Source organism: Bacillus massiliglaciei, from assembly GCF_900098925.1.
Taxonomy (GTDB): domain Bacteria; phylum Bacillota; class Bacilli; order Bacillales; family DSM-1321; genus Peribacillus; species Peribacillus massiliglaciei.
In genome coordinates this window covers 439293-496963 of sequence record NZ_LT622358.1, presented here as the reverse complement: position 1 = coordinate 496963, position 57671 = coordinate 439293, and the positions used below count along the sequence as shown (strand labels likewise).

Annotated in this window: 62 protein-coding genes (1 of these 62 only partly in view); 14 read left to right on the top strand and 48 right to left on the bottom strand. The window is 40.7% G+C overall.

What is annotated here, in order from left to right; genetic code table 11:
* From BQ4305_RS10855 to BQ4305_RS10820, 8 genes are all read right to left on the bottom strand, one after another.
* Positions 1-3356: the 5' portion of an amino acid adenylation domain-containing protein gene (locus tag BQ4305_RS10855; protein WP_110927796.1), read on the bottom strand. The gene continues 3781 nt to the left of window position 1, outside the view; only the first 3356 of its 7137 coding nucleotides appear in the window; it begins with the start codon at positions 3354-3356; its stop codon lies beyond the left edge, outside the window.
* An 18-nt stretch (positions 3357-3374) separates the two neighbouring features.
* Entirely contained in the window at positions 3375-4247 is an 873-nt protein-coding gene (locus BQ4305_RS10850; protein ID WP_110927795.1) for an isochorismatase family protein, read from the bottom strand.
* Between the two features lie 30 nt (positions 4248-4277).
* Positions 4278-5903: a (2,3-dihydroxybenzoyl)adenylate synthase gene (locus tag BQ4305_RS10845; protein ID WP_110927794.1), complete on the bottom strand. Its 1626-nt coding sequence runs from the start codon at positions 5901-5903 to the stop codon at positions 4278-4280.
* Complete coding sequence (gene dhbC / locus BQ4305_RS10840) at positions 5897-7096, bottom strand: isochorismate synthase DhbC (RefSeq protein WP_324611576.1); 1200 nt, start codon at positions 7094-7096, stop codon at positions 5897-5899. The genes BQ4305_RS10845 and dhbC overlap by 7 nt, the downstream gene beginning before the upstream one ends.
* Before the next feature lie 31 nt (positions 7097-7127).
* Positions 7128-7916 (bottom strand): 2,3-dihydro-2,3-dihydroxybenzoate dehydrogenase, encoded by a 789-nt coding sequence (locus BQ4305_RS10835; protein WP_110927792.1) that lies wholly within the window; start codon positions 7914-7916, stop codon positions 7128-7130.
* Between the two features lie 439 nt (positions 7917-8355).
* Positions 8356-8682, bottom strand: coding sequence for a hypothetical protein (locus BQ4305_RS10830; RefSeq protein ID WP_199880647.1), 327 nt, complete (start codon positions 8680-8682; stop codon positions 8356-8358).
* A gap of 96 nt (positions 8683-8778) precedes the next feature.
* The gene (locus BQ4305_RS10825) at positions 8779-9753 is read right to left on the bottom strand and encodes a S66 peptidase family protein (protein ID WP_110928015.1); all 975 of its coding nucleotides are present in this window, start codon (positions 9751-9753) and stop codon (positions 8779-8781) included.
* 159 nt (positions 9754-9912) lie between these two features.
* Entirely contained in the window at positions 9913-10065 is a 153-nt protein-coding gene (locus BQ4305_RS10820) for a YjcZ family sporulation protein (RefSeq protein ID WP_110927790.1), read from the bottom strand.
* Between the two features lie 224 nt (positions 10066-10289).
* Here BQ4305_RS10820 and BQ4305_RS10815 point away from each other — a divergent pair, with 224 nt between their 5' ends.
* A complete protein-coding gene (locus BQ4305_RS10815; RefSeq protein ID WP_110927789.1) occupies positions 10290-11384 on the top strand; it encodes an SGNH/GDSL hydrolase family protein in 1095 nt (364 codons plus the stop codon).
* Between the two features lie 12 nt (positions 11385-11396).
* Here the strand turns inward: BQ4305_RS10815 and BQ4305_RS10810 are convergent, their stop codons facing one another.
* The 3 genes from BQ4305_RS10810 to msrA all read right to left on the bottom strand — a co-directional run bounded on the left by BQ4305_RS10810 (position 11397) and on the right by msrA (position 12703).
* Positions 11397-11669, bottom strand: coding sequence for a hypothetical protein (locus tag BQ4305_RS10810; protein WP_110927788.1), 273 nt, complete (start codon positions 11667-11669; stop codon positions 11397-11399).
* A gap of 71 nt (positions 11670-11740) precedes the next feature.
* Complete coding sequence (msrB, locus tag BQ4305_RS10805) at positions 11741-12166, bottom strand: peptide-methionine (R)-S-oxide reductase MsrB (RefSeq protein ID WP_110927787.1); 426 nt, start codon at positions 12164-12166, stop codon at positions 11741-11743.
* A 3-nt stretch (positions 12167-12169) separates the two neighbouring features.
* Entirely contained in the window at positions 12170-12703 is a 534-nt protein-coding gene (gene msrA, locus BQ4305_RS10800) for a peptide-methionine (S)-S-oxide reductase MsrA (protein WP_110927786.1), read from the bottom strand.
* A gap of 312 nt (positions 12704-13015) precedes the next feature.
* Between msrA and BQ4305_RS10795 the strand changes: the two genes are divergently transcribed.
* The 4 genes from BQ4305_RS10795 (at position 13016) to tnpC (ending at position 16001) form a co-directional block, all read left to right on the top strand.
* Positions 13016-13582: a DUF4397 domain-containing protein gene (locus BQ4305_RS10795; protein WP_110927785.1), complete on the top strand. Its 567-nt coding sequence runs from the start codon at positions 13016-13018 to the stop codon at positions 13580-13582.
* 132 nt (positions 13583-13714) lie between these two features.
* Positions 13715-14032 carry an IS66 family insertion sequence element accessory protein TnpA gene (gene tnpA, locus BQ4305_RS10790; protein WP_061794402.1) on the top strand — a complete coding sequence of 106 codons (318 nt, stop codon included), beginning with the start codon at positions 13715-13717 and terminating at the stop codon, positions 14030-14032.
* The gene (gene tnpB / locus BQ4305_RS10785; protein WP_061794403.1) at positions 14029-14385 is read left to right on the top strand and encodes an IS66 family insertion sequence element accessory protein TnpB; all 357 of its coding nucleotides are present in this window, start codon (positions 14029-14031) and stop codon (positions 14383-14385) included. Before tnpA ends, tnpB begins: the two co-directional genes overlap by 4 nt.
* Positions 14386-14438: 53 nt before the next feature.
* Entirely contained in the window at positions 14439-16001 is a 1563-nt protein-coding gene (gene tnpC, locus BQ4305_RS10780; protein WP_110927720.1) for an IS66 family transposase, read from the top strand.
* 91 nt (positions 16002-16092) lie between these two features.
* On the opposite strand, the gene BQ4305_RS10775 is transcribed toward tnpC, so the two are convergent.
* The 16 genes from BQ4305_RS10775 to BQ4305_RS10700 form a co-directional block, all read right to left on the bottom strand.
* Complete coding sequence (locus BQ4305_RS10775) at positions 16093-16704, bottom strand: protein kinase domain-containing protein (RefSeq protein WP_110927784.1); 612 nt, start codon at positions 16702-16704, stop codon at positions 16093-16095.
* Positions 16705-16864: 160 nt separating this feature from the next.
* Positions 16865-17449 (bottom strand): YpmS family protein, encoded by a 585-nt coding sequence (locus tag BQ4305_RS10770; RefSeq protein ID WP_110927783.1) that lies wholly within the window; start codon positions 17447-17449, stop codon positions 16865-16867.
* On the bottom strand, positions 17446-18294 hold the full coding sequence (locus BQ4305_RS10765; RefSeq protein ID WP_110927782.1) for an SGNH/GDSL hydrolase family protein: 849 nt from the start codon (positions 18292-18294) through the stop codon (positions 17446-17448). Before BQ4305_RS10765 ends, BQ4305_RS10770 begins: the two co-directional genes overlap by 4 nt.
* A gap of 221 nt (positions 18295-18515) precedes the next feature.
* Positions 18516-19106: an SCO family protein gene (locus BQ4305_RS10760; RefSeq protein WP_110927781.1), complete on the bottom strand. Its 591-nt coding sequence runs from the start codon at positions 19104-19106 to the stop codon at positions 18516-18518.
* 109 nt (positions 19107-19215) lie between these two features.
* On the bottom strand, positions 19216-20058 hold the full coding sequence (locus BQ4305_RS10755; protein ID WP_110927780.1) for a DegV family protein: 843 nt from the start codon (positions 20056-20058) through the stop codon (positions 19216-19218).
* 157 nt (positions 20059-20215) lie between these two features.
* The gene (locus BQ4305_RS10750; protein ID WP_110928014.1) at positions 20216-20464 is read right to left on the bottom strand and encodes a DUF2535 family protein; all 249 of its coding nucleotides are present in this window, start codon (positions 20462-20464) and stop codon (positions 20216-20218) included.
* Between the two features lie 109 nt (positions 20465-20573).
* Complete coding sequence (gene tatC / locus BQ4305_RS10745) at positions 20574-21323, bottom strand: twin-arginine translocase subunit TatC (RefSeq protein WP_110927779.1); 750 nt, start codon at positions 21321-21323, stop codon at positions 20574-20576.
* A gap of 141 nt (positions 21324-21464) precedes the next feature.
* Positions 21465-21659 (bottom strand): twin-arginine translocase TatA/TatE family subunit, encoded by a 195-nt coding sequence (gene tatA / locus BQ4305_RS10740; RefSeq protein ID WP_110927778.1) that lies wholly within the window; start codon positions 21657-21659, stop codon positions 21465-21467.
* Positions 21660-21907: 248 nt separating this feature from the next.
* Positions 21908-23176 carry a threonine ammonia-lyase IlvA gene (gene ilvA / locus BQ4305_RS10735; RefSeq protein ID WP_110928013.1) on the bottom strand — a complete coding sequence of 423 codons (1269 nt, stop codon included), beginning with the start codon at positions 23174-23176 and terminating at the stop codon, positions 21908-21910.
* A gap of 375 nt (positions 23177-23551) precedes the next feature.
* Positions 23552-24040: a dihydrofolate reductase gene (locus tag BQ4305_RS10730; RefSeq protein ID WP_110927777.1), complete on the bottom strand. Its 489-nt coding sequence runs from the start codon at positions 24038-24040 to the stop codon at positions 23552-23554.
* Positions 24041-24122: 82 nt separating this feature from the next.
* On the bottom strand, positions 24123-25067 hold the full coding sequence (locus BQ4305_RS10725) for a thymidylate synthase (RefSeq protein ID WP_110927776.1): 945 nt from the start codon (positions 25065-25067) through the stop codon (positions 24123-24125).
* Positions 25068-25646: 579 nt separating this feature from the next.
* Positions 25647-26240: a hypothetical protein gene (locus BQ4305_RS10715; protein ID WP_110927774.1), complete on the bottom strand. Its 594-nt coding sequence runs from the start codon at positions 26238-26240 to the stop codon at positions 25647-25649.
* Between the two features lie 224 nt (positions 26241-26464).
* A complete protein-coding gene (locus tag BQ4305_RS22085; protein ID WP_324611580.1) occupies positions 26465-26569 on the bottom strand; it encodes a GNAT family N-acetyltransferase in 105 nt (34 codons plus the stop codon).
* Positions 26563-26838: a hypothetical protein gene (locus tag BQ4305_RS22080; protein WP_324611575.1), complete on the bottom strand. Its 276-nt coding sequence runs from the start codon at positions 26836-26838 to the stop codon at positions 26563-26565. The genes BQ4305_RS22085 and BQ4305_RS22080 overlap by 7 nt, the downstream gene beginning before the upstream one ends.
* A 164-nt stretch (positions 26839-27002) precedes the next feature.
* Positions 27003-27545, bottom strand: coding sequence for a helicase (locus tag BQ4305_RS10705; RefSeq protein WP_110927773.1), 543 nt, complete (start codon positions 27543-27545; stop codon positions 27003-27005).
* A 194-nt stretch (positions 27546-27739) separates the two neighbouring features.
* On the bottom strand, positions 27740-27985 hold the full coding sequence (locus tag BQ4305_RS10700; protein ID WP_110928012.1) for a hypothetical protein: 246 nt from the start codon (positions 27983-27985) through the stop codon (positions 27740-27742).
* A gap of 579 nt (positions 27986-28564) precedes the next feature.
* On the opposite strand from BQ4305_RS10700, the gene BQ4305_RS10695 reads away from it, so the two are divergent.
* From BQ4305_RS10695 to BQ4305_RS10685, 3 genes are all read left to right on the top strand, one after another.
* Positions 28565-29140 carry a TetR/AcrR family transcriptional regulator gene (locus tag BQ4305_RS10695; RefSeq protein WP_110927772.1) on the top strand — a complete coding sequence of 192 codons (576 nt, stop codon included), beginning with the start codon at positions 28565-28567 and terminating at the stop codon, positions 29138-29140.
* Between the two features lie 190 nt (positions 29141-29330).
* Positions 29331-30230, top strand: a complete 900-nt coding sequence (locus tag BQ4305_RS10690) for an NAD(P)-dependent oxidoreductase (protein ID WP_110927771.1) — start codon at positions 29331-29333, stop codon at positions 30228-30230.
* Positions 30231-30511: 281 nt separating this feature from the next.
* Positions 30512-30904 (top strand): hypothetical protein, encoded by a 393-nt coding sequence (locus BQ4305_RS10685; protein WP_234396931.1) that lies wholly within the window; start codon positions 30512-30514, stop codon positions 30902-30904.
* A gap of 71 nt (positions 30905-30975) precedes the next feature.
* Here the strand turns inward: BQ4305_RS10685 and BQ4305_RS10680 are convergent, their stop codons facing one another.
* From BQ4305_RS10680 to uxaC, 5 genes are all read right to left on the bottom strand, one after another.
* Entirely contained in the window at positions 30976-31479 is a 504-nt protein-coding gene (locus BQ4305_RS10680) for a GNAT family N-acetyltransferase (RefSeq protein WP_110927769.1), read from the bottom strand.
* Positions 31480-31580: 101 nt separating this feature from the next.
* On the bottom strand, positions 31581-32057 hold the full coding sequence (locus BQ4305_RS10675) for a DinB family protein (RefSeq protein WP_110927768.1): 477 nt from the start codon (positions 32055-32057) through the stop codon (positions 31581-31583).
* Between the two features lie 912 nt (positions 32058-32969).
* A complete protein-coding gene (locus BQ4305_RS10670; protein ID WP_110927767.1) occupies positions 32970-33740 on the bottom strand; it encodes an SDR family oxidoreductase in 771 nt (256 codons plus the stop codon).
* A gap of 18 nt (positions 33741-33758) precedes the next feature.
* Positions 33759-35027: a nickel pincer cofactor-dependent isomerase, group 22 gene (locus BQ4305_RS10665; RefSeq protein WP_110927766.1), complete on the bottom strand. Its 1269-nt coding sequence runs from the start codon at positions 35025-35027 to the stop codon at positions 33759-33761.
* A complete protein-coding gene (gene uxaC, locus BQ4305_RS10660) occupies positions 34957-36444 on the bottom strand; it encodes a glucuronate isomerase (RefSeq protein WP_110927765.1) in 1488 nt (495 codons plus the stop codon). Before uxaC ends, BQ4305_RS10665 begins: the two co-directional genes overlap by 71 nt.
* A 460-nt stretch (positions 36445-36904) precedes the next feature.
* Here uxaC and BQ4305_RS10655 point away from each other — a divergent pair, with 460 nt between their 5' ends.
* Entirely contained in the window at positions 36905-38068 is a 1164-nt protein-coding gene (locus tag BQ4305_RS10655) for an ROK family protein (protein ID WP_110927764.1), read from the top strand.
* Positions 38069-38317: 249 nt separating this feature from the next.
* Here BQ4305_RS10655 and BQ4305_RS10645 read toward each other — a convergent pair whose 3' ends face one another.
* The 4 genes from BQ4305_RS10645 to BQ4305_RS10630 form a co-directional block, all read right to left on the bottom strand.
* Positions 38318-40717, bottom strand: coding sequence for a glycoside hydrolase family 31 protein (locus tag BQ4305_RS10645; RefSeq protein ID WP_110927762.1), 2400 nt, complete (start codon positions 40715-40717; stop codon positions 38318-38320).
* A 114-nt stretch (positions 40718-40831) separates the two neighbouring features.
* Complete coding sequence (locus tag BQ4305_RS10640; RefSeq protein ID WP_110927761.1) at positions 40832-42127, bottom strand: TRAP transporter large permease; 1296 nt, start codon at positions 42125-42127, stop codon at positions 40832-40834.
* Positions 42124-42612, bottom strand: coding sequence for a TRAP transporter small permease (locus BQ4305_RS10635; protein WP_110927760.1), 489 nt, complete (start codon positions 42610-42612; stop codon positions 42124-42126). Before BQ4305_RS10635 ends, BQ4305_RS10640 begins: the two co-directional genes overlap by 4 nt.
* Positions 42587-43603: a TRAP transporter substrate-binding protein gene (locus tag BQ4305_RS10630; RefSeq protein WP_110927759.1), complete on the bottom strand. Its 1017-nt coding sequence runs from the start codon at positions 43601-43603 to the stop codon at positions 42587-42589. The genes BQ4305_RS10635 and BQ4305_RS10630 overlap by 26 nt, the downstream gene beginning before the upstream one ends.
* 526 nt (positions 43604-44129) lie before the next feature.
* On the opposite strand from BQ4305_RS10630, the gene BQ4305_RS10625 reads away from it, so the two are divergent.
* The 3 genes from BQ4305_RS10625 (at position 44130) to BQ4305_RS10615 (ending at position 46199) form a co-directional block, all read left to right on the top strand.
* Positions 44130-44429, top strand: coding sequence for a TIGR04104 family putative zinc finger protein (locus tag BQ4305_RS10625; RefSeq protein WP_110927758.1), 300 nt, complete (start codon positions 44130-44132; stop codon positions 44427-44429).
* A 152-nt stretch (positions 44430-44581) separates the two neighbouring features.
* Complete coding sequence (locus BQ4305_RS10620) at positions 44582-44776, top strand: acetyltransferase (protein WP_110927757.1); 195 nt, start codon at positions 44582-44584, stop codon at positions 44774-44776.
* A 269-nt stretch (positions 44777-45045) separates the two neighbouring features.
* Positions 45046-46199 (top strand): IS3 family transposase gene (locus BQ4305_RS10615; protein WP_110927455.1). Its coding sequence is split into 2 segments (ribosomal slippage): positions 45046-45298 and positions 45298-46199, totalling 1155 coding nucleotides; the frame shifts between segments, so codons are not numbered across the junction.
* A gap of 329 nt (positions 46200-46528) precedes the next feature.
* Here BQ4305_RS10615 and BQ4305_RS21455 read toward each other — a convergent pair.
* The gene (locus BQ4305_RS21455) at positions 46529-46666 is read right to left on the bottom strand and encodes a hypothetical protein (RefSeq protein ID WP_199880672.1); all 138 of its coding nucleotides are present in this window, start codon (positions 46664-46666) and stop codon (positions 46529-46531) included.
* A gap of 264 nt (positions 46667-46930) precedes the next feature.
* Between BQ4305_RS21455 and BQ4305_RS10610 the strand changes: the two genes are divergently transcribed.
* Positions 46931-48051, top strand: a protein-coding gene (locus BQ4305_RS10610; RefSeq protein WP_110927756.1) for an IS3 family transposase whose coding sequence is annotated in 2 segments (ribosomal slippage) — positions 46931-47180 and positions 47180-48051 — 1122 coding nt in all. Because the reading frame shifts where the segments join, the coding sequence is not laid out codon by codon here.
* Positions 48052-48366: 315 nt separating this feature from the next.
* Here the strand turns inward: BQ4305_RS10610 and BQ4305_RS10605 are convergent.
* The 9 genes from BQ4305_RS10605 to BQ4305_RS10565 all read right to left on the bottom strand — a co-directional run bounded on the left by BQ4305_RS10605 (position 48367) and on the right by BQ4305_RS10565 (position 54183).
* The gene (locus tag BQ4305_RS10605; protein WP_110927755.1) at positions 48367-48795 is read right to left on the bottom strand and encodes an SMI1/KNR4 family protein; all 429 of its coding nucleotides are present in this window, start codon (positions 48793-48795) and stop codon (positions 48367-48369) included.
* Between the two features lies 1 nt (position 48796).
* The gene (locus BQ4305_RS10600) at positions 48797-49042 is read right to left on the bottom strand and encodes an HNH/ENDO VII family nuclease (RefSeq protein ID WP_324611579.1); all 246 of its coding nucleotides are present in this window, start codon (positions 49040-49042) and stop codon (positions 48797-48799) included.
* A gap of 12 nt (positions 49043-49054) precedes the next feature.
* Positions 49055-50068: a hypothetical protein gene (locus tag BQ4305_RS21865; protein ID WP_234396930.1), complete on the bottom strand. Its 1014-nt coding sequence runs from the start codon at positions 50066-50068 to the stop codon at positions 49055-49057.
* The gene (locus BQ4305_RS10590; RefSeq protein WP_110927753.1) at positions 50032-50418 is read right to left on the bottom strand and encodes a hypothetical protein; all 387 of its coding nucleotides are present in this window, start codon (positions 50416-50418) and stop codon (positions 50032-50034) included. The genes BQ4305_RS21865 and BQ4305_RS10590 overlap by 37 nt, the downstream gene beginning before the upstream one ends.
* Before the next feature lie 30 nt (positions 50419-50448).
* Positions 50449-50580, bottom strand: a complete 132-nt coding sequence (locus tag BQ4305_RS22005) for a hypothetical protein (protein ID WP_267888101.1) — start codon at positions 50578-50580, stop codon at positions 50449-50451.
* A complete protein-coding gene (locus BQ4305_RS10585) occupies positions 50577-50885 on the bottom strand; it encodes a hypothetical protein (RefSeq protein ID WP_110927752.1) in 309 nt (102 codons plus the stop codon). The genes BQ4305_RS22005 and BQ4305_RS10585 overlap by 4 nt, the downstream gene beginning before the upstream one ends.
* 621 nt (positions 50886-51506) lie before the next feature.
* Positions 51507-52217 carry an anthrax toxin lethal factor-related metalloendopeptidase gene (locus BQ4305_RS10580; RefSeq protein WP_110927751.1) on the bottom strand — a complete coding sequence of 237 codons (711 nt, stop codon included), beginning with the start codon at positions 52215-52217 and terminating at the stop codon, positions 51507-51509.
* A gap of 464 nt (positions 52218-52681) precedes the next feature.
* A complete protein-coding gene (locus BQ4305_RS10570) occupies positions 52682-53446 on the bottom strand; it encodes a TerC family protein (RefSeq protein WP_110927749.1) in 765 nt (254 codons plus the stop codon).
* A gap of 131 nt (positions 53447-53577) precedes the next feature.
* Positions 53578-54183: a YpjP family protein gene (locus BQ4305_RS10565; protein WP_110927748.1), complete on the bottom strand. Its 606-nt coding sequence runs from the start codon at positions 54181-54183 to the stop codon at positions 53578-53580.
* Positions 54184-54535: 352 nt separating this feature from the next.
* On the opposite strand from BQ4305_RS10565, the gene ggt reads away from it, so the two are divergent.
* Positions 54536-56230 (top strand): gamma-glutamyltransferase, encoded by a 1695-nt coding sequence (ggt, locus tag BQ4305_RS10560; RefSeq protein ID WP_110927747.1) that lies wholly within the window; start codon positions 54536-54538, stop codon positions 56228-56230.
* Here ggt and BQ4305_RS10555 read toward each other — a convergent pair.
* Positions 56227-57009: a class I SAM-dependent methyltransferase gene (locus BQ4305_RS10555; protein WP_110927746.1), complete on the bottom strand. Its 783-nt coding sequence runs from the start codon at positions 57007-57009 to the stop codon at positions 56227-56229. The two genes, ggt and BQ4305_RS10555, sit on opposite strands and share 4 nt — an antisense overlap.
* Before the next feature lie 84 nt (positions 57010-57093).
* Positions 57094-57528 carry a BrxA/BrxB family bacilliredoxin gene (locus BQ4305_RS10550; protein WP_110927745.1) on the bottom strand — a complete coding sequence of 145 codons (435 nt, stop codon included), beginning with the start codon at positions 57526-57528 and terminating at the stop codon, positions 57094-57096.
* Between the last annotated feature and the right edge of the window lie 143 nt (positions 57529-57671).

The following is a 57671-nucleotide window of genomic DNA, read 5'->3' as shown; positions in this document are numbered from 1 at the left end:
TGACGCGGCGAACCATTCGTTTTTTTAAATACAGTCCGTAAAGAGTCATGCCGATTCACTGTATCTTTTAATGCGGTTTGCAAAGCAGACTGGATAAACCGGCCGGGTACCCTGATGACCAGTGGGATGTTATAAACCGGGCTTGGGCCTTCAAGCTGGTCTAAAAACCAAAGTCTCGCCTGAGCAAAGGACAGCGGAATCTCTGCCGGCTTTTCCATCGGGACAAGAGGCAGACCAGAACGTCCGCCTTTTTCTTTCAGTTTTTTGGCAAGCCCTGCGACAGTTGGTGATTCAAAGATATCCCCCATTGCCAATTCTGTGCCTAAAGAATCCCGTATACGAAGAATAAGGATAGAGGCCAATAAAGAATGGCCGCCGAGATCAAAGAAATGATCTTCGATGCCTATATCCTGTACACCCAAAACTTCCTTGAACAATTCTGCCAATATTTCCTCCTCAGGGCTTCCCGGCGCACCTTCTTTCGACAGCGGCGGGTTCTCTGGTACCGGCAGACTCTTTCTGTCTAATTTCCCATTTGGTGTAAGCGGAAGTTTTTCCACGAAAACAAAAGCGGAAGGCAGCATATATTCAGGCAGGCTTCGCCCGGCAAAATGACGCAGATCCATTAATGCAGGCTTCGCCCCTTTTACTGGTACGATATAAGCCGTTAATCGCTGATCTCCAGGCGAGTCTTCTCTCACAATGACTCTGGCAATATGAATTTCTGGATGTTTTTCCAGGACTGCTTCCACTTCACCAAGCTCAATCCGGTGTCCCCGGACTTTAACCTGATGATCAGCCCGGCTGATGTATTGAAGAATGCCATCATGATTCCATTTCACCACATCTCCTGTTCTGTACATCCTGCTTCCCGGCGGTCCGAATGGGTTAGCTACAAATCTTTCAGCAGTGAGCCAAGGTCTTGCGAAATAGCCTCTTGCTACCCCAGTTCCTGCAATATACAGTTCGCCCGGAACATCTGGAGGAACCGGCATCAGGCTGCCATCCAGGACATAAGCCTGTGTATTCCAAATCGGACGGCCAATTGGCGGAACACGATTTTCTTCAGGCTGCAATTCATACAGGGTGGACCAGATTGTTGTTTCCGTCGGACCATATAAATTGGTTACTTTGGCTCCTGCCTCTATCAAGCCTTTTCCAAGCTGTACTGGCAGAGCTTCTCCCCCAGCCAGTACTTTAAGTCCGCAAAGAATGGATGCGTCATAAGAAAGGATCATCTGCCAATGAACAGGGGTCGCCTGCATGATGGTAATTCCATTTCGGACAATTTCTTCTTTCAATCCTGCAGGATTTTGTGCGGTTTCTTTCTCCGCAATCACACAGGATGCACCGCTTATAATCGGCAGGAATAATTCCAATCCGGAAATATCAAAGGCTATCGTTGTGACTGCCAGCAGCCGGTCCTCTTTATTGACAGAGAAATGATGTTTCATAAACAGCAGGAAATTGCCTAATGCCTGCATAGGAATTACGACACCTTTTGGTCTTCCGGTTGATCCGGATGTATAGATCATATAGGCCGGATCAAGCAGGGAATGATTTCTTTCTATTAAAAAAGGACTGCAGTTTTCCATCTGGCTAAGAAGTTCAGGATCATCGACAATAATTTTGTGGCAATCCGCCGGGAGAAGGAGTTCTCCCTCAGTAGCGCAGTCCGTCAGCAGACAGGCCGGTTTAGCATCATCCAGCATATATTGAATCCGTTCTGCCGGGTAAGAAGGATCAATCGGGAGATAGGCACCGCCTGTTTTCCAGACCGCGAGCATGGCAAGTACCATATCCGCTGACCTTTCCATTGCGATCGCAGCAAATTTATCCCTGCCCATTCCGTATTTGCTCAGTACATTTGCTAATTTCTCAGACTTTTCTCTTAATTCTCCATATGTATAAACCTTCTTATTGGAAACCAGCGCGATTCTGTCTGGATCTGTGTTTGCCTGTTTTTCTATCAGTTCAGGCACACTCAGCATTTCAGACTCAACAGAAGTTTGATTCCAAGCATCTAAGAGAGATGTCTCTTCTTCCTCTGAAAGCAGGTTTAAATGGCTGATAAGGAAGTCTGAATCTTGATCAGCTATCTTTTCCAGCATGGACATGATTCTTTTCGCATGGTGAAGAATTTCTTCTTGGCGATAAAGGGCCGGATTTGCCTCAATATCAAATCTAGTCCCCTCGCCAGCTGACTGCTCATATACATTGACTGTGAAATCATCTACCGGTCCCGTAGAAAGTTTGTGTGTGACAGCTTTGGCATGGCCAAAATCTGGATTATAGGAAAATGGCATGACATTTACCTGAGGACCAAACAATGGCTGGTTATCCTTGAATAATTTCAGGTCGCGCCGCAATTCTTCCTGTCTGTATAATTGGTGGCTGCTGATTTCTTTTACTTCTTTAGAGACCCGTTCCACTGTCTGCCAAAAGGTGAGCTCGGGACTAAGCTGAATCCGGAGCGGCAATATGTTCATCCGGGTGCAGGGAATATTGACAGCAGCCGTTCCAAGCCTGCCCATCATGGGGAGACCAAGCGTAACTTCCTCTGAGCCGGTGAGACGGTGAATATAAATCGCAATAGCTGCTGCGATTACATCCGGCCATCCGTTTTTCCTCTTTCTTGCGGATTTTTTAATTCGATCAGCAGCAGACTGATTCAAATAGTTCGTTTCCTGAATAAAAGAGTCTGATGGTGCGGCTGTCTTTTCTGCAAGACTGACAGCGCCATTACGATTCTCCATTTTTTTCTTCCAAAAAACCCTATCAGCTTCAAATTTTCCTGATTGGCGATATTGGCTGTCTTCTTCCAAGACTTTCCTAAAGGAAGGAAATGGCCGATTCTTCGCCGATTGCTTTTTCACGAATGCTGTATAAAGATCTGCAACCCTTCCGGTTAATAAAGAAAAGCCATAGGCATCCATCGCAATATGGTGAATGCGCTGATACCAAAAAAAATGATCTGGCGCTATTTTGATAAGAGCCTGTCTGTACAGCGGACCGTTTTTCAAATTAATAGGCTGGGCAATATCCTGCTGCATCCACCGCACAGCCGTTTCTTTCGGCTCCGCCTCCTTACTGATATCCATATACGGAACCATGACTTCTTTAGGTTTTTCCATCCTTTGCCATGGACCCTTTTCGTCCTCTCCAAATCGGTAATGAAGAGTTTCCGCTTCCAATAAAGCTTGGCTCAAAGCCTCTTTAAAAAAGGGGATGTTCAAATCCCCTGTGATTTCTATGAATTCTCCCGTGTTATAGAACGGGCTGGCCGGTGACAGTTTTTGAGCAAACCAGATTCCTTCCTGAGCATGCGACAATGGCATGCGGGTATCTGCATCCATTTAAAATCCCTCCTTTCTTTAACCGGAATACACTTCTTCGGATTGTTCTTCTAACAGTTCTCTCCAGCTGTTCCAGGTCGGCTCTTCCGCGAGTTTCATGAAGGTCACATTTTTGCCTATGGAACGCCACTCTTCTGCTAATGTCATTAAACGTATGGAATCCATTCCCCGGTCTACTAAGTTCTCATCATCTGAAAATTCTTCCGGATTGATTTCCAATAATTCAGCGACCTGTTTTCTGAAAGTTTGAGTGGAAGACTCTCCCTGAATGGCATATATCAGTCCTTCTGCCGAAATGGCACTGGCACAGCGCTCTGCGGCATACTCAAGGGCTTTCACATGATGCTCATAAGAGAAATCTGCAACGGCATCACCGACAATAAATGGCTGAATATCATACATAAATGCTTCACAGGCAGTCACCAAACAGCCAATATGGGCATAAACTCCGCAGATGATCAGCTGGTCCCTTCCCTGCTGCTGCATGATGTCCAGCAGGTTAGATTTCTTAAACGCGCTGTATCTCCATTTTGTCAGTACTGTATCAGCCCTTTTCGGAGATAATTCATCCACAATTTTCGTAAGCGCTTCATCATCAGCAAGCCCCGGTCCCCAAAAATCCGTCAGCAACGCCCGGTCTTCCTGCTTCTGAGAACCTGGCTGAGCCGTATAAATCACCGGGATTCCCTTCTTTTCACATTCTTCTTTTATCTTCTGAATATTGCTGATTAAATCAGCTGCCGGAGATGTCTCCCTGTTGAATACCTTTAAAAAATACTCCTGCATATCGTGAATAAGCAGTACGGATCTTTTAGGATCGGGCTTCCAGGAAACCTTGTTTTGCGGAAGTTCTTGCGGCATTGAATATGTTGGAATAGATGGAATAGACATTTTGAAAACACGCTCCTCTTTTTTGATATTTTATAGACTGACTTTATTGCTGCCATTAAGCTTTTCTGCGATCATTTTTCTCAGTTCTTTCTTGCTTACTTTTCCAAGCGCCGTATATGGAAATGATTGAACAAATTCAATACGGTCCGGTATTTTGAAGGAAGCGATCCCCCTGTTTCGCAGAAATTGTTTTAATTCCGAAACTGATACTTCTTCTGTTCTGGCGATTATATAGGCACAGGACCTTTCGCCCAAAAAGGCATCCGGCATCGCTACGACTGCTGCATCATGGACAGCTTCACAGGCAAGTAAATGATTTTCCACTTCTTCAGCCGCTATCTTTTCTCCGCCCCTGTTAATTTGGTCTTTATCCCGGCCCTCCACAACAAGATTTCCTTCCTCTGTAAGCCGGACCATGTCACCGGTTCGGTAAAAACCGTCTTTCGTAAAGGCTTTAAGATTGTGCTCCGGCGCTTTATAATAGCCTTGAATGGTATAAGGGCCTTTTGTCAGAAGATGGCCGACTGTCCCGACAGGCACTTCAAGGTCTTCGTCATCGACAATGATCACTTCATCAAATGGCGACATCGGCCTTCCTTGAGTTTCAATGATCACTTCTTCCGGATCATCAAGTCTTGTGTAATTTACCAGTCCTTCAGCCATGCCAAATACTTGCTGAAGCGTACATCCAAACGCCGGTCTTACCTTTCTTGCAGCTTCCGCACTGAATTTGGAACCGCCAACCTGAAGAACCTGAAGACTTGAAAAATCATGCCGCCGGCTTTTCACGGCTTCCAGCCAAATCAGTGCCAGCGGAGGGACAAGCGAAGTAATCGTTACCCTCTTGCTTTCGATAAGAGGAAACGTCTCGTCAGGGCTTCCATTTTGGGCAAGAATCACTTCTCCCCCCGCATACAGCACGCCAAAAACGCCGGGAGAACTCATCGGAAAATTGTGGGCAACAGGCAAAGCTGCCAGATAAACGGTCTCTTCACCCAGCCGGCAAACTTCCGTACTTCTTCTTAAGCTGTAAATGTATTCATCATGCGTCCTCGGAATCAGCTTCGGAAGGCCTGTACTTCCTCCTGACAGCTGAAAAAAGGCTAAGTCACCAGGGGAGATCTCAGGCAATGGCTCCCGATTGCTATAGCACTCTGCAAGAGAGATGAATTCTTCGCTTTCCCCGGCAACAATGACATGCTGTAAACCAGTTCCTGCGGCCATTACCTCTCTGGCAAGAGTCCGGTAATCATAGGCATCATAGTGATCCGATATGATATATGCTTTCGCTTCCGTAAATTCACAGAAATAAGTGATTTCAGATTTCCTGTGAAGCGGCAGGGAAAACACCGGCAAAGCTCCCAGTCGAAATAAGGCAAAGCATACTTCGAAAAATTCCGTAATATTTGGAAGCTGGACAACGACTCTGTCATTTCTTTCAATTCCGAGTTTTCTGAACCCTGAGGCCAGTCTGTCGGCATTAGCATTCAGCTCTTTATAAGTGAGAGTTTTGACAGAATCCTTCACAGCAATTTTATCCTGAAGCTTCTTGGCACGTTCGGCCAAAAATCCGCCAAATGTTTCTCCTCTCCAGCAGCCTGTATCTCTGTAAAAACCCGCTAAATCAGCAGGCCATGGTGTACAGCCAGTCAACATGTTTTTTCCTCCCTTTCTTCAGAAGAACCCAGACCCAATGCCTGGAGCATCGTTTGGAATTTTGCTCCGGTCTCTTTCCTTTCTTCTTCTGGTTGGGAATCTCCGACGATTCCGGCACCGGCAAACAAACGCAGGGTATTCCCTTCGGCCTCAGCACATCGGATCGTTACAGCCCATTCACCGTCTCCGTTTTCATCACTCCAGCCAATCATGCCGGTAAAAAAGCCGCGGTCAAAAGGCTCAATCTCTTTAATGAACCGAAACGCTTGATTAACAGGTGTACCGCACACGGCAGGAGTTGGATGGAGGGCTGCAGCCAAGTCAATCGAATGAACATCAGCGTTCAGGATTTCGCCTGTAATTTCAGTTGACAGGTGCCACATTGTTTCTGTCGCAATCACGGACGGATTATCTGGCACATGCAAAGAACGGGACAGCGGCTCAAGGGCGGCTTCGACAGCTTGAACCACGACTGAGTGCTCATACAGGTCCTTTTCAGAAACAAGCAATTCCTCAGCCCTTCTGCGGTCTTCAGCCGGATCATTGCTTCTTGGCCTTGAGCCTGCCAGCGGATTGGCATGCAGAGTTGTTCCCTTTTTGGAGACAAGCAGCTCAGGACTTGCTCCAATCAATGTTTTCTGAGGCTCCCCTTCGTTTTGTATAGGAATTGCAAAGGTGTATCCTGAGGGATTTGCATCTAACAGTCTTCCCAGCAATGGCTGAATACGGACAGGCTCATCCTGATGGACAAGCAGCGTTCTGCCAAGCACCGCTTTTTTCAAAATTCCTGCTTTTATGTACTCCACACATGTCGAGACACCTTTCTCAAATACCGCCTCTCCCGGGACAGGTACAATACTGAAATGATTCGTCATAATGCCTGCCTCTTCCTCAATTTTTGGCTGTTTCGTCTCATCGAAATAAGAATGCAGCGGAACCATTAATTTTGCCGGCTTGCTGATGTCAAAAGGAATGGCGCCAGCTACAACCGGATTGGTGCTGCCTTTTTCCTTCGCTATTTCAATTAGGCGGTATACCTTTTCCTCAACTTTCATTCCTTTTTGCTCTTCTTCATTCAAGACAGCAAGCGTGCCTTCACCCAGAAGGGTTTTGCCAGGAGAAGCTAAAAACACATCTCCTTCTGTATATTGATTAAATAAATTCATGCTTTTTCCGATTTCATGAACTGCCATTTCCATCCCTCCACTTATCATATGGGTATTATTACTGTACTCCCAGTGTAGCTCCGCCATCTACGACAATATTATTCATCGTGATATGGCTTGCCTTCTCCGATGCCAGAAAAAGAACAGCTTCAGCAATTTCTTCAGGAACGGCTATCTTTCCTAGGGGAATCCCCACTTTATATACTTCCGGGGAACCTGCAATTGCAGCTTCGGCTCCTTTTCCCTCACTCCATAATTGTCGCTGCATATCGGTATCGGTCGATCCTGGGGAGACGATATTACAGCGGACATTATACTCAGCCATTTCAAGAGCCAGACATTTCGTAAACATTGTAGCTGCCGCTTTGGATGCGGCATATGCACCCATAGAAGCCCTCGGCATGCTGCCCGCATTTGAACTGACAGTAACAACCGTTCCATTCTTCCTTGCCTTCATTCTTCTGCATACGGAACGTGACATATAAAAAACTCCGTTTGTGTTGACGGAGAATGTTTTTTCCCATTCTTCATCATGAAAAGAATCTATAGAGCCAAGATGCAGCACACCCGCAACATTAATCAGGATATCAATGGGTCCAAGCTCCTTCTCTACTGCCTCCACAGTGCGTTCTACCTCTTGCGGATCTGTGACATCTAACGGAAATCCTTTGGCCCTAAGCCCTCTATTTACAAGCGATTGAGTCACCTTTTCCAATTTTTCAGGATTTTGATCCGCTGCTGCTACCGCAGCTCCTTCTGCTGCAAGGGTACGCAAAACACTTTCACCGATCCCCTGGGCAGCTCCCGTCACGAGAGCAACCTTTCCTTTAAGCAAATTCTCTGCCATTTTACTAACATCGCCTTTCCGATTGACTTTCCATTGCAAGTAATAATGAGAATGATTATCATTATCATAAATTCACTTTAGTACTCGTTTCCTTTTTCGTCAACCATGAAAATAGACTTATAAGTTCAAATACATTGAAAAATAAGTCGATTAAACAAGGCTGATAGCATATAAAAAAGCCAATTACACAGAAAAACTTTGTTGATCACTGGTTTTTGATGAGTTGAAATACTCATAAACAAAAAACAAAGAATAAAACAATAGACCCAAGTGAACATGTTAGTTGTCTGAGGAATTTTTGGAAAATGGTCATAAAAAAGCCCGCTCCTGAGAAGAGCGGGCTTTTTTATGACCGTCCATTTTTCATTACAAGATCCCCCTAAATAACACCAGAATAAAAAAAGACATCCAAACCTTTGGTTTGAATGCCTATTTTGAATTATGAATGGGCAAGTTCTTTCTCCCTGATGCTGGATAAGTATTCTTCATCTTTTAAGATGACCAGCACTTTTTTATAAAACTCTTCCTTATCTATTAAAGATGTATGTACGTATTCGTACGGTTTCAAGGATGGATGGCGAATAACATTTTTTATGCATGATAAGCATACTTTTTTTGTTCCAAGCTTATAGTAATTCATGTTGCTTGCATCCCCATTTGAAGTGTCTTGTCCGCACACATAACATTCATGAGTCACACGTCCCTTTTTGTTATGTTCAGCAAGAACGCTTTCTAATCGGATTGATGCCGGTATTGTCAATAACACATAATCACCTTTTCTAAAATAATATCTAGTTCAATTATAGCAGAAATCAAAGAAATGTGTACTCTTGGAGGATATTTCCCTTTCCAGAGGCCTGCATCATTGTTGTATAAACACGGAAGCTCTTCCATTTACAGCAGACATTTTGGCTTTTCCTCCAACAGGAATGGTGGCAAAAGGATGCACATGACCAAAGTTTGCATCCGCTATTACCGGTATCCCCGCAAGCTCTCTTTTGGAAGAAATAATTTCTGAAAGGGCAAACGGAGTCATCCCAGTTTCCTTTTGGAAACGGCCAAGTACAATTCCTTTAATCCCGGCTGCATCTTGCAGATGAAGCAAGGACTGCAAAAGCCTGTCAAAGTTAAAAGGATGGCTTTCTTCAACCTCCTCCAGGAAAAGAATGCTGTCTTTCAAAGAAGGCATGTAATCCGTTCCCTGCAGTAGATGGATGGTGCTTAAGTTGCCGGCAATGATCGTTCCCTCTCCATCTCCTTCCTGAAGGATCTGATAGCCATCATTCGGATGTAAAGTGCGGTTCTTCGATTCAAGATGCCAAGAATCCTCGCTCCATGTTTCACTCTCAGCAAGTTCAAAAACTTCATCCCTCATTACTGCCTTTTTAAAGTATTCCACGGTATATTCGTGACCGGCTTTCATGCCAAAAGTGGAGAAAAAAGGACCGGAATATGTATAAAGTCCTGTTTTTTTATAAATGGCCAGTGAGAGGGCTGTAATATCACTGTATCCCATCCAAACTTTTGGATTATCCTCAATTAATTCAAAATCAATATACCGTAAAAGCTGGTTTGAATTATAGCCTCCAACTGCCGTTAAAATTCCCTTTACCGCTTGATCCTCGAAAGCATCATGCAGATCATTTATTCTTGCTTCAATTGGATTTGAAAAAAAATCATCATGCTGAAATGCCGTTTTTCCGTATGTAACCTTAAATCCCATGTTTTTCAGTCTTTCCTCAGCCAGGCTCCTTTGATCGCCTTTTACAATGGCAAGGCTTCTAGAAGGCGCAATCACCCTTATTTCATCTCCAGCCTTTAAAACCGAAGGTCTCATCCATTCCGCCCCCAAAAAAATAATTTTATCCGTTCGTAATTGTAGCATGCGTCTTTCCTTCCAACAAGGCTCTTCCCTTAAAACACTCCCCTCCCTGCAGCTATTTCACCGCAAAAAAATCGGCCTTCAAATGAAGGCCGGATTTTAGATTACATTCGGTTAAAAGCAGAAGGAAGCGCCGATAATGATTAACAGGATAAATAATACTACGATTAAAGCAAAGCCACTGCCAAAACCGCAGCCACCATATCCTCCGCCGCCGTATCCACCGCCGTAACCATATCCACCATAGCAGGAACCATATCCGTACATTTCATTCACTCCTCTTAAATTTCAAAATTCTTCTTTACACTCATACCATATGTAAAATAGCCCGCCTTGGTATGTGCATTAGCCCAATTATTTTATTTTCCTCGTTCCTCTTTATTATAATTGAGATATAATAATGGAGAATCTGTGCGAAACAGAGTATAGGCGGGTCTCTCCCTCATCGCTGGGACCCGATATTGAAACTGCCAGGAAATTGGGGGAAAGTGATGAAAAGATTCAGACCAATATATATATGCATTATTGCTGCTGCCACTATCTTATTTGCCTTTTATTCGTTTAACGGCGGAGAAAAAACGTACAGCTCCTCTGAAAGCATTAATGTTTACCAAAAATTCAGCGAGGAGCAGCCCATTCGCTACCTGGTGATTGGAGACAGCATAGGCCGGGGATCCGGAGCAGCGGATGAAAGCGGAAAATGGTTTAATGTTTTAGAAAGAAAAATGTGGAAAAACCATAAAAGCTCCTGGAATGGCGAGTACGTTGTTCAGAGCGGCGCCACCGCTTTTGAAGGATTATATAAATTCACCAAGTTTAAAAAAGACGGTCAAAAGGACTTAGTTTTTATCGTATTCGGAGAGAATGACCGAAAGTATATGGATGTTGAAAACTTCGAAAGCATATATGAAGCTCTCCTTAGAAAAGTAAAAAAAGAATATCCGCAAGCTGAGTTATATACTTTGACTGAAAGCAGTCTGAAGTATGATAAATTTGCACGTGCCATCGCAGTGGTTTCCCAGCATTACGGGGCAGAAAATATCGATTTGCGGCCCATTTTCCAAAATTCAGGCTACACCGATAAACAGCTTACTAAGGATTTTGTCCATCCAAACAGTCTAGGATATCATTTTTATGCCGAAGCGATCTATCAGCGCTTCTTAAAAAAGGCCAGTGAACCTGCTTCAGTTGCTGCCATTCCTTCTCTGCTGCATCCAGAGGCAAATATTGAACTAAAAGCATTTTTTAATGAAACCCAAAACGAAGGCTTTCAGATCAGAGGCCGATATTTAGCATCAGCTGCTAAGAATAGTTTTTTAGAATATTCATTTACCGGAACAGCCGTTGGGGTTCAGCTGCTTCGTTTTCCTGAAGGCGGCATGATGGATGTCTACATAGACGGCCGTTTTGTCACTACTATCAGTACTTGGTGGCCTTTTGCCCGTGAAAGGTATTTATATATTGCTAACGGTCTTCCTGATCGGTCTCATAAAATCCGCTTTGTCTTATCAGACGGAAAGTCTCCTTTTAGCAAGAGCAGACAGACAAGCATCAGAATTTCGGGTATTGTGGCAGAAGATCGTTAAGTTTGTCAGCAACTAATAAAAAGACTGCTCTTCAAGACAGAGATAGCTATGCACATCCTCACCACCTAGATTACGTCTTGTTATTGGTGAAGATACATTTATAGGATAAATTTCAATTGTCTTTTTGGATTCTAATGAATCAATGATGGGCATTACAGCGGTTTTAGGTATTTTTGTCAGCATTTTAAGCCCTGCTGCCTTACTGAATAACTCAAGTAATATAGAAGCAGTATAAATTGCGTCAAAAAAACGTGTTAGAATTTTTCCAACACGTTTTTTCATCATATTCTAAGAAATTCAACTTCTGCCCCTGAGAACTCCAAATCTAAAGAGCCTGAAAACACGGCCTTTACAGGTTAAAACAGTTTCTTAAATTCACCGTAGCCTTCTTTTTCAAGGTCAGCAACCGGGATGAATCTTAGCGCTGCTGAATTGATACAGTAACGAAGGCCACTTGGTCCCGGACCGTCATTAAATACATGCCCCAGATGAGAATCGGCCGTTTTTGAGCGTACTTCGATTCTCCTCATTCCATAAGAGGTATCCAATTTTTCCAGAACCTCTTCTTCTTTAAGAGGTTTTGTAAAGCTTGGCCAGCCGCAGCCGGCATCGAATTTATCCTTGGATGTGAAGAGCGGCTCACCTGAGACAATATCGACATAGAGGCCTTCTTCCTCCAAATTCCAAAATTCATTGTGAAATGCGGGTTCTGTGCCATTATTCTGTGTCACTTCGTATTGAATAGGTGTCAATTTCTTTTTTAATTCTTTTTTATCAGCCATCGATTATCTTCCTTTCCAATGCCTTTCTTGAAAGCCTTTACGGCCTGAGCCAATTTGATAGGCATTATAGCGCAGCGGATTTTTTTTATAGTAATGCTGGTGATACTCTTCAGCAGGATAAAACGGCTTTGCAGGAAGAATTGGAGTGTATATCGGATTCGAAAAACGGCCGCTCTCCTCAAGCTCCTTTTTTGATGCTTCGGCAGCAGCTTTTTGTTCTTCAGTATGATAGAAAATTGCGGTCCTGTAAGAGCTGCCTCGATCGTAAAACTGACCGCCTTCGTCAGTCGGATCAATTTGCTGCCAAAATACCTCGACTAGTTTTTTATAAGGGTACACGTCCGGATCAAAGGTAATCTGTACAGCCTCATAGTGCCCCGTTGTCTCACTGCACACTTCTTCATAGGTTGGTTTTTCCTTCGTGCCGCCGGTATAGCCGGATATCACCGACTCTATTCCAGGCTGTTCATCGAAGGGCTTGACCATACACCAAAAACAGCCGCCCGCAAAGGTAGCTTTTTCAAGTTGTTTCGCCATGATACTCTCCTTTCGCCTTGCATATGCTTGCCGTTGCAAAAATTTTATCGTTTTTCGGGCAAGAAGTAAAATAATATGCCAATTAGCTTTTCCTCCATCCAGCCTTCGCAAGTCATAATGAAGGTGAATATCCAATAAAATAAACTAAGACTATTTTCACCATAATAGTGTCTCCAAAGCCGGCAGTTTAGTTCAGGCAGCCATTTTTTATGTGACAGATGCAAAGCATGCGGCATGGAGCTTTATCTCACCAGAATTCACATCCTTTGCAAGATTGCCGCTATTTAAATTACTTTCGGAGGGAATGCTTTAATGAAAGCAAACATCCGTTTTATTACTGCCGCGACAGGAACTGTTTCGTTTAAGGTTATTGGGGGGGCAAAACAGTATGTATTCGGACATTCAATATTATATAATAAACTGCCCCCAGGACGTTACCTGGTTGAAGTGCTATCCAATGATGATGGGCATTCACCCCTCATGTCCGCAAATATTGATGTGTCAGAAGGGAACTATTATACGTTTTGTTTAACTTCTGCGAAGGATACTTTTCAATCTTTCTTGTTCACTGACTACCCATCGGTTCCAGAAGGAGAATCGGCCATTCGATTCATCCACTTGGCAGAACCGCATGCGCTTTATGATATTGCCATTACAGAGGGAGATGTCGTCTTCGCATCATTATCCTACAGTGAAGCCAGTCACTATTTACCTGTCTATCCAATGAAAGTTCAAATGGAGATTCGGATTTCAGGAAGAAAAGAAGTGATTCTCCCGCTGCCTAATACTCTCTTCCATGAAAATAAACCGTCCACAATTTATTTAGTGAAACCGCACAATAGGAACCAAACGATCAAATCTCTGACTCTTCATCCGTAAATGATACGAAAAAGGTAATAAAGAAGGCCCCCTCTACAGATAATTGTAAGCGTAAAACTGTGCCCACCTACAACCTTAAAAACAACCATGAGATAATCTCCTTAAGTTTACAAGCTTGAAGGAGGTTTTTTTATGAACCCAACGCTCGAACAACAATGGAAGGAGCGTTTTGAAGATTTCGCTTCTAGCGGATTATCGAAAAGAGCTTTTTGTCGAAACAAAGACCTACCCTACCACCAGTTCTGCTATTGGATGAAAAAATTCCAAAACTCCACGCCGGTTACACCTTCACCTGTTCAGTGGATGACATTGGACGTCACCCCGGCTGAGACTTGGTCGTCTTCCCCGACACCAATCCGACTTCGGGCCGGCGGTGTCACGATCGAAGTCAACGAAGGCTTTAGCGAGGCGCTGTTGCGTCAAGTCTTGAAGGCATTGACAGGAAAATGATTGACGAAGTAACAATCGATAAGGTGTACCTGGCACAAGGGCCCACCGATCTGCGAAAATCGATTGATGGATTGGCTGCCATTGTACAGGAAACCTTTGAACTCAATCCATTCAGCCACTGCTTGTTTGTTTTCTGCAATCGCTCACGCGATAAATTGAAAATCCTGCAATGGGACCACAATGGTTTCTGGCTTCATTATCGGCGCCTTGAGAGAGGAACCTTCCAGTGGCCGTCTGGAAACAATGCCATCCCGATGGCCGTTACGAGAAAACAATTACGCTGGCTGCTGGATGGATTGTCCCTCTCTCAAAAGCAGGCACACCCCGCCGTGCAATCGCAAAGGATTGTGTGATATTTTCAATCGGAAAGAAGGAGTTTGTGCATATTTGTCGAATATTGCTTAGTATGAAAACGAACGTACAAACTCCACCAGCTGAACCAACAATTGAGTCGCTTCAGGCACAGGTGGAAGAGCTGACGGCTAAAATCAAGTGGTATGAAGAACAATTCCGCCTTAGCCAACAAAAACGATTCGGCTCTTCCAGCGAAAAGACGGATGACGACCAATTAGCGCTTCTGTTGTTTAACGAAGCCGAACAACTAGCCGATCCAACTGTATCGGAGCCCATACACGAAACAATCACGTATCGCCGTAAGAAAAAGCGAGGTCAGCGTGAAACATCCCTAAGCAGCCTGCCGACGGAAACAATCGAGTATCGATTGGCCGATGCGGACCAGGCTTGTTCGTGTTGCGGTCACGGACTACACGAAATGAGCGTCGAGGTCCGGAAGGAACTGGCCATAGAACCGGCAAAGGTGAAAGTGATCGAGCATAAACGCTTCGTCTACGCCTGCCGCCACTGTGAGCAACATGGCACAGAAACGCCAATCGTCACGGCACCCATGCTTCCTTCGGTCTTCCCGAAAAGTCTGGCTTCCCCGTCGATCATGGCGCATATCATCACACAAAAATATGTGGAAGGTCTGCCTTTGTACCGGCAGGAAAAGTACTTCCAACGTCTCGGCGTGAACCTGTCACGCCAAACGATGGCGAACTGGGTTTTGTATGGTGCGGAAAAGTGGCTTTCCATATTGTATGATCGCATGCATCAGGAATTGGTCAAACAGCCCATTGCCCATGCCGACGAAACCACACTTCAAGTCTTGCGCGAACCAGGCCGCGATGCGACAGCCAAATCCTATGTTTGGCTATATCGGACAGGGACCGACGGTCCCCCGATTGTCCTGTACGACTATCAGCCTTCACGCAAAGGTGAGCACGCCAAACACTTTTTGGAAACCTTCAGTGGTTATCTTCAAGTGGATGGCTATTCGGGTTACCTGAAAGTCCCGGATGTAATCTTGGTTGGCTGTTGGGCACACGCCCGTCGCAAATTCGACGAGGCATTAAAAGCGGCGCCACCTTCAGCAAAAGGGAAACAGACTGCCTCTGCCGAAGGCTTGCAGTTCTGTAACCAGCTGTATGCCATTGAACGGGCAATCAAAAAAGAATCCTCCGAAAAACGGTACGAGGTACGGCTTGAAAAAAGCAAGCCGGTCCTGGACCTCTTTTTGGCATGGCTTCAAACGAAACAGCCTCAAGTGGCACCAAAATCGAAATTGGGCGAAGCAATCACTTATGGTCTCAACCAGTGGGAATTATTAGAGGCTTTCTTACAAGATGGCCGATTGGAGATCGACAATAACCGGAGTGAGCGAGCTATCAAGCCGTTTGTAATCGGCAGGAAAAACTGGCTCTTTTCAAATACACCACGAGGCGCACGAGGGAGTGCGATCGTGTACAGCATAGTGGAGACAGCGAAGGAAAACGGGCTAAATCCCTACGAATACCTTCTCTACCTATTTCAGCAGCTTCCCACTGTGGATGTGAACAATGACGAAGTCATCCAAAAGATGCTTCCATGGTCGGTTTCACTGCCCGATCAATGCAGGGTACCGGTGAAGTAAATCAATCTTATCAGCATCCTCATCTTATCAAAAGGTGGGGATTATTTTACGCTTACAGATAATTCATCTGTGGGGGCCATCTTTATTATGCTCAGAAAGCAAACGAAAAAATCCGTTTTTTATAAAGAGCTGCTATTGCATTCAAAACAAATACAGGCAGTTTTTTAGGAAAGAAAGCGCGTAAATACAAGGTACGATACGCCTTTTTCAAATCACTCCATTGCCGGCAGGCTTTCTTTTGCCTGAACCTCGCAACATCGATTAATTTAATTTGACCATTTCGCGTAAGAAGGATATTCCGAAGGTGAATATCAGATGGGTTCAACCCCCTCTTTGAAGCGCTAGACAAAGCTTTGTCGATTTCTTTAATATGTTTCTCTTCGATAAATACTCCTTCAGCCACACAGTCAAATAAGGTTTGTCCCTCAATATAATCCATAACAATATAATATACCCCTGTTTCATATATGGAAGGATAGAAAGAGATTTGTCTTAATGACCGATAAATTTCGGCTTCTTCCTTTGCCAAATGATGAAATGAAGGGAAAAATATTTTAATGGCCAGCTTTGTATTTTTGATCCTGAACACAAAAGCACTCCTGCCTGTTCCAATTAACTCAAGAGAAGTGCTGTCATAAGAAACCAATTGATTTTTCCGGTCAGAAATCACAACTGATTCCGCTATTTGCTGATAACTTTTCACTTTGATCTCCTACCTCCTATATAAAAAGGCGTTATAACCCAGCTTTGGTCTAACGCCCTTCCAGCATCCGCCCCGTCTTCAGTTGGACAGGGTCCAAAGCAATAATGGATGGTGTAAAAAGTACCCGGACTGCCTTTTAGAATAAATGTGAGGACCCTGATTATGGCTGCCAGGATGGCACAGTAAGCAGAAACGAAATATCATCGTTCTTTAAGTCAAAATTATTAGCCTTCACCCGGACATCACTTTTCAGCTCCATATTTTGCAGGGAGACATAAATGCTTTGATCATTCGGTCGAATGGTTACCCATTCCGGCATTTTGTACCGTTTATTAATGAAATTCATTACGTAAGAAACCGGCAATTCCATCTGTCCGACAGAAATTGATTTTTGTTTCAGCAAAATGTCCCCGTTCTTCTGAGCAAATGGTTCAAAGGTCAGTTTCATCTCTAATTGCCGATTGAAGAAAGGGATTTCACCGTATAACTCCACTTCATCCGCCAAGTAAACTTCATAGTGTACGCCGCCGGTCAGTCCCTCTTTATCTAAATATTGATTAATCAGCCTGTTCAAATCCTCCCGGTTAGTATGGACTTGAAACTGTATATCTTCTTCTTTACTTATGCTTTTGGGAATTTCTTTGTCTTTCACCGGCAAATTAATTAATAGAACGAGGGTCGCGATAACTATTAAATTTAATGCCAAAAGAGAGAAAAACAGGGTTTTCCACCTTACTCCAGTCATTCGTTTCGGTCATCCCTCTCTGCAGTTGCTTCTAAGATCTCATCACCGAGATGGTTGATCTCCATATTGTTATATATTCTTCTGGCGATCAATTCATACCCCCGGTCATTCGGGTGAAAATAATCTTCCGTATATAGTAAGTCTTCATTAGAATTTTTGAATATATCTTCGATTTCAATAAAGTACGCCCGATCATAGTCAGAGATGATCTGCTTTCCTGCTTTATTCCAGTCACCCATGATCATATCGAGTTCCCGTACATCCGCAAACCACTTTGAAAAAGGGTTATAAACACCGATTAAGTAAATTTGTGTGTTTTCGTTAATAGACCTGATTTTATCGAGTATCTGTCTCAATCTTTGTTCATACCCTATCCTGGCGCTTTCAAATTGTTCCAATTTAAGATTAGAAAAATTCTGTTTGAGAACCTTCATAATATCATTTCCGCCAATCGTAACAACTACTGAGTCCGCCTTTTTAATCTCACTTTGGATTTCCGGGCTTTCCAGTCTGGCAAGAAGCTGATCAGTACGGTTCCCTTTCACCCCAAAATTCGTGATATTAACAGAAGTGATTGTAGGTTCCTTTTCAAGATCTTTTTTTAAATAAGGGATATATCCGCCAGTATCTGTACTATCCCCAACTCCCTGTGTCAGAGAATCTCCTATGGATACAATTTGAATGGGGTCCGGAAAAAAGGTCGCAGGAACATCTTGTTTCTCTTCAAGGCTTAGATTTCTCCCAGTTTGGTCTGTTCCGCCTGATATCATTTCACCATTAGAACATCCTGCTGAGCCAATCACACATATAAAACAAAGGAAAAGACAGGTGATTTTATTATTCATCGTACACCACCCTTATCAATTCATTATAACATGGATAAGAAGAAATGGATGGCAAACCATCTCGGCAACTTCTTCCTTACTTTATTATCGTATGAAATAGGGGATAAAAACAGCTTTTCCACAAAAATAATTTCCTTAAAATTAGAATGTACCTGAATAGATAATTCATTCCCGCTGCCCCTGATGCCTCAAACATAAAAAAACAGACCGGTAACGGCCTGTCAGTAATTTTCTAATATTTTGATGTGCTTGACGATCTCCTGCAGCGGAAAGTCACTTAGTCCTGAATAAGTCTGAATGATCTTCCCTTCCTGGTCCACCAAATAAATATCTGTACCATGGATCACCTGATCTTCCTTTTCAGGCTTTTGAACAATGGTTTTAAAATTATTCATGGCGAAGGACTCAATCGTTTGCTGATCATATCCCGTTAAGAAATGCCAATTAGACAGATCAGCCTTAAACTGACCTGCAAAGGCTTTCAAAACTTCTGGACGGTCCACTTCCGGATCTACTGAAAACGAGACGAACTCCACGTTCTCCATTCCCTCTTCCTTCAAAGCCATTTGTAATTTGGACATGTTGGACGTCATTGGCAGACACACATCCTCACAGTTCGTGAAAATGAAATCGGCCACCCAAATTTTCCCCTTTAAATCGCTTTTGGAAAAAGTTTGTCCCTCTTGGTCCTCAAATGAAAAGTTCTCAACATCCCAGTTTTTTGCTCCGGGAACTTCATTTGGCCCGCAAGCCCCTAATAGGCTGAGCGCTGCCAATAAAAAAACAATCTTTAATAGCCCAAAATCCCGCATGGTCTCCCGCCCTTATGAGTTTGATACCTCCATTTTAACAGACGGCTCAACGGCAGGAAAACAAAGAATTCTCATAATTCTAACTTTTATTATGCTAACAGTGATTTTATTAATTCCAATAATACATTAAGGCGATTGCACCTTCACCTGTATGGGTGCTTACAACTGGAGTCGTGCCCTCTATTTTAATATCTCTAATTCCTGTCTTCTCTGAAATGAACTGGCGGACTTTTTCTGCCAGGCTATATCCATTCGCATGAACGATCCCCATACCTCCTACTTTCTTTCCATCCAGGTCCTCATCACTTTTTTTCCTTATAAATTTCAAGATTTGTGATTCACTTCTGGCCTTTAATTCCAGGTGCAGCACTCCTCCTTTCAAAATAGCGATCGGTTTAAGCTTAAGAATAGAACCAATCAGACCTGACAACTTGCCAATCCGCCCTCCTTTTCTCAAATTTTCTAGATTATCAATCACAATAATCAGCCTTGTGTTTTCTCTTATGTTTTCCAGCCTTGCCAGAATGTCTTCTTTTGAGCTGCCCGCCCTGGCCATTTTAGCAGCCTCTATTACCTGAAAGGACATCGCCTTCGAAATAAATTGAGAGTCAAAGACCGTAACTTCCGTTTTGGACATGTCAGCTGCGCATTCTGCTGATCGAACGGTTCCGCTCATTCCTCCCGTCATGTGAATCGAAATGACTTCGCTGCCATCCTTCCCGATCTCATCATATATCTCCGCCAGGGTTCCGGCTGAAGGCTGAGAACTTTTCGGAAGCTCTGCTGAATGTTTCATTTTATTGAGAAATTCTTCTTGATCTATTTCTATTTTATCTAAATACGTTTCTCCATCAATGGCAATGGACAGAGGAACCATTTTAATATCATAAAAATCAAGTTCCTCTTTCGTCATATCCACTGTAGAGTCTGTAACAATTTTGATTTTACCCATGCTGACACATCCTTCATCAAAATAACTAGTAAATCGGAGTCTTCAAAAATCTGAGAACATTTGAAAGAATAGAGGGTAAAAAAATGCCCGTCCGGTTCTGTTTAATGAACCCTTCTAAGTAAGGATTCTTCAACTTACCGAGCGGACAATCTCAATTTTAAGCATTATTCAGAAATTCCTGTTCAAACAGCTCATAGTATACAGGCCATTTAAGAACAGCCGCCAAATAATGTTTAAATGAATATACCCTCTTATAATCTTTCATTTCGAAAATCTGATCGATGTAACAGTTTAGCCTTGCCTGCACCATGAAATAGTGAGGATTGCCAGGTAATAAATAAGGAATTTCCACAATTTCGACCTTCTGTCCAATCTTATTTTTGAACTCCAGGCGTTTAAAAAGCAAAATATCAATCCTCATTTTCAACCGATTTATTCTATTATACACGAAATCCCTTTCAAGAAAGAAGGGTTCATGTAAAATCCATGAATTTATATAAAAATCCGCCAAGCAATCATGCCTCTTCACTTGCCAGTATCTCTTCCAACTGTGCCTCCCGCTTCATTTTCCTCTTATACACAATCTTCGATAAGGTAAGACTTACTTCATATAGGAGCAATAAAGGGACAATCACTAAAAAATCGGAAATGAAATCCGGCGGCGTAATGCAAACAGCAATGACAATCAGAACGAAATAAGCATATCTCCGCATTTTCCGCAGGACGTATGGATTAAGTAACCCCAGTGACGTCAAAAACATAGCAATGACCGGCAGTTCAAACAGTACGGCAAAAGGCAGGGTCATATTTAACAAAAATGAAAAATATTTTTCAGCTGTAAAGCTTGCTTCAAACATCCCTTCTCCAAGATTGATCAAAAACTGAAGCATGGTAGGAAAAATAACAAAATAGCCAAAAGAAAGTCCCCCAATGAACAGAAGGAAAAGGGCTGGTATATAAGCCAGAGCAGCCTTGACTTCATGCGGAAGCAATGCCGGCCTGACAAAAAGCCATATTTGCAGGGCGATGACCGGTATGGCGCCAGCGAGGGCAATGACACCTGACAGCATGAAATAAATCCACAAGATGTCACTCGGACCTAAAACAATCAGTTTCGTATCCAGATCTTTGACAAACCAGTTATATATATCTTCTACAAAAATAAAGCTGATGATAAAAAAGACAATGAATGCTACTGCAGAAATAATCAGCCTTTTCCTTAATTCCTCAAGATGATCAATTACATTTAGTTCTTTTTCCTGCAAGTAAAACCACGCCCTTACTGTTTTTTGTTTCACTTAAAAAGGTGTAAGACTCTATCATCTTACACCCTTTATCCATCGTTCTATCAGTCACGCCCGCAAGATGCAGACGTTCAATCATGTATGTAAGTCCTGATGCTTTCCTTACTTAATCTCTTTCTTCAGCTCTTTCTTTTTCTCTTCATCAAATTCATCATGAGTCAGCTCTTGCGTTGACTTTTTAAACTCACGGAGCGTCTGGCCAAAAGCACGGCCGATTTCAGGAAGTTTCTTAGGGCCAAACACAATTAATGCCACAAGCAAAATTAGAATTAATCCAGGTATGCCAATGTTTGACATGGGAACATCCCCTTTTTAGGTCAGTTTTTTAATTTCTTCCTTGATTACTGACATTATAATACTTTTTTTCAATGATGACAAAGCCAAAGATAACGGTCCTTCCTTCTAATCAATGAAGAACGTGTTTGCTAGTTATGAAGCTTGATATTGTTGCCTTTATTAAGAATAAAATAGGCAGACGCTCTCGAAAAGTTCTTCTCTCGAGACCGTCTGCCGGAAATCCAGAATGGAGCTATCCATCCTTCTCGTTAAATTAACAGGTTAAACAAGCTGCTGTCTTTATTGACTTCAACAAAAGGAAAACCTTTTTTCTTCAATCTGGCTTTGAGACCCTCATAGTCCTCTTTCTTTGCAAGTTCGATTCCGACAAGAGCCGGCCCGCTTTCTTTATTGTTTTTCTTTGTATATTCGAAGCGGCTGATATCATCGTCAGGTCCGAGCACCTCATCAAGAAACTCTCGTAAAGCTCCAGCCCGCTGAGGAAAATTGACAATGAAATAATAGAGCAGGCCTTCATAAAGAAGAGATTTCTCCTTGATTTCCTGCATTCGGCTAATATCATTGTTGCCCCCGCTTACCATGCAAACAACCGTTTTTCCTTTGATTTGTTCCTTATATTGATCAAGGGCTGCTACCGAAATGGCACCGGCCGGCTCAGCCACAATCGCATGCTCATTATATAAATCAAGGATGGAAGTACAGATTTTCCCCTCTGGCACACATACAATATCAGAGAGAGTTTCCTTACATATCTGGTATGTTTTTGATCCGACACATTTAACAGCTGCACCGTCAACAAACGTATCAATATGATCCATCTCCGTAACGGTCCCCAGATCCAGAGAATATTTCATTGAAGCAGCCCCTAATGGTTCTACACCAATGCAGGCAGTTTTAGGCGATACCGCCTGAAAATATGTAGATAATCCTGCCATTAACCCGCCGCCTCCGATGGCAGCGAAAACAAAATCGATATCTTCATCGCAATCATTGATGATTTCAACAGCCGCTGTCCCTTGACCGGCAATGACCATTTCATCATCGAATGGATGAATAAACGTTCTCCCTTCCTTACCCGCACACTCATTTGCTTTAGCAAAAGAATCATCAAAAGTATCTCCGACAAGAATAATTTCAACCAGCTCTTTTCCAAATAAGGCAACCTGGTTTACCTTTTGCCTCGGTGTCGTTGCAGGCATGAAAATCTTTCCGTGGATTCCAAGCATGCTGCAAGCATAGGCTACCCCTTGTGCATGATTCCCCGCACTTGCACAAACAACCCCATTTTTTGTTTCTTCGCTGGTCAGACTCTTCATCTTATAGAACGCCCCGCGGAGTTTGAAAGAGCGGACGTGCTGTAAATCTTCCCGCTTCAAATAAACATTGCATTCGTATTTGTCCGAGAGACGCTGATTCTTCTGAAGAGGTGTATGAGAAACAATCTCTTTTAATTCACGGTATGCGATTAAAATATCTTCTAGATGAATCCCTTTTTTCATTGCCGCAGTATGATTCATAACAACCCTCATTCCCTTTCTCATCAATAATTCACTTATTATAGCACTTAACGATTCTGAATGAAATGAATTTATCCAAATATTCTACCTTTTCTGCCTCTTCATCCGTTTTCTTACCATATGCAGGATTAACGGGAAGTAGAAAATAATTTGGACAAAAGAAAAGTCAAAACAAAATGCGCATTGAATTTACTGTTTATAGCAAAGATTTGGAAATCTTGAAAGAGACTGCTATGAAAAAACACCAAATTCCCTTTGAGAAATTTGATGTTTCAGATTCGCCCAGCCTTCCCAATCCATTCTAAAAATGATTGTTAAGCCTTGCTCATTTTGCCTATATTCATTTGATGGATTCATGAAGTCGATCCTTCCAAATTATCGAATTTTATCATATACGATGAAATAATATTCATATGGATTCTTTTCATCCTTTAATCCTTTTTCCTTCGATTGAACCTTCCATTCATTTATATCCATCTTCGGGAAATGCGTATCTCCTTCGAATTCTTCATTGATGAATGTGATATATAGTCGGTCCGCTATTTCAAACGTCTGTTTGAATATTTCCGCACCGCCGATTACAAATAATTCTTCTTTTGTCTCTTTTTCCATTTCTTTCAGTTCGTCAATGGAGTGTATAACCGTACAGCCTTCCTGGTTATACGCTGTATCCCTGGTTATAATGATATTTTCTCTTCCGGGCAGTACTCTGCCAATTGACTCAAATGTTTTTCTTCCCATAACAATCGGATGGCCCATTGTTGTCTTTTTAAAAAAAGCCAAATCTGCCGGCAAATGCCACGGCAGCCTGTTATCATTTCCGATTACATTGTTTTTATCCATTGCAACAATAAACGAAATCATCAGCATTAAACCCCTTTCAACACATAAACCCAAGACACTTATATCTTGGGCTCATATGTAAAAAATAACACTCAGATTAAAATTAAACCGCAACTTCCGCTTTAATATGTGGATGAGGATCATAGTTAAGGATTTCAAAATCCTCCAGATCATAGCTGAAGATTGAATTTGGCTTTCTTTTGATTTTCAATTCAGGCAGTGCTTTTGTATCTCTTGATAATTGAATTTTAGCTTGTTCAATATGATTCGAATATAGATGGACATCTCCGCCATTAAAGATTAAATCACCCACTTCTAAGTCACATTGCTGAGCCACCATATGAGTCAATAATGCATAGCTTGCAATATTAAAGGGCAATCCAAGAAACGTATCGACTGACCGCTGCTGCCACATACAGGATAATTTCCCGTCTGCTACATAAAACTGAAAGGCATAATGACAAGGCGGCAGTTTCATTTTGCTTACTTCTCCCGTATTCCAAGCATTCACCAATAGGCGGCGTGAATTGGGGTTCACTTTAATTTCATGAATGAGATTCCCGATTTGATCGATTGAAAAACCTTCTTTCGTCTCCCAGTTTCTCCACTGAGATCCGTAAGCGGGTCCAAGCTCGCCATATTCTTTTGCGAAATCATCATCATGCAGAATTCTCTCTTTAAACTTTTCCATTTCTTTGTTGTACAGCTCTTTAAATTCAGGATCCTTTTGGCTTCGGATTCCAAAATCGGTCATATCAGGTCCGTCATATTCTTCACTCTCTACCCATTTCTTAAATGGCCATTCATTCCAAATATTATTATTGTGCTCTAACAAATAACGTATATTGGTATCTCCCTTTAAAAACCATAAAAGTTCACTGGCCACCAAACGAAAGGGTACCCGTTTTGTAGTCAGCAACGGAAAACCTTTACTTAAATCAAACCGAAGCTGACGGCCAAAAACAGATAAAGTGCCTGTCCCTGTTCGATCGCCCTTCACAGCTCCATTCTCAAGTATATCCTCCAGCAGTTCTAAATAAGTTTCCATATCGCACTCCTCATGTATTTCAGCATTTATTTATGTATTGGTACTTCACAAATTTTAAAATCGTCCACTCTCGCCGTTTTATTTTCGTTTCAACAATAAAAGATACAGTACATAATTGTACTGCAGCTTTTTGACACGAGAATTTTCAATGATTCAATTATAAAATTAAATCCCGCCTGAGTCTACTTCTGTCTTTTTTTTGCTGAAGGATTCCGAATGATTCGCTAATTTCACTTTCTCCAAAAATGGTGAAACCGCATTTTACAAATACCTGCTCTAAGATGACATTTTATGTTACCCTTTTAGAGAAAGAATTTTACAGGAGGGAATTACATGCAAATGATGGGGCTTTTTGGGATGTTTAACATTTTGATATATTTAGGACTCCTTATTTTCGGAATCTATTACGTAATTACTACAATAAAATCAATGAAACAAAGAAATGAATATTTAAAAGCTATTCGAGATGAACTAAAGGAACAGAATAGGACAAATAACAACAGACCCGAAAATTAATCTTCCTATCCTTCCAATAAAAGAACTCGGTAATTGTATCCATAACTTGTCTTATTGTTTTGTTTAAATAACAATTTCAAGACCTGTGGGTTTTTCGTGAGAATCATCATACTCTCTAAAAACGAAGTCCATTTCAGGAAGATCGTCTGGTAACGGCGGAGAAATAATGAAGTTGTATGTGAAATGTCCTGTTGACCCTCCAGCCTGATCTTGCCAACAATCGTATGGCTCTCCTAAAATCAATTCAAAAGTATTATGATGATGTCGAACGATTTCAATTTTTGATTCATAATATTCATCCCAATCAATATGGAGCTGTATAACACTCGCATTCTCATACTGCCTAATAACAGTTACGGAATATACACGACGATCTTTTTCAACTGATTGTAATACCGATATGTGTTTTCTAAATCCAGTCGGTTCAATTCGAGTTTTAAAGGAATCGTACATTTTCAAAGTCCAAAATATCGCTCTTAAATAATCTTCATAAAGATCATACTTTAAAGCCCATTTCGAAATAATATCATCCGGTGGAAATCCTGGGTTGTTTGACAAATCCTTCCGTTGTTTGAACAAAGAGCATATCTGCTTATCAATTTCGATTAGCTGTTTATCGTAAGAATCCGTTGACGGTTCAAATGGCACTTCTTTCATTTAATCCCCTCCTTAACAATAATCTTTACCTTATATTTTCAAAAAGGCTTATTGCATCTAAAATCAGTTTCTTATTCTAAGTTATTTCATTTGCTTACACAGCTCTCTTATATCCTCCCATCCATAAACAAATTCATTTAGTTTTTTACCTGAAATCTCAATCACAATAGTATCTATCCTTCTGGCTCCAAGAGACGCATAAAAAAGGCGAGAGCTGTTTTCTTCTAACATAACACAGTCATAGAAAATATCCCCTTGTTTATTAGGTCTTTGATGATTGCTTCAAACAATAATTTACCTATCCCTTTTCTTTGGTATTCTTTTAAAATATATATAGCATATAGTTCTCCCTTAAATTTAGGGTACTTACCTGTTCTTTCCCACCGTTAGAGAAGCCAACAATTTCACCGTCATTTGTTTCAGAGACAAATACTTCTTGATTTAAAATGATTTCTTTCCATTTTGGTTCTCTTTTCTCATATGTCATTTCTTCTAAAAAATCATCTGGAACAATATTCTTATATGTGGTTTGCCAACTATCAACCTGTACTTTAGCAATGCCATAAGCATCTGTTTGATCGGCTTTCCTAATCTTCATCACACACCTCATTTCCAATTGTATTTGAATTTCATAGCCGATTTCTTTCAATATTTTTTTCTAAGTCGCTGAAAAGAATGAAGTTGAAAGAATGGAAGTAGGTTTGTCTAATAAATGTTCAATATATATCCAACCTGTATCTCTTTCTATGTAATTTTTAAACTTCAAGTTTTCTTACAAAAGATGAAATGATCATCAGGCTTCCAAACATGCATATGATCCGCACAGTAGCCTCTAAGCCATAACACACCGTTAATTTTCCTAAGATAAAATCCCTTTGGAAATTCATCATCTTCTGTAAGTATCTCTGAAGCTATTGTAACTGAACCCTGTGGAGCTTGATTTCGAAGTAATGATTTCCCTGAATTTCCTTCAGGCTGATTGAGATATTCTAATCTAAGGTAAGGTCCTAATTCAACCGGACATAATTCCAAACAAAATTCTCTCGCTTTGCTATAAATCTGATTTGTTGTAGCTCCGTCAGGAAAGCCCAGATAACAGACTGGTAATTCAACAGTCTCAAGGGAGTACTTTATATCAGAAATCGTAAATTTCTCATCCGCTAATAGCCTTTCTGCATACTCATTCATTAAAATAGAGGATTGTTCCAATTTATGAATAAGCTGTGATTTGCTATTTCCTCCAACCTTCACTATCCTAATAATGACTGGGCAATCTGGATATAGTTTTTCGTGTTCATAAAGCAATTGCTCTCCCCCATATCTATAAACTTATTTAATAAAATTTTGTCCAAAAACTATTGATTTTGACAGGTTAATCCATTCTTTTAGGTGTACTTTCTTCACTCAATAATGCTAGAAAGAGTTCATTAATAAGGGAGCTTTCCTAAATATAAGAACTCCCTTTTTTTGACTTCATTAAATTGCTTAAAAAATGGAGGTTAGCCGCCTATCCTTTGAGCTAATAGTAAGAGAAATGCAAAGACAAACCCAGCACCTTTAAACAAAATGCCCATTATACCTGACAGCCATTTCTTTGAAATAAGTGCAAGAATGATTCCTAGTAATGACAGTAAACCGAGTGTGATAATAATTACCGACAAATTGGCATTTGGACCCCTCAGAATGAAGAATATTAAAACATTGCTCAACACAGTGAGAATGGAAAGAATTCCAAACTTATTCATAATATAAATCATCCCTCTCATCTCTAAATTGAAAATAAACATTTGGTAAAATTTGATAAACCAAGTGTATCATAGGAGGCATCTGGTTAGAACAGACAATATTGCTCAAGCTGCATCATCAGTGATTTCTTCTCCACGGTTAATATCAAAATCCAAAATTAGTGTTTAAACAACAAATTCACCCGGCAACAAATTATCATTAACTATCGGCTCAATAAGTATACAAATGAAATTATAGTCATCTTCTTCAATTCTATAAAATTCTCCTATTCTAAGATTTTCTTTCATTACATCATCGGTTAAATATTTTGGTTGTCGTTCCCTTAACGGACACCTCAACACCATCGGTTTCTTTTAATTTATTCCAGCTGCTGAATTTCTTCTCTCATCTTATCCTTAATAAATAGAAATATATTTCGCTTAATAATCTTTTTCCTGCTGCAGAGAGCGCTGAATTTGCAAAAATATAATAAGCGGCTTATTGGAGGCGTGGCCTTTTATATGCTCTTTTTCCCAGATTTATCTGGACCGATTGGTTCATAATTGGTAAACTATGGATAAGTTAGGAGGTGAAGTACTATGGCGCGATTAAAAGGATTTAATCAAGAGCAAGTGTTAAATAAAGCAATGCTGGTTTTTTGGGAAAAAGGCTATCAATTGACCAGTATTCCTGATCTGCTGCATGCTATGGAAATCAGTCGATCAAGCCTATATGAGACATTTATTGATAAGCAGACTCTTTATTGTCAAACTATTGATCATTATAAAAAAATGAGAAGTGAAAAGAAAAAAGCCTTATTGAATGCTCCAACTGTAAAGAAAGGGATAAAGAGTTTTTTTGCTATGCATATCGAATTAGCCTACTCTGAAGATTTTCCAAAAGGCTGTCTGATTACAAATGCAGCTATCTCTTTAAGTTCTCCAGATGAAAAATTTAATCAATTAGTGAAGGAAAGCTTTGATGATTTAGAGAATACCTTTTATGAAGTTTTAAAAAAAGGACAAGCATCAGGAGAAATTGATCAGGCTAAAGACATACATGTACTATCTTGCTTGTTATTAAACCTCAATCATAGTATTAACGTTCTTTCAAAAGTAAAAAAAGACAAAGAGGTACTTTATGATATGATTGAGACCATTTTGGAATTACTGTAATTTTTTTTACCTTATCCGGACTGATCGTTCCATAATTTTCAGGAGGCTCTTTAGATGTGGCTTCCGTGGCTGGTTTAAATGTTCAATCTGCAGCTAATGCCGTCTCGGAAAAATAGTCAGTGTGCCAGAAACCTCTTTTATTTCTGCCTATCAGAGTATCGCAACTAATTAAGAAATGGAGTGAAGAAAAATGAAAATTGGAGTAATTGGACTTGGAAATATGGGATTGCCTATCGCCCAAAACATGTTACAGGCTGGTCATCAGTTGGTTGTCTTTAATCGTACTGCAAATAAGGCTAAACCACTAGTTGAAAAGGGGGCACGATTAGCTGCTTCCCCAGTTGAAAGTGCTCGTGAGACAAACCTTGTCTTTACTATACTCTCTGACGATAAATCTACTGAGGAGATCGTTTTTGGGCAAAATGGAATTTTAGAAGGTTTAGCAGAAGGCGGTATTCACGTTGCAGTGAGCACGATTAGCGTTGAATGTGCTCAGAAATTAGCAAAGGCTCATTCTGAGCGGGGACAACAATTTGTTTCAGCAACAGTATTAGGCCGTCCAGACGCAGCCGCGGCTGCTGCTCTGCGTTTGATTGTCGCAGGACCTCAAAAAGCCCGAAAAAAAATATGGCCAGTTTTAGAAGCAATAGGTCAAAATATTTTTGTCGTAGGCGATGAGGGATATTTATCAAATGTTGCGAAACTCGGTAATAACTTCCTGATTGTAGCCATGCTAGAAGCGCTTTCTGAAGTTTTAATTCTGGTAGAAAAGTACGGAATAGAACAAAAACAGTTTCTTGAGATTGTTAATACACTATTTGCTTCTCCTATTTATCAAAACTATGGAAATATAATTGCAGAACGTAATTTTGAACCAGCAGGTTTTAAAATGAATCTTGGTTTGAAAGATGTAGAATTAATGCTGTCAGCTGCAGATCAGGTTTCCGCTTTATTGCCGCTTGCGGACTTAGCGAAAAATCATTACTCAGAAGGAATCGCAAGAGGATGGGCAAATCTTGATTGGGCAGCATTAATCAAGTGCATTGAAGCAGTATCTTTACAAGAGATAGACAATGCCGCTAAATCATAACACCTAAAGTGTCTTAATTGAATCTTCTGAGGATCTTTTTTTCTAACTATGTCCCCCTCCTGGCGGACATTCGTTTAGTAATTCTGTTAGAGAAAAAAAACAGTAGATGTTACATTACAGGTATTTATCACATTCCTCCTTCCTATTAACAGAAGGAGGGCTTTTCTGTCATTCTTAACTTTCTTATCAGCCCCCTTTTTTCACTGTTTCTTCTATATTCAATGCTAAGTTGATATTGAAACAGAAGATTTTTTACAATATTATGATAAAGGGGGATGAATTTGAAGAAACTTACAGTTGTTATTCTTTCTTTACTATTATTAGTGGGATGTGCCCAACACAATAAAGAGTTAGAAAAATCCTTTTCTTCTATTGTAGAAGAAAAAAGTAAAAATGAAATAGATGTAAAATCTATAACCAATTTCGATTGGGAGAAAGCCTATCTATTTACGCCTTATACTCCGCAAGAATCCATAAATGAACAATTAGGTGTCGATTTTCACGACCGAAGCAGCATCGATTACAGAGATGATATCTATTTATTAGTATTTCTTCATGATGATAAGGTTGTTCAATATGCAGAAATGGATCGTCAGCAAACGGCTGATTTTTCTATAGGCGAAAAGGAATACCTTACTCCATCTAATGCCTCAATATGTATTGAAAGGAATTGATTAGCTATCTAGGCTTAGTTTGTTTTAAAAAATCATGCTTATCACTAAATCCGCTTTTTTTACACTTCTGATTATTTCTGCAAAAGTTTTGCCATAAAAAACTCATTATACGGCCGGCCGTCTATAATAAATGAATTTCTTTTAGTGCCCTCAATTTCAAAACCGCTTTTTTTATATAATGCGATCCCTGCCTTGTTTTCTGTTACAACACTTAGTTCTAACCTTGAGATGTTGCTTGCCTGCGCCCATTTAGTTACATGTTCAAACAATTTCGTCCCTATTCCCTTCCCCCTGAACTCTTGTAAAATACCAATCACCAGATATGCAGAATGCTTTGTTCTTTTTACACTGCCGCCTATTGCAATTATATAGCCAACTAATTTACCTTTCTCTTCAGCTACAAATATCGTTGAATTATTTTTCTTCTCTACTTGTTCTAATCTCTTTTTTTCTTGTTCTGGAGCAGTTTTTCTTTCTCCCTTTCCCATTAGCATAAAATCTGAATTACCCTCCACTTCCTTTATCAAATTTGAAAAGCTTTCTGCATCTTCAACACTTATCTCTCGAATGACCATAAAAGTCTCCCCCCTCTTAAAATATCTACAGAATTGTCTCACTTCTAAGCATTCTATCCAAATCGTTTGAATCTCCCCACATTAAAACGAGTCTTCTGTGCTTAATAAGACTCTGCTGATTTTAACTGCCTGCCGATAAAATTAGCAGATACTGGCGTTCGTTCTAAATCTCTCGCCCAAACAGACAATTGGCCAATATGATGAATTTCATGGGCAATGATATGATGTAATATGGCATCTTGAGAATATTCTCCTTCATCCCAAGGAACAGTTACCATTTCATCATGCTTTTCATCTAAACAGGTCTTCAAAAATGCAGCTATTTCATCACGCAGTGTATTTGAGAGAGTTTTCACCTTCTCAAGAGTCTTATAATTATTAAAATCGAATACCGCGTCTTCTTTACCCTGTATACCGCGAATCCAACTATTTTCAACGTCTATAATGTGAAAAAAAGTATATAAAATACTCCCTGCTCCGCCTATACGATCTTGTAACAACTCCTCTGCTGTTAGTTGCTCGCACCATTCAAACCATTCGTCTCTAACCTGCCAGTTGTACTCAAAAAAATGAATCATGATAATCTCACCGCTTTTATCTTATTTTTTATGTTCCTAAGCCCCTTAATGGGTTTGTTTCAAAAACTCTTTTAATGGGTGTTCTTTGTCTTTTAGCAAAAGGTAATGAACTGTGCCAAAGAAAAGGTTCGGGAAGGCTGTCCATCTCCTGCATGACTGCAAATTGAATTAAGTTCATAATCTTCAGATATTTTATCGGACAGAAATTTACATCATGAACTCAATCCTCTGCACTCTTCTTCAGCAAAGAGCATAAAACTGCGGGATCTCTTTTCTTGGTCCGCCAAGTTAACCTCCCCTTTCCCGCGGTTTCTTCATCTACTACTTTCCGAATAATCTTAACAATTATTTTCATATACAGAGAAGCAAAGAGTTTCCATCTGGATCATTAAAGTATAAAGCTGAAGATTGAGGGTTAATTTGGAATAACGCTGCTGATAGGTCCAAAAACAAAAGCTCCCTTGATATTTCCGCCCTAATCTCCATGAAGGATCGCAAGGTGTATTGGCTTTATCTGAGTCCCATAGTCCAAACCCGCTCTTTCGCTATTTCTACCTAAAAAGTCTTCTTATCTCCTTGATGAGCTTCCTCCAAATAACATTCAATTGATCTGGAATGATTACTAACCGGCAAATGAGATTCATAAATCCCTTTAATTATTTCCCCTCTGTTTTCCATTCTCCCTTAATCTTACAACATTTTAAAAAAGGCTTGTATACCCTTTTATCCTTTTCTGCTTTTGTTTTTTGCCTTCGGCGAGATTTACAGGCAGGCAAAGGGATGGAAGCTCACGGGAAAACATGCAAATCTTTTTTAAAAAGACGGCTCCAGCCGTTCATCTGATGAAACCGTTTCTGAAAAATTATCGCGGTTTTCCTGTATCTTTCCTCTGCCATGCTGTCATCCTTCCTGTTAAATTGTCATGCTGCCGAATCCGCCGTCTACTCGGATCACAGTCCCTGTTACAAAACTGGATGCCTTATCAGATGCTAAGAATACAGCGGCCCCCTGTAATTCGTCCGGATTGCCAAAACGCTTCATTGGTGTATGATTCATAATAGATGCTGTCCGTTCTTCACTTAAAATTTTCCGGTTTTGTTCTGCTGGAAAGAATCCTGGTATAATAGCATTTACGCGAATACCTTCTGGTGCAAACTCCCGCGCCAAAAATTGCGTTACACTATTTAATCCTGCCTTTGACACAGAGTAGGTAAACACTTTAGACAGCGGCGTCGTCGAGGAAACGGATGAGATATTAATAATGCTGCCTTTCCGCTTTTGTTCAATCATTTTTTTTGCAAAAACTTGGCATGTTACCACAATGCCCTTTAAATTGACATCCATAATATCATCCCATTCGTCCATCTCCAATTCAAAAAATGGCGTGGCACTGTTTTTTCCAGGTGCATTTAACAAAATATCAACCCCCCCGCTCCATGCTTCAATATCGGCTGCCGCTTTCTCCAGCTGATTCCGTGAGACAACATCTGCCTGAAACGCTTTGGCTTCTCCGCCCATTTCTTGAATTTCCTTTACAACTGCTTCTGCTTTTTCAAGATTACGCCCAACAATCGCAATTTTCGCCCCGTGGGCAGCCAGCCCTTTTGCCATGGATGAACCAAGCACACTGTTGCCGCCGATTGCTGCCACTGTTTTTCCGCTTAAATCAAATAGTGTGTTCATGCTATTCCCTCCCAAGAATTAAGCTAGATTTCCGTTCTCGTCAAAATTCCATTCCGCCGGCTCTGTGACAGCCTCTAATTGCGGATGATCTTTCACATAATTATACAATGCTTCTGATACTTCAATTTCCGCTATTTCCAGGGTATTTTTGATGCGGACCAATTTGACCTCCGTAAAGTCTAAAATATTGCATGTTTTAATCGCTGCTTTGATCGCTTCTTGGTCATTCGCCAGGGTCGTCGCAATTTTTGTCGGCGCGCAAACCGTTGAGGTCAGGCCATTGGCATATGTTGCTTCACGGTCCATTTTGTCTACGAGCCGCTGTGTTGTAAAATCAGCTGTCCCCACTCCATTGGCATTTCCTTCTGTTTCATGTGTTAAGTCCAGCACGACCATTTTACTTACATCCGGACCTCCTGTTGCATAAGGGGTTGGAAAGCGGCCGGTAATGTTCGGATCCATGCCGTCTCCGCTAATATTTTTTCCGATTTCATCAATTACCAGGACATCTATCTGATCAAAAAACAGCTTTGGCAGCATTTCTTTCGCCTTAACCTGCAGCAGTTTTTCATGAACCATAATATCCTGCTTCATCAATACATCCGCAATTGCCGCTTTATCAAAGGCGTTTTCAACTGTCGCCACTCCGAAAAGGAACGGCCGCTCGTTCATGATAATTTGCGCCATGGCCGGTACGTTTTCCGCCATATACTTAAAGCCCATCTGGTGGCATGCTTCTGCCCCTTTTTGCTTCCCGAGGCCAATACTGATCATTTTCATTATGCCGCTCTCTACCGGTCCGCGAAAAGCGGTATGCGGTTTAATCCGGTTAATGACAACGAGGCCGTCCGCTTCAGAAGCAAACTTGTCAATATAGACCGGCAATCCGTTTTCCAGCTCACCAAGCTTCACGACCTCCATCGTGGAACGAATTGGTGCACCTGCGCTTTCCTCGGTAACACCCAGATGGCGAAGGACATCCCTCTGCCCTTCCGCTGTCGCACCGCCATGGCTTCCCATGCTTGGCACGATAAACGGCTCTGCTCCGCATTCTTTTAAAAAAGCAATCGTTGCAGCTGTGATTTCAACAATTCGGTCCACTCCCCGGCTGCCGACTGCGACAGCAATCGACATGCCCGGCTTTATAAGGGAAATTATTTTTTCTTGATTAAGTTTGTCATTTAACGCGGCAGTCAAATCTTCAATCTGTTGATTATCAAAGCGCTGTCTTACTTTCATCATTCTCGGCACCGGTATGTCCTTTAACAGCTCCTGTAGAATTCCCATTTCCAGTTCCTCCTTTGCGCGTTAAAAAGTATCTCTTAGCATTTTCATAACCGATATTGCGGACCATTTGTGCTAAAAATTCAATATTATTCACTGCTTTCCCCTGTTCTGCCCATTCGCCAAGCAGATTACATACAATGCGGCGGAAATAATCATGCCGTTCGTATGAAATAAAGCTGCGTGAATCCGTCAGCATACCGATAAAGTGGCTGAGCATTCCTACATTTGCAAGAGTTTTCATTTGTTGCTCCATCCCGTCTATATGATCGTTAAACCACCAAGCAGAACCGAATTGGATTTTCCCTGGCACTCCTGCTTCAGAGAAGTTGCCGGTCATTGCCGCAAGCACTGGATTGTCTTTCGGATTTAAATTAAACAGAATCGTCCTCGGCAGGCTGCCTTCCGTTTCAAGCGCATCCAAAAAGCGTGATAATCCTTCTGCCACATCGCCATCTCCCGGTGAGTCAAATCCTGTGTCTGGTCCAAGCTTCTCCTTCATCGGTGTATTATTGCTGCGCATTGCGCCTATATGAAGCTGCATGACCCATTCTTTTGCTGCGTACATTTTCCCCAGCTCTTTTAATATGAACGAACGGTAGCGCAGCACCTCTTCTTCTGTTAATGTTTCTTTCTTTTGGCGTTTAGCAAAGATCTGCGCTGCTTCTTGTTTTGTTGTCTCTGTATAAACCATTTTTTGCACATCATGGTCAGATGCCCGGCCTCCATTTTCATGGAAGAAATCAACACGCTGCTGCAAACCCTTTAAAAAATCTTCAAATGTCTCTATTTTAATACCTGATATATCAGACAGCTTAGCTATCCATTCGATAAATTTGGGGCGTTCAATGAATAAGGCGCCATCCGGCCTGAATGTCGGTGCAACGGTGATGCGGAACGTCTCATCCTCAGCCAGCAGCCTGTGATAGCGTAAATTAGATACCGGATCATCCGTCGTACCGATAAAAGCCACATTTGATCTATTGATGAAATCACGCGGATAATAGCCCGGCTGCTGTAATTTTTTGTTGCATTCTTCCCAAATTTCTTTTGCTGTAGCAGGCGTCAGCAGCTTGTCGATCCCAAAATATTTTTTTAATTCCATATGTGTCCAATGGTAAAGCGGATTGCCGACTAAATATGGAACTGTCTCTGCCCAAGCTTCGAACTTCTCCCAGTCACTTGCATTTCCAGTAATACGTTCCTCTTCAATACCGTGAATGCGGAGGAGGCGCCATTTATAATGGTCTCCTCCAAGCCAAAGCTGGGTAATATTTTTATACGGTTTATTCTCCCAAATTTCCTTTGGATCAAGATGGCAATGAAAATCAAAAACTGGCAGGTCTTTTGCTGCTTTTTCATAAAGAGCAATAGCTGTTTCGTTGTATAGCAAGAAGTCTTTTGTCAAAAACGAAGTCATGAGTCTTCCTCCTTCAATAAATTTATCAATATTTGTAAACCCTTTCAAAGTCCGTTATCTTAATTTGTTTACCAAACGAATTAATTATAAATTATCATGTGTCAAATCATCCGTCAATCATGAACTAAAAAGCCTCAGGCTTGTAACTTTTACAGTATTTTCTCAGGAGAATGATGTCGTGGAACAGCACTCCCTAACTATTTCGATTTTTTTTACATTTTTTACTCGGTTCTAGAATGAACCTTCTTTTTCACCGAGCGGGGACAGTCTTGGGCAATGCTCTTTTACTCCTTCCTTGAAAATCATTTTCTTCCTCTTCTAAAGTAAACGATTTTATTTATTGGCAAGCCTTATTTGTTTACCAAACAAATTATTGTATAATAACTGTATTATTTATTTTTTTGGTGCAACCACTCTTTTTTTCGAGTAAAACCGTAATTAAACGAAGGAGGAAGTTTTTATGGCCGCAACGGGCGATGCTGCATACATAAAGCAAATTAACCGCTCGCTGATTTTACAAAAAATCATTGAAAAAAAAATGATTTCACGGGCAGATTTATCAAAATTGACAGCTTTAACCCGGGCAACGATTTCTGTTCAGGCAGCAGACTTGCTTGATGATGAGCTGATTATTGAAACCCGTCATGAGCACCATTCTGTCGGCCGGCGTCCAATCATGCTTTCGATCAACCGGGAAGCCGGATTTGCACTTGGCATTGATCTCGATTATGGAACTATGACGTTTGCTCTGTCGGATTTGCTCGGCAAGCTGATTTCCCTTGAAACCGTGCCGCTTAGCTCTATGAACTATGAGGATATCATTCAGACAGCATCTCAGCAAATTGCCCATTTTCAAGAACAGGTTTCTTCCAGCCGCTATGGGCTGGTCAGTGTCGTTGTCGGCATCCACGGACTGGTCACACTGAAAGAGGAAGTACATTTTGTCCCCCGCCTCGGCTGGAATAATGTGAAGCTGAAAGAAGATTTAGAACAGGCAGCAGGAATTTCGGTCACGATTGAAAACAATGCAAATCTCTGTTCATTGGCAGAGCGGGTTTTTGAACATCACGACGCGAAAAACCTGCTTGGCGCCAGCCTCTCTTCCGGTATTGGACTGGGCATTATGATGAATGAGTCGTTTTACAAAGGAGAAGACGGCTTTGCGGGTGAACCCGGCCATATGATTATCGTCCCAAACGGTAAACCGTGCAGCTGCGGAAATAAAGGCTGCTGGGAACAATACGGCTCAGAATCTGCCTTTTATCATGAGCTCGCTGAAAAAAAAGGCCGTGATTACGTCACACTTGACGATGTGTGCGGCTGGCTGCAGGAAAATGACGAAACAGTTGTTGAGATGCTGGATTCGTTTATTCTTTATTTAAGTGTCGGCCTAAACAACATGATTAACTTATATAATCCTGCTGTTGTCGTGCTGAACAGTGAACTGCTGCGCGTATATCCAGAATCGGTTGCACGCATTGAAGATAACTTAGTATCGAACATTAGCCATTACAAGCACCTATACGTCTCAAACCTTGGGAAACAAGCTTGTGTTCTCGGTGCTTGTGCGCTTGGCATTAAACAGTTTTTTCATATTTCCACGCTTCAGCTTGAAGCCGAATGAAGCGGCTGCCCTGCATGCTGCATTCAGCGATACGCAATGTATTTCATTTACTGATTTTTAACAAGGTCAGAATAAGGTAAGCTGGGTCATATAAAAATATCAAATTTCCTCAGGCGGGAAATTTGATATTTTTTGCTAGGTGTAAAGGATTTTTGTTTCAGGGACACTTTCCGGGGAGCACCGCTTCGGCCTGCAGCCCCCTGTTCTGTTCCCCCATCAATCGATCCCTCTGCCTTCGGGGAGCAGCTTTTACAGATGTACTGTGTAACTGCTGTTATTCCTTGATGGTTCTTCACCATTTATATATAATCTTCTTTGTTCGTTTTCAGGTAAATAAAAACGCAATGTGCTGTATGGAAGTTCATATTCTCCTTTCACTTTAAGGCTTACTTTTATCGCTTCTTGATCAGCATCCATTTGAACTGAAATCATTGTATGATTTACCCGGTAATTAGCTGAGATGCCATCATCCTCATAAAGCTCATAGAAGGTGCTCCCTGATTGTTTAACAGGGAACAGCAAGAAGCCCCGCCCGTCCTTTTCTTTATCCGCAAATGAAACTTCAGCATCATTGATAGGTATAATACTTCCAGCTTTTATTAACAAAGGGTTATAGGCCAATGGTGCGGGGAGCGAAACAGTTTGCCCTCCTTCATACCAGTCGGAAGTATGGAAATCATACCAGCCTTCTTCGTATTTCGGTAAATATACAGAGCGTTCCCTCTGTCCTTTTTCAACTACAGAAGCAACGAGCATTGATTCACCCAGCATGAAATCATCATTTTCTTCAAATGTTTTTTCATCTGCTTCAAATTCATAAAAAGTCGGACGAATAATCGGTTCGTACTTTTCATGTGCTCGGTACAGCGCCGTATATAGATATGGAATGATACGATGACGGAACTTGATGAGATTTCGGATAAGACCCGCATCTTCCTCATACATCCAAGGGACATTAACCGTTTTATCATCATTCCAGGAATGGATCGTAAAGCGCGGATGGAAAACGCCATTCTGTACCCATCTAACTAATAATTCCGGTTCCGGAGCCGGACCTGAAAAACCGCCGATATCATGACCAATATTATAAATACCAGATAAGCTTAATCCAATTCCCATTTTAATATTGTATTTCAACGATTTCCAGCTTGTATAGTTATCTCCAGACCATGTTTGAACATAACGCTGCATTCCCGGACTTCCTGATCTAGAAATTAAATACGGTCTGATCTCAGGAGCAAACTCCTTTTGTGCTTCATAAGAAGCTTTCATCATAAGAAGCGGCTGAATGGCCCGTATATTTTCAAAGTTCGTTTCCTCACCAAAGCCATTGCAAACAACGTTTTTAGCCCAAATCTCAAATTCATTATTATCATTCCAAGTGGAGTCTATTCCGTACTCTAACAGCTGTTCTTTGACCTTTTGCTTCCACCAGTTAATGGACTCTTCATTCGTAAAATCAAGATACGCACCAACTTCATCCCAGAATTGCGCCATCTCCACTTCGCCATTTTCATTCAAAATAAACAATTTCTTTTCTTTTAATTCATTGAACAATGGGTGATCTTTCAGCAATGCCGGTTTGATATTTGCGCAAAGTCTTACGCCTTTTTCGTGGTACTCCTTTATAAACCCTTTCGCATCGGGAAACTTATCAGTATTCCAATTGAACACATAACGCTTATCTTTAATAGATGTATATCCAGAAGATAATTGGAATGATTCACAAATGATATCGTGTTCTTCACATTCTTCAATGAACTTTTTCAATTGATCCTGCGCGTCAGGGGCATCTGTATAGGTCATCGTTGAACCAGAATATCCAAAACTCCATTTAGGGGCAAAAATGGTTTTGCCCGTCAGCCAAGAGTATTTTTTTACAACATCTTTCACTTCAGGCCCTAAAATCAAATAATAATCTAAGTCTCCCGCCATAGATTGATAGTATCGATACCAGCCATGATAATTATCCATTTCATTTCCCATATCAAAAACACTCTGTGCCATATTGTCATAAAAGATGCCGAAAGACAGACTGGTTTGGCTATTTCTCGTGATATAAAAAGGAATATGTTTATATAATGGATCCGTATGCTGTGCATCATAACCCATTGGATCTATACTTAACATCCGGTAGCGCTTTCCGTAACGGTCAGTTTCTCCGCTTTTCTCCCCCAGCCCGAAATACTGTTCATCTGCTGTACGCTTGAGATAATGGAAAATCCCTTCCCCTAATGAGCCATCGAAGTTATAAGCCTGAGTATTTCGATCTGCTGCAATTTGCTGTTCATTTCCATCCCTGTCTTTGGAGAACCAGGTAATTTTAAATCCATTCAGCTCAATATGCAGTTTTAACTTTTCGGTTTCAACCATGCAATAGCTGCCTTGGTCTTGAAACGTATATGCTGGAAGTGAGAACGGTGACAAGTCCAGTCGATCTCTTCCTTCAAACGGAACGTCATCCATTCCCGGAGCGACAAGCCAAGTTTTTTTCACCTTCAGCTCATCCCCTTTTGATATCAGCACTCGTATCAGATCTTTCTCTAATACAAAAATTCTGGCTATAACTTCTGAATGTTCTAATTGAAACGTTAAAACATTGCTTTTTTCATCTATGATTTGAAATGGATAGTTTTCTTTTAAGGACATTATACTCACCTTTCCGTATTCTCAATTATAAAATTTGATGACCATCTGATGATTCTACGCGCAGTAATCTCTTAATCGAATGTTTTAGAGAAGCCGGCACAGCCTTGGTTCAATTTATAATCCAAATAGCTGCGGCAGGAACAAACTGATTTGCGGAATAAAGGCAACAAGCAGCAATACCGCAATGACCGCTGCAAAAAACGGAAGCAGCGTCTTAATTACATGTTCAATGCGGATACCTGCGACACTGCATCCCACAAAGAGAACACTTCCGACAGGCGGTGTCATATTGCCAATACATAAAGCAAAACATAAGATCGTCCCGAAATGAATAGGGTCCATATTGAATGTTTCGGCAATCGGCAGGAAAATAGGCGTGAATATCAAAACAGCAGGTGTAATATCCATAAACGTCCCAATCACTAGTAAAATGAAAATCATAATAATCAGAATGCCGTATTGGTTATCTGTTAAAGACAATAATCCAGTACTCATTGCCTCTGGCAGGCCTGTATAAGACATAACCAGCGAAAACAGGGCAGATGCCGTAATTAGAAAAAGAATCATCCCGGTTATATTAATAGTTTCTTTGAAGATAGCCGGGATGTCTTTCCACTTCAGATTTTTATAGAAGAGTGACAAAATAACTGAATACACAACAGCAACTGCGGCCCCCTCTGTCGCTGTAAAGATTCCCCCTACAATACCGCCAATTACGATGACAATCAGCAGCAGGCTCGGTACAGCACTCCAAATAATGTAAAGCACATCACGGATTCCAGGCATTTTAGAAACCGCGTATTTTTCCTTTTTCGCCATAAAAAACGCAACGATCATAACGGCAATCCCCCAGAGAATACCTGGGATGTAGCCAGCTATGAAAAGCGCAGCTACAGAAGTTCCGCCGCTTACAAGCGAATATACGATCAACAGGGAACTTGGCGGGATAAGCAATCCAGTCGGAGCAGACGCAATATTGACTGCCGCTGAATACGTTGTTTTGTAGCCCTGAGCATTTTGCATCGGGGTCATAATCCGCCCCATTGCTGCTGCAGAGGCGACACTTGATCCGGAAATTGCACCAAATAACATATTTCCGACGGCATTTGTATGAGCTAAAGAACCTGGCAGCCGCCCAACTAAAACCTTTGCGAAATTTATCAGCCGGAATGCAATCCCTCCATTATCCATAATAATTCCTGACAATACAAATAACGGAATAGCCAGCATTGTAAAATTATCAATACCAGTTATCATTCGCTGAGCAGATGTCAAAATTGCCACATCAAACGGTAAGATGAGCGTAAATGTCAAAAGGGAACTGATAATGATCGCCAAAGCGATTGGTATACCAAAAAACAGAAGAAAAAAGAAACTGATGAATAAAACGATCCCTGCAAGCGCCGTCATTGTTTGATCACCTCTTCCCCTTCATTTACGTCGTTTGTGCGCATATTAAGAAATGTAAATAAAATAATGAAAAAACCGCTAACAGGAAGAGCTGCGTATACCATAGCCATCGAAATACCGGTCGCAGCGGCTGTTTGTGAAACAGTCAAAAGCACAATTTTAATGCCGCCATAAACCATTAAAACAGCTGCCAGCACTATAATCAAAATATCTGTAATACGTTCCATGATCCGCTGGCTTTTTATCCCTAATTTTTCTTTAAAAAATAAAATGGCAATATGTTTTTTTTCACCAAAAACATAGGCCGCAGAAAACAAACTAAACCAGATCAATAAATAACGTATCGTTTCTTCTGTTCCAGGAGATGAAATATTAAAGACATACCGCGCCAGAACCTGCCATGTTGAAAGTGCAACCATTGCAATTAATAGAATAATAGAAACAGAAAGCAGCAATTTATCAATCAGATTTTTTACCCTGCTCATTCTCTTTCGCCCCTTTTATTAGTTGATAAATATCTTTAGTTTTTTCATTTTCCATATATTCTTTGTGCAGTGGCTGTACTGCCTCTATGAAAGGCTCTTTATCCACATCAATAAAATGAACTCCCATTTCATTTTTCGCTATATCTTTCGCCTCTTCAATCGTTTTGTTCCATACATCTTCATGGTATCTCGTAGACTCAGCTGCAGCTTCATAAATGATCGCTTTCTCGTCTTCAGTAAATTTTTTGAGTTTTTCTGCATTCATTATCAAAATATCTGGTACAATTTGATGTTCTGTATACATATATGACTTCGCTACTTCACCGTGGTTGTTAGTAACTAATGCAGATTCATTGTTTTCTGCCGCATCAATTACCCCTGCTTGAAGTGCCGTATATACTTCACCATAAGCCATCGGTGTTGGTGTCCCGCCTAATGCTTCAATCATTTTCACACTTGTCTGACTAGGCTGCACTCGAACTTTCAATCCAGCCATATCTGCCGGTGTCTTAACCTCTTTTTCCTTTGTATAAATATTTCGCACTCCTGCATTGTAATAGGTCAATCCAACAAACCCGATATCCTCTGTTTGCTTATATACTTTATCTGTTACTTCTTTTTTGCTCATTGTTTCCTGAAACTCTTGATAGCTTTCAAATACGTATGGCAAACTGAAAATGGAATAGTCAGATTCAAAGCCTTCTAATGCGCTGGCACTCACTTTAGAAATATCTACTGCGCCTGTCTGTGTCAGTTCAATTACTTCCCGCTCACTGCCCAATTGACCGTTGGCAAATACCTTCACTTTTATTTTATGATGTGACTTTTCCTCCACAAGGCGGCCAAATTCCATTAATGATAAGTGAATCGGATGATCTAAGGGCTGGTTATGAGCAAGACGCAGTTCCGTCACGTCCCCTCCATCTGCACTGCTTTGGCACCCTGCCAATATAATCACAAGAATGATTAAGGGCAGCATCCTTTTTCTCATTTGTTTTTTCCTCCTTTTTAACCTTAATAAAAATTCTTGTGCTATTTCTAAAAAGCGCTTTCATAATTAAAGTAACTATTATTCTCTCTATCACTTTAATTTGTAAACTAAACAAACTAATTAATTTATATCAAAATTTTCTATTAATTGCAACCGCGTTCATTTTTTTTGATCGCAATATTTTTATAATCCTTTTAATTGTTTTACTCTATTAAATATGGTGCCATCTTAATCGGAAAATATCTGCTTTCAGTTATTGAATTCTTTCCCCAATCCCTTTCTCTTTCTTCCAAACGCACGTCTTCACACACAGTCACAGATGCTTGGCTTATTCATTTAGGAAATTCTGATAAAATACTTTCATAAAAGAAAGATCTGCTGTGAACATCAAGCCTTCAGTAATTATCATGTTAATCGTTATATCATCATTGTTAATTGATTTTGACTTGAAATTGTTTTAAGCCGATGCAGCTGGCCTGCCAATTTTTAAATTAGCTAGATAATTTAAAAAAGGAATGATGGAGAAATGCTAACTTGTCAAAATTGTAATAAATGTTGGAATTGGAAACAAACGCAAAAAGCTGGATTTGTGTTAGATACAGGAATGACATGTCCCTATTGTAGGAAGAAACAATATCTTACGCCTAAATCAAGGAAAAGACTTTTGCTGTCAAATGTAATGATCCTATTACCATTGCTGCTTCCCCTATTTAATTATTCACCTTTAATTTCTTTAAGTTTAATATTTGTTTTAGGAATAGCCGTATTACTGTTTTATCCTTTTTATAATGTATCTAATGAAGAAACAACTTGGAGAAAAAAATGATTTTTCATTAAGGAGTAGTCTAAAGGAGTGAGGAAAGTGCGTTTTTGTTATAAAAAATCAAAATATTAAACGTTAACAGATTTTTGGAAAGAACTTGCTATGTTAAAATTAACATGAAAAGTTTCGCTAAAATAAAGAAGGAGGATTGCCTTATGAAACATCGTATATGTCCGAAGTGCAATAGTGAAGAAATAAAAAAAGGGACCATGGGGGCCACTGTTGGACAAGTTCACATGTACCCCGAAAACAATCTTAGGAAAAGACCTTCACCAATATCAGCAGAATATTGCGGGAACTGCGGATATATCGTGTCCTTTTATGTGGACAGACCTAAAGATTTAGAATAGTAACGACTATCCATGTTTTTTTCTATACTATTCTTGAAGTATGTAAGATTGAATTTTTGGCACACAAAAAAATCTGTTAAGTGTATTTATATTATAATGTGTTCAAACAAGGAAAAAGTGATCGGTTTATAATAACTAGTAACTAAAAGGGCTGGAAAAAGCGCTAATAACTTTTCTAATATATTTAGCCCTTTAAACACTACATTGATGTTAGACTCAAAAGTAGACACAGTTTATTATTAAAATAACTAATAATAAGAGGTGTCCAAATGAGCAGACAAACATTTGATGAAGATTTCAAAAGAAGCACAGTCCAAATGATGATTGAACAAAACAAATCAGTTGCCCAGACGGCCAGGGATCTGGATATCAACCCAAATACTATTCACAATTGGAAAAAGAAATACGGTGAAGAGTTTATAGAAGCTGCCCTTCCAAACATGACGGAAAACCAACAATTAAAAGCCATGCAAAAACGTCTCCGTGATTTGGAAGAGGAGAATGCCATCTTAAAAAAGGCTATGCACTTCTTCGCGAAAGACCATCGGTAATTTTCTCATTTATCTTCGAGAATCGCTTCAAGTTCCGTGTGGAGAAGATGTGCAACGTTATGAATGTTTCACGAAGCGGATATCATAAATGGGTGGACCGCCCTGAAAGTGAAAAAACCAAACGCCATAAGACCCTGGTTAAGCATGTTCATAAATCCTATTTGGAATCCAGAGGACTTTATGGAAGTCCGAAGATAGCGAAAGACCTAGAGAAAAAAGGGATACCGGTTTGTCAAAAAACAGTAGCTCGAATCATGAAAGAAGAGGATCTTCGATCAAAGACTGTAAAAAAATATAAAGCGACGACGAACTCAAAACACACACTCCCAGTCTATGAAAACAAGCTCAATCAAGAGTTTAAAGTTGATGAGCCAAATAAAGTATGGGTGGCTGATATCACTTATGTTCCCACATCAGAAGGATGGCTTTATCTGGCGAGTGTAATGGATTTGTTTTCCCGTAAAATTGTAGGCTGGTCCGTCGATAAAACAATGACAAAAGACTTGGTTATCAACGCTTTGGACCGGGCTTATAATCGCCAGCAACGGCCGCTCGGATCTGTTCTTCATCATTCAGACTGTGGAAGTCAATATTGTTCGAAAGATTACCAAAAGCAATTAGCCGCCTACAAGATCGATGTAAGCATGAGCAGAAAAGGAAACTGTTACGACAACGCTTGTATTGAATCTTTTCACAGTGTATTGAAGAAAGAACTAATTTATTTGACTAAATACAAGACTAGAGAACAAGCGAAAAAGGAAATCTATGAATATATCGAGATATTCTATAACTCAAAAAGAATACACTCTGCAAATGGTTATTTTTCCCCATCCGAATACGAACGTATGTACTTTGATAAGATTGCGAATTAAGCCAAAACTCAACTTTTCCTCTTCCTTCAAGTACAGAATGCATTCTGTACTTGAAGGAAGAGGCCACCAAGCGTAAGCGCGGTAGGTGAAATAAATCTAAAAAATTGTGTCTACTTTATTGACCTAATACCAACATATACCATTTATCTTAAAAATCCCTAACGTCTTAGCAAGTAGTTCAAATGGACTCTTGGTGTTTGCCCCTTTTCCGTTATGTTCGATAAACCTTAGTATTACCTTTTTTCAACAATTATCAAATTAATTGATATAAAAAGGTTCTGCATTTAAAGGATTTCATATTTTATTCTAGCTAAGCTATCATTTCTTACTTAAACTCTCGAGATTTGTATTACCGATTCAAAAAGTGGATAGGTATATGCATGCAGGCCTGCAAGTTCAACTAAATCTTTATCATTGTTTGCTGCTATATTCGGATTAACAGTTGGTGAACCTTTAAGTGTCTCCATTTATTCTACCTGCTTTATTCCTTAATAATATAATCGGGATAACCCCGTTTTAATGAGTTATCTTTAGCTCCTTCAGCACTCTGTTTATCAATGTAGTTATCATTCAGCGAGAAACTGTAAATACCTTTAGGGAGTGAGTCCATTTCTTCTAACTCTTTTGTGACTTGATTAAATATTTCTTCACTTGGTGGATAGGCTACACTTAGTTGGACAGAATTTTTAAGGTCAAGTAGACTACAAATAATACATTTGAGGAGAATCTACATGGCCAAAAGAGAACGCCGAACATTTACTGAAGATTTCAAGCAACAGATCGTGCAGCTGTACCAAAATGGAAAACCAAGAAAAGAGATTATTCGTGAGTATGACCTTACTCCTTCATCTTTAGATAAGTGGGTGAGTCAGAGTCAAAAGTCAGGTTCTTTTAAGGAGAAAGACAATTTAACAGATGAGCAAAAAGAATTGATGGAACTCCGAAAAAGAAATAAGCAGCTAGAAATGGAAAATGACATTTTAAAGCAAGCCGCGCTGATACTAGGACGAAAGTAAATGTAATCAAGAATAACCAACACAAATACTCGATATCAGCAATGTGCAAAGTCCTACAACTCCCTAGAAGTGTCTATTATTATGAAGTAAAAGAAAGAATTGCAGAGGATCCCGTTGTCTCTGATGTAGTCGATATTTTTCACGCAAGCCGTCAAAACTATGGAACACGTAAAATCAAAGTAGAATTAAAAAAGCGCGGTCTTATCGTTTCCAGGCGTAGAATCGGGCGCATAATGCAGGAACAGGGCCTTGTTTCTTCCTATACAATTGCTCAATTTAAACCGCATGCGAAATCCTGTAATGAATCAGAACAGAAGAATGAACTTAATCGTGCGTTTACCCAGGAACAAGAAATGACCGCAATCGTAAGCGATTTAACATACGTAAGGGTTAATCAAAAATGGAACTACGTATGTGTCTTTGTCGATCTCTTTAATCGAGAAATCATCGGTTTTAGTACAGGGCCAAATAAAGATGCATTACTCGTTTATCGTGCAATAGCTTCTATTAAGGTCGATCTTAATAAAATACAGCTATTTCATACCGATCGTGGAAATGAGTTTAAAAACAAATTGATTGATGATGCTTTGAAAACATTTACTATCCAACGATCCTTAAGTATGAAGGGCTGCCCATATGATAATGCAGTAGCCGAAGCAACATTTAAAATCATCAAAACAGAGTTTGTGAAAGGAAGACATTTTAATAGTTTAGTAGAATTAACAAGGGAATTACAAGACTATGTTCACTGGTTTAATAACATACGAATTCATGGAACCCTTGGATATGAAAGCCCAATTGATTACAAGCATAGACACCTTAAAAAAATTGTCTAGTTTAGTGTAGACATACCATTGTTTATGTTGCTCATACATCTTTCTTTTTGTTACTAGCTTAACGTGTTTGTATGTTGCCACCTTTAACATTACTTGCTTTGTCATTCTCGTGTGCAAATATAAATCGAGTAGTAAGTGTGGCTGTATATTTTAAATGTCACTGCAACCAATCTCGTAAGTTTGCTAACCATCATGAGTTTTTGATTCAAAAGTGATATTGTTTTAACCATAAAGTTCTTAAAGTCAAAAACCTTGAAAGGTATATTACCAATCAAGGTTTTAAGTATCTCTGAATTAACTTTTATTGGACCATAATTAACAATTAAAATATGCCTTCAAGAAATCAAAAAACGATGACCAACTTTCCTTTAACTCACCTTTAATAAGTAGTTCATCTCCACCCTCAAAATTAACTATATAAACTTTATCTGTTATAGTATCTAGTACTAATACAGCATTTGCTGACATTTCACTTAAAACCAGATATTGCTTCGGAAAACCATGTTCTTTTCTAGAAATGAGTGTGTATGATTTAATATTGTTTTCTTCGTCTACTATATCTAGTAATTCAAAGGGTACATGCTCTTCCCAAAAAGGTCCTGCATACTGGATATAAAATTCTTGGAAAGTATCCGATGCGTTTACACCTAGCCTTACTAAAGCATCCTGTACTAGATTGCTATCTTCACGTTTATATATTTCTTCTCCTAGAACTTCATCTAGTCTCTCAGGCAATATTCTCATTTTATCTTCCTCCTAAAGCTTCTTCTCCTCGTATTTTCCAATAGTTAATAGAATCTACTTTTTGAAACGCTCCTCTAGTTGTCTCATCCATTGGATAAAATGGGTTTAACTTCCCTTTATAAGGATGTAGTGGAGCTCTTTTAGCATTAGCAATATTATGGTACCTTGTTGAAGCTTCATATAATGGTCCAACACCTTTTTGTTGTGAATGATGCAATGTTGCAACACTACCTGCTTCATCAAGAATAGGAGCAAGTCCTTATTTCGCAGATGCTTCAGCATTTGTTAGCCCGCGACCTTTTTTAGCACCTTTTGTTCGGACCATATCCCAATTAATATCTCCTCTTTGATATACTTTATAAGTAAATCCTGTGCCATCTTTACCTGCATTATACTCTACACTTCGAGTAAAATATTTATTATTTTTATAGTCCTTTAGATGTTGATAAGTTTCTTTACCCGTACCCTTAGTAACACTCCCAGCTCCCTTCCCCTCAATCTTCACAGGAGACGCCGGAACAATCGAATCCATCCGATTTTCGATCGTGGTTCTGTTCATCATATTGATGGGTGCTTGATTCGCCGCACTTAGCTGGAAGGACGGATTGGGCATCAAGCTTCGTCTAAAGAACTGGGTGACATCCTGGACGTATTGTTGGCCGCCATTTTTTATATGGCTCGGCCATGCAGCGTTTTCTTTCTTGATTCCGCCCAAGCCTTGGACGGATTCTGTTGGCTTTTTGGAGATGGCTGAGCGGGTTCCGCCGGCTTTATTGATACTTTTTTCTACTTTTAACAGCTTGAGGTATTTGGCTTGGCCGGCGTATGGGATGAAGGAAGTAGCTGCACTTCCTGATGCGTACATGATTCCTTCTGTTTCGGCGGTATCTGATATAGATTGAGCCATCGATTCAAGGATAATGACCGGATCTTCTATGATCAGCTCGAGCGTTTCCGCAGCACTCTCTATCCTTTTATCTGAAGCTTTTTTTAGAAAATCCGGTTCTATATTATCTGGAATCAGGTCTGATACGGCAATGATGCCAGCATCGATAATAAGCGTAACAAGGCCTTTTGCTATCTCATAAAGCGCTGTAGCTAACCCTTTTACAAAATTCCCGACTCCTTCTGCTGTGACAGAAGCCACTTCATTTATCTTTTCATAAAAATTCATATAGCGATCTTGGACCGCCGCGGCCTTGTTTGCATATTCATCATCTGTGTTTTCAAACTTTTTTACTTTTGACTCGTAGAGGTCCCACAGCTCCTCCATTTTATGTTTAAGCCTGGATGAGCGGATTCCATGTCGTTTCGAAGGCTTGCCAGCTTCTGTTGATTAGATCTGCTTCGCTCTTTTTCTTCCGGATCTGCATCGTCCAACAGACTAGACAGAAGGCTTGGGGACCGATTGGCTTCCAAGATTGCACGGGTAAGGCTGTTCGTTACTGTCCATTCAATCTGTGAGAGATTCCCCCAAATATCGTTTCGGTCGACTCTCATCATGCTGTTTCTGGAAATAGGTGTGATATAAGCTGTTGTATCAGCCACATAGCTTTCAAACAATGTCAATAAATCCTCGATTTGCGTCTGATAGCTTTGGATATTTTTCTTGGATTGCTGCATGAGCTCTTCCCAGGCTTCCAGGCTCTTTCCTTAGTTCCTCTCTGCGTAGACCGCTATTATATTCAGGGAACGCTGCATCTGATGCAGGGCCTGCCTGTATGTATGAAGCTGTTCAATGATCTGGTCCAGCGTTCCATAGTTGATTTGGATGTCCCGTTTCATGACTGCCCGCTCCGAATCGCCTTGCTTACTTCTTCGTCTGCCTTTTTCATTTCTTCCAAGATTCCTTTACCGGCTGCATGGACGTCATTCATGTTTTTTACTAAATCCGTATTGATATCATTGTTCATATAGTCCAGAATCGCATCCACTTTTTCTATGAAATCCGAATGGAAGTTTTTCAGCTGATTTCTAGTACCCGTCCGGAAGGTGTCTGTGTAACTGCTAAACTCGTTGATACTGGATTGCAGGGTTTGTAAAGCGGCCTGCAGCTCTCGGATATCCATCTTGATATGTGCGGTTCCCAATTCCTACACTCCTCTCTGCTATTTTCTCATCAAAAATGCACGGATTCAATGGCAGCAATGAACTGATTTTGTTGGGTGATCACTTCCTTCTGCTTGTTCACAGATCTCCTCTTGTTAAGAAGAGATCAAATTTATTGCGAAGCAGACGTATAGTTTGCCATTCTCGTTCCTTTTTAATCCACTCCCTTCCTTACATTCTAGATTTTTACATAATCTATTATAAACGAATGATTTGGAAATGAAATAGTCCATAACAGTAATATCCACTGCTCTCGTACAGATGCTTTGCTGAATCTCACAGCGGATGATCCTGACCTTCCAGCCTATCCTATTTGATCCCCTTATCAGCTGAAATTATCTGTATCCATGTTCAGTTATTTAATAATTCTAAGAGAGCCGTGGCGCAGAACATTGCTTACGAAAATCGACGAAGGCCTCAAATAGATCCTCGTCTTTTACTTAATAAGACTTTTTTCAAGTCTTCCAAACATAAAAAATAGCCATTCTATGAGAAATGGCTGTATTGCTATCATTATATTTGATTTGTGCCCTAATCTTTCATCTGCATTTTACGTTCTTACAGTCATCTATAATTGTACCTTACGCATGATTCCTTAGCATTTACTTCAGCCTTTCGATATAGTGGAATGTTTTGGGGGCCAGGTGCAGCAAGACTCCACGGTTGAACTGGTCATGATAATACATGGCAAAGCACTCAGCAAAATATTCTTCCGGATAATCAATAAAATAGGCATTATTCGGGAATAACCTGGGGGCTTCCTCACGCCAGATGGCTAAAAATTTACCATCCTCCCGAATTTGATCAAAAACAATGCGATCCACTGAATGGGCCAGTTCATGAAGCTCCAAATTGACAGAACCATGCCCTTTCCCTTTCTCACTTGCGCCAATTTTAATGAAGACGGTACGTCCTCCGCCCATTCCGGGAACATCATCCCACTTTGTGTCTTTATTTTTATATCCGCGCGGCGTTTCTCCCCTCAAATCAGCGGCCTGCTGATTGTCGGTCAGCGATCCATTGAATAATTTCAAATGAATATGTTGATTGTTGATTTTCGAAAGCAGGGAATTCGGAAGAAAGTCAATCGTATGTATGATTTGTTTGGTTTCTTCCATGTCAAATGAGTCCTCTGGAAAAACAAATAAACTGCGGAGTACAGGATTTTCATCAAATTCTTCTACGTCGTTCAATGGGTGTGCTTTCGGAAGGTCCCTCCATAGGCGGCCATCTATGTCAGCATTTGAAAAAGTGTAAAGGGAGAAAAAACAGATGACAAGACTGATCATAAATACTGAATATTTTAAGATCATACATTTCTCCCCTTTCTAAAAATATTATTCTTGAATATTATTAAGTATAGCATGCAGGTAGACATCTTACAGACTATGAATTAATGGAAATTATCCTTCAATCTTATCAGTCACCTTTTTTCCGTCCTAGACATAAAAAGCATTATAAAGGGATAAAAGGTGATAATGATGAGACCTTATGGACGTTACAGCCAATTACACAGTAAAAAGGAAGCTGAAGAAGTAATTCTTGTATACAGCTCTAAAGTGTTTTTCTTTCTTGATCTTTTGTTAATGACCCTTTTCCTCGGTGTCTTGCTCTTGCCTCTCGTTTCCTCTAAACCTGCTGTTTCTCTGATTACTGGGTCGTTTTTTATTTTCTTTTTTGTATTGCTTCAATGCTTTGTCTTTGAAAAAAAGGGAGCAAATTCAAAAAAAGATCGGCCGCTTTGAAGCAGCCGATCTCATGTACATATTGAAATGGATTATTTATGAACAGATGTTCTTCTCTTCTGGAAATGCATCAAAATCGTTCCCGCAAAAATAACAAGGATGACGATAAAGAAAATCACTGCAGGAATTTCGTAACCGATTACTTCCGCAATCATTTTTAACGCAATGAAAGCAATTAAAACATAGGCAGCCGTCTCAAGCTCTGGGATTTTATCGATTAATTGCAGGAATACTCCCGCTACTCCCCTCATCATTAACACACCGAGAATTCCGCCGAGAAGCAGTACCCAAACCTCATTGCTTACACCAAAAGCAGCAAGGACACTGTCTACAGAAAAAGCAATATCCATTAATTCAACTGTGACAACTGTTCCCCAGAAGGTTCCAAAGATCCTGATGAGGAGGCTTCCTTTTTTAATCCCTTCCAGTTCTTCCTCTTCTTCACCGCCAGACTTCTTGTCCCGGAAATATTTATAGCTGAGCCAGGCAAGATAGCCTGCACCGATGATCTTCACCCACCAAAGCTTGATAAGGTAAACCCCGATGCCGATCGCAATGAAACGAAAGGCATAGGCTCCAAGAAGACCGTAAAACAAAGCCTTTTTTCTTTGTTTGGCAGGCAGATGACGCACCAGCACAGCAAGCACTAGAGCATTATCCGCTGAAAGGAGGCCTTCCATCACGATAAGGGTTCCGATTAAGCCCCAGCTTACCGGATCAGTCAAGACTTCTCCCCACATATTCCAATCAAAAAATTGTGAGTACGTAGATAAAATACTGCTGAATATTTCTGACATTTTCCATTCTCCTCGATTCATATCTAAAGCCCTTGAAAAAAGAAAAAACGCTGCAGTCACAGCGCATTCCGAAGAACTTAACTTACTTAACTATTTTACTCCTATATTCTGCTAATTTCAATATTTCCTCTTCAAGACAGCAATCTGCTTCCCCAAGCCGGCGGTGTATTTTTATCCCAATAGATCGAACCCAGTTCATGATGCGCAGAAAAATGATCATGATAGGTATGATAATGGAAATTAAACCAATATCCTTCTAACGGGGGCCTTTCCCTTCGAACATGGAAACGAATGATATCTTCACCTGTCAGGCTGTCCATAATATGAAAGATTTTTTCTCCTTTTCCAAAGCTCGGCTGTTCTGAAATGGAAAGGAACTGCAATTTTTCATCAGGGATTTGATCAGCCATTTCCTCGATTGTCCGTTCAATATTCGGTAAAATCGCGAGCCTGAATTCATTGCCAATTTTAGGGCTGATTTTTTCACCGAATTTTCTGAAAGAATTTTCTTCAGCCTTTCCTTTCAGCTCGTCCAAAAATTGTTCACGGACAAACGGCGGTTCGCTCTCCTCTGCCTCAGAGTATAGGAATTCCCGGCTTTCAAATAAATCTTTCTTAGGGGATTTTACTGCATCTGCATTTGCCAGCCAGGATAAATCTCCGGGAGTGACCAAACCGAATGTCACGATGGATATGAGAATGACCAGGCTCTTTTGAAGCCATTTTTTTACGACCATGTTTCCCTCACCCGTTCTGCTGATTTTTTATGTCTCAAGTATACCTGGCTGCGCTTAAAAATACGAATATATAGTAGGCAATGTTTTGAAAAACTTAAATAAGGGGATTAAAAAGTACAAGAAAAGAAGACTTCAAGGAATAGCACGGTAAATATAAGTGAAACAATAAGAAATACAATTGAAGAGGAGGGATTGGTATGGGAGCATCTGCAGGCATGGTCATTCTCAGCTTATTCACCCTTGGGTACTTTATTTACCTGGAGATAGCAGATTAAATCTATTCTTAACCTTGTTGTCCATATAACAAGGTATCTTTTTATTTCAATGTCAAGTTTTTCTGGAGGATAAGGATATGGTTAGTAAAAATGATTTTAAAGGACGCACTCCATACAGTGATTACATAAGAGAAACAGCAGAAGGAAATGCCGGCATGGTGGCAACGGCCCATCCAATAGCATCTGAGGTGGGACAGAAAATCCTGCGCGAAGGCGGAAATGCTGTCGATGCAGCAGTAGCCATCCAGTTTGCCCTCAATGTCGTGGAACCGATGATGACAGGGATTGGCGGAAGCGGATTCATGATGGTTTATGATGCCAAAACAAAAAAGACAAAAATTTTCGATGGTCACGTCCGGGCTCCGAAAGCTGCTCACCCTAACATGTTCCTGGATGAAACAGGCGAAGTTATCCCGTTTAGAAAACGTTCCACTAAGGCAACTGCCGTCGGTGTCCCCGGCATATTAAAAGCGATGGATGCAGCTTTGCGTCAATATGGTTCCAAGCCTCTAGCAGAGCTGATTGAACCTTCCATAGCCCACGCTGAAAATGGCGTGGAAGTCAATTTCGTCCTCTGTGACGCCTTAGAGAACTTTGAATACAGGCTTGGAGATGTGGCTAAGAATTTTTTCCTCCCCGAAGGAAAAAAGCTGAAGCCCGGTGACATTCTGAAAAAAGAGCATCTCGCTAAAACCTACAGAATTCTTCAAGAAAAAGGCATTTCCGCTTTTTATGAAGGAGAAATCGGCGAAGCGATTATCCGTTCTATAAAAAAGTTAGGCGGATTCATGGAGATGGATGATTTACAATCTTACCGGATTACTGAAGATGAACCAATGCGCGGTACGTATAAAGGGTATGAAATTGTGTCCTCTTTCGCGCCAAGTGCCGGCGGTTTTTCTGTCCTCCAAATCCTGAAAATATTAGAGAGCTTCAAGATTGAACAGTATGATGTACGTTCTTGGGAAAAATATTATCTGATTGCTGAAGCCATGAGGCTTGCCTTCGAAGATAAAAAAGCGTTCATGGCCGATCCAGAATATGCTGAACTGCCGCTTTCAGGCTTATTCCACCCAGAATACATCAGCGAGAGACGGAAATTCATCAATTTTGAAGAGAGAAACAATGAAGTGAATTTTGGAAATCCATGGAAATATGATAAAGTAACCGAAAGACAAATTGTCAGTCAGCCATTTGAAAAGGAACAGAGTGAAACAACTCATTTTACAGTCCAAGACCAATGGGGAAATATCGTTGCCTGCACATCGACCGTCGAACACCCCTTTGGCTGCGGCATCATGGTAGAAGATTACGGCTTTATCCTGAATAATGAATTAACCGATTTCGACTCTGTCCCAGGCGGCATGAACGAGGTCGAGCCTGGGAAGAGACCGGTCAGCTGCAAGAGTCCGACGATTATTTTCAAAGATGGCAAACCCATCTTGACCCTTGGCTCTCCAGGAGGACCCACCATCATCAGTTCTGTTGTCCAGACGATTATTCACTTCCTTGATTTCAATCTGGATATTAAATCGGCGATTGAAGAGCCTAGAATCTTCACCCCGATGGGACCTCATATTGAATGGGAAGCTGGGATTGACATGAACAGCAAAGGTCACTTGGAAGGCATGGGGTACGTATTTAATGATGTCCCCCACTCGATTGGCAATGTCCAGGCCATCCATATGGATCAGGAAAATGGAATCAGCTATGGAGCGGCTGATTCAAGCAGAGAGGGCTGTGCGTTAGGACTCGATAAAGAAGACTTTTAACAGCCGGTTTCCAAATAGCCAAAATGAAACTTAGAAGTTTTTCGGACCAAGACTTGAAAGCCAAACTGAGCGAAGCGGGGGCTGCGGAAATGATCTTTTAACACGACTCTTTTCCGGGCTACCCGCTTTGCTTCATTTATGGCCTCTTTCGTTAATGCGTCCTTTGTCGAAAAAGGATCAATCGCTCTGATTGCACTTGATTCATGAATCGCCTCATCGAACATCGGGTCAAAATAAACAATATCCCAGGATTTATCCGGAAGACTTTTAAGAATTTCCAGGTGACGTCCGTTCACGACCTTCACTCTGCGCATCGCTTCTCGAATCTCTTCTTCACCGCTCTCCCAATCCTGCAGCCCTTTTTCTAAAATCCGGGCCAGGTGCTTGCTCCCCTCTATCCCTGTTACAGCCCCTTTCTCTCCGATATAAAAGCTGGCTACGACTGCATCAGAACCCAGTCCTAACGTGCAATCCAGCACACTGTCTCCTCGGTTCATGCCTGCAGCTTCTATGTATGGATCTGTTTCCCCATGTAAAAGCCGCTTTATTCGGATGGCAGCCATATTAGGATGAAAAAAGAAAGGCTGATTGGAGTTATTGGTATATAACTCCATTCTTTGTTTCCCGTAGACTAGGCATTCACTGTCCTGGTTTTCCTCGAGAAGCAATGGAATGGATTTTTTTCTTCGCGGTATATAGGGCACCTTCCAATCCGCTGCTGTAGCTTCTGCTTTTTGGATGACTTCGGCATCTGCCCGGCCTGCAGCCGTTACAAACATTTCTCAACCCCTCTTTCAATCTGTACATATGTTTTGGGAAATTCAGCATAAAGAAAGGGTGCCTTTTAAAGCACCCGTTTTTTCTTATTTCAATTGTTCAAAAGAAGTTAAAAGATTTTCTTTGATAGTTTCCATCGGATAGCCTTCGATATCATGACGATGGATAAAATGGATGACTTCCTTGCCTTTTAAAAGTGCCATGGATGGAGATGAAGGGGGAATCTCCCCGAAGTATTCTCTCATTTTAGCAGTTGCCTCTTTATCTTGACCGGCAAATACGGTTACAAGATGATCCGGCTTTGCATCCGATTCTGCCACTGCTTCTGTCGCTGCCGGACGTGCCAGCCCAGCTGCACAGCCACAGACAGAGTTTACCACCACTAATGTTGTGCCTTCCGCATTTTCCATGAAATCTTCTACGGCTTCTGCTGATTCCAATTCTTCAAACCCGGCCTGGACAAGTTCCTGTCTCATCGGCTTAACCATCTGTCTCATATATTCTTCATATGCCATTGACATTTTATCTTCCTCCTTTAGTCATTCCATATCCTTAGGATACTATAGTTTTATTCAAACATGCAAAAACGGCGCCTGCATACCCACTCCTGCACAGCTATGTAAATCTGTATCCAAGCCGAGCAGACTCATCCAAAAAGAAGCTG

Bases quoted from the DNA above. Each gene is read 5' to 3' on its own strand.
- BQ4305_RS10850 (WP_110927795.1), bottom strand. From the start codon at position 4,247: ATGTCTATTCCATCTATTCCAACATATTCAATGCCGCAAGAACTTCCG.
- BQ4305_RS10845 (WP_110927794.1), bottom strand. From the start codon at position 5,903: ATGTTGACTGGCTGTACACCATGGCCTGCTGATTTAGCGGGTTTTTAC.
- dhbC (WP_324611576.1), bottom strand. From the start codon at position 7,096: ATGGCAGTTCATGAAATCGGAAAAAGCATGAATTTATTTAATCAATAT.
- BQ4305_RS10835 (WP_110927792.1), bottom strand. From the start codon at position 7,916: ATGGCAGAGAATTTGCTTAAAGGAAAGGTTGCTCTCGTGACGGGAGCT.
- BQ4305_RS10825 (WP_110928015.1), bottom strand. From the start codon at position 9,753: ATGAGACCTTCGGTTTTAAAGGCTGGAGATGAAATAAGGGTGATTGCG.
- BQ4305_RS10820 (WP_110927790.1), bottom strand. From the start codon at position 10,065: ATGTACGGATATGGTTCCTGCTATGGTGGATATGGTTACGGCGGTGGA.
- BQ4305_RS10815 (WP_110927789.1), top strand. From the start codon at position 10,290: ATGAAAAGATTCAGACCAATATATATATGCATTATTGCTGCTGCCACT.
- BQ4305_RS10810 (WP_110927788.1), bottom strand. From the start codon at position 11,669: ATGATGAAAAAACGTGTTGGAAAAATTCTAACACGTTTTTTTGACGCA.
- msrB (WP_110927787.1), bottom strand. From the start codon at position 12,166: ATGGCTGATAAAAAAGAATTAAAAAAGAAATTGACACCTATTCAATAC.
- msrA (WP_110927786.1), bottom strand. From the start codon at position 12,703: ATGGCGAAACAACTTGAAAAAGCTACCTTTGCGGGCGGCTGTTTTTGG.
- BQ4305_RS10795 (WP_110927785.1), top strand. From the start codon at position 13,016: ATGAAAGCAAACATCCGTTTTATTACTGCCGCGACAGGAACTGTTTCG.
- tnpA (WP_061794402.1), top strand. From the start codon at position 13,715: ATGAACCCAACGCTCGAACAACAATGGAAGGAGCGTTTTGAAGATTTC.
- tnpB (WP_061794403.1), top strand. From the start codon at position 14,029: ATGATTGACGAAGTAACAATCGATAAGGTGTACCTGGCACAAGGGCCC.
- tnpC (WP_110927720.1), top strand. From the start codon at position 14,439: ATGAAAACGAACGTACAAACTCCACCAGCTGAACCAACAATTGAGTCG.
- BQ4305_RS10770 (WP_110927783.1), bottom strand. From the start codon at position 17,449: ATGACTGGAGTAAGGTGGAAAACCCTGTTTTTCTCTCTTTTGGCATTA.
- BQ4305_RS10765 (WP_110927782.1), bottom strand. From the start codon at position 18,294: ATGAATAATAAAATCACCTGTCTTTTCCTTTGTTTTATATGTGTGATT.
- BQ4305_RS10760 (WP_110927781.1), bottom strand. From the start codon at position 19,106: ATGCGGGATTTTGGGCTATTAAAGATTGTTTTTTTATTGGCAGCGCTC.
- BQ4305_RS10755 (WP_110927780.1), bottom strand. From the start codon at position 20,058: ATGGGTAAAATCAAAATTGTTACAGACTCTACAGTGGATATGACGAAA.
- tatA (WP_110927778.1), bottom strand. From the start codon at position 21,659: ATGTCAAACATTGGCATACCTGGATTAATTCTAATTTTGCTTGTGGCA.
- ilvA (WP_110928013.1), bottom strand. From the start codon at position 23,176: ATGAATCATACTGCGGCAATGAAAAAAGGGATTCATCTAGAAGATATT.
- BQ4305_RS10730 (WP_110927777.1), bottom strand. From the start codon at position 24,040: ATGATTTCGTTTATTGTTGCAATGGATAAAAACAATGTAATCGGAAAT.
- BQ4305_RS10725 (WP_110927776.1), bottom strand. From the start codon at position 25,067: ATGGAAACTTATTTAGAACTGCTGGAGGATATACTTGAGAATGGAGCT.
- BQ4305_RS10715 (WP_110927774.1), bottom strand. From the start codon at position 26,240: ATGAAAGAAGTGCCATTTGAACCGTCAACGGATTCTTACGATAAACAG.
- BQ4305_RS22080 (WP_324611575.1), bottom strand. From the start codon at position 26,838: ATGAAGATTAGGAAAGCCGATCAAACAGATGCTTATGGCATTGCTAAA.
- BQ4305_RS10700 (WP_110928012.1), bottom strand. From the start codon at position 27,985: ATGAATAAGTTTGGAATTCTTTCCATTCTCACTGTGTTGAGCAATGTT.
- BQ4305_RS10695 (WP_110927772.1), top strand. From the start codon at position 28,565: ATGGCGCGATTAAAAGGATTTAATCAAGAGCAAGTGTTAAATAAAGCA.
- BQ4305_RS10690 (WP_110927771.1), top strand. From the start codon at position 29,331: ATGAAAATTGGAGTAATTGGACTTGGAAATATGGGATTGCCTATCGCC.
- BQ4305_RS10680 (WP_110927769.1), bottom strand. From the start codon at position 31,479: ATGGTCATTCGAGAGATAAGTGTTGAAGATGCAGAAAGCTTTTCAAAT.
- BQ4305_RS10675 (WP_110927768.1), bottom strand. From the start codon at position 32,057: ATGATTCATTTTTTTGAGTACAACTGGCAGGTTAGAGACGAATGGTTT.
- BQ4305_RS10670 (WP_110927767.1), bottom strand. From the start codon at position 33,740: ATGAACACACTATTTGATTTAAGCGGAAAAACAGTGGCAGCAATCGGC.
- BQ4305_RS10665 (WP_110927766.1), bottom strand. From the start codon at position 35,027: ATGGGAATTCTACAGGAGCTGTTAAAGGACATACCGGTGCCGAGAATG.
- uxaC (WP_110927765.1), bottom strand. From the start codon at position 36,444: ATGACTTCGTTTTTGACAAAAGACTTCTTGCTATACAACGAAACAGCT.
- BQ4305_RS10655 (WP_110927764.1), top strand. From the start codon at position 36,905: ATGGCCGCAACGGGCGATGCTGCATACATAAAGCAAATTAACCGCTCG.
- BQ4305_RS10645 (WP_110927762.1), bottom strand. From the start codon at position 40,717: ATGTCCTTAAAAGAAAACTATCCATTTCAAATCATAGATGAAAAAAGC.
- BQ4305_RS10640 (WP_110927761.1), bottom strand. From the start codon at position 42,127: ATGACGGCGCTTGCAGGGATCGTTTTATTCATCAGTTTCTTTTTTCTT.
- BQ4305_RS10635 (WP_110927760.1), bottom strand. From the start codon at position 42,612: ATGAGCAGGGTAAAAAATCTGATTGATAAATTGCTGCTTTCTGTTTCT.
- BQ4305_RS10630 (WP_110927759.1), bottom strand. From the start codon at position 43,603: ATGAGAAAAAGGATGCTGCCCTTAATCATTCTTGTGATTATATTGGCA.
- BQ4305_RS10625 (WP_110927758.1), top strand. From the start codon at position 44,130: ATGCTAACTTGTCAAAATTGTAATAAATGTTGGAATTGGAAACAAACG.
- BQ4305_RS10620 (WP_110927757.1), top strand. From the start codon at position 44,582: ATGAAACATCGTATATGTCCGAAGTGCAATAGTGAAGAAATAAAAAAA.
- BQ4305_RS21455 (WP_199880672.1), bottom strand. From the start codon at position 46,666: ATGGAGACACTTAAAGGTTCACCAACTGTTAATCCGAATATAGCAGCA.
- BQ4305_RS10605 (WP_110927755.1), bottom strand. From the start codon at position 48,795: ATGAGAATATTGCCTGAGAGACTAGATGAAGTTCTAGGAGAAGAAATA.
- BQ4305_RS21865 (WP_234396930.1), bottom strand. From the start codon at position 50,068: ATGGAGGAGCTGTGGGACCTCTACGAGTCAAAAGTAAAAAAGTTTGAA.
- BQ4305_RS10590 (WP_110927753.1), bottom strand. From the start codon at position 50,418: ATGCAGCAATCCAAGAAAAATATCCAAAGCTATCAGACGCAAATCGAG.
- BQ4305_RS22005 (WP_267888101.1), bottom strand. From the start codon at position 50,580: ATGAAACGGGACATCCAAATCAACTATGGAACGCTGGACCAGATCATT.
- BQ4305_RS10580 (WP_110927751.1), bottom strand. From the start codon at position 52,217: ATGATCTTAAAATATTCAGTATTTATGATCAGTCTTGTCATCTGTTTT.
- BQ4305_RS10570 (WP_110927749.1), bottom strand. From the start codon at position 53,446: ATGTCAGAAATATTCAGCAGTATTTTATCTACGTACTCACAATTTTTT.
- BQ4305_RS10565 (WP_110927748.1), bottom strand. From the start codon at position 54,183: ATGGTCGTAAAAAAATGGCTTCAAAAGAGCCTGGTCATTCTCATATCC.
- ggt (WP_110927747.1), top strand. From the start codon at position 54,536: ATGGTTAGTAAAAATGATTTTAAAGGACGCACTCCATACAGTGATTAC.
- BQ4305_RS10555 (WP_110927746.1), bottom strand. From the start codon at position 57,009: ATGTTTGTAACGGCTGCAGGCCGGGCAGATGCCGAAGTCATCCAAAAA.
- BQ4305_RS10550 (WP_110927745.1), bottom strand. From the start codon at position 57,528: ATGTCAATGGCATATGAAGAATATATGAGACAGATGGTTAAGCCGATG.